Below are 56204 nucleotides of genomic sequence, written 5' to 3'. Positions count from 1 at the left end.
ATGGCCGGCCCGATCAGGCGGAGCCCGCCGGCATGGAAGACGCCGGTGACGAAGGCGACGGCCGCGAGAAACGCGCCGGTGCCGAGGATCGCCCCGTTGAATACGCCGTAGACGCAGTATGCCGTGAACATCGGAATGACCGCCGCCGCGACGGCGGCCCCGGCGAGGTACCCGAGCTCACGGCGGATCGAGAGGCCCGGGAGTGCCACGTTCAGCACGGTCGCGGTAAGGAAACCGGCGACGACCGCGGCCAGCCCCAGGAAGATCAGGCTGACGCCGAGCCGGTCACTGGCCGGCAGCGGCACGACGTCGCTGACCGTGAGGGTCCGGTCGGACTGTGCGGCCACCGTCGTGAAGAGCTGTTCGGCGGTGTTCGCCGCGGCCGCGCTGCCGGCTCCGGCGACGTACACGGTGGCGGTGGACGGATCGTAGGCGGCGCGGATCTCCAGGTGCCGCAGCGCGGCCCGGGCTTCCGCCACCGTGGCTACCGTCTCGACGTCGAACGAATCCCGGGCCTGCGCGGTCAGGGCGCTCGTGAGGGTCTCGACCTGGGTTCCGCTGCCGATCACCGCCACCCGCATGTCGTGCGGGGCGGGCTGGTGCAGCGCGCCGAGGTAGACCGCCGGAAGCGCGACGAGAAAGAACAACGGCAGGATGAGGACGCCGACGAGCGCCTTCCACCGGGCAGGTCGGTCGCCCCCGGAAGAGGCTTCGGGAGCGGCCGCCGACCCGGAGGCGGTCGGCGGCGAGGCAAGAACGGACACGTCAGGGCTCCTTATTTACGGATGTCGTCTAAGCTACACCTGTCGTCTAACGGAGCTGTAACGAGAAAGGAAATCCCATCGCCGGCAACCGGAACGACCTGGTCGCCTCGTCGGAGCGCATCGACCCGCGGGTGTCTCGTACACGGGAGTTGCTGCGCGACGCCGTGCGCCGCTTGCTGCGCGAACGCGAGCCCGGTGCCGTCTCGATCACCGACATCACCACTGCGGCCAAGATCAGCCGGCCGACGTTCTACCTGCACTACAGCAGTCCCGACGATCTGATCGCCGACACCGTCCGAGAGGACTTGTACGCGCTGCTCGGCGCCGCACCCCCGTCCGCCCGGCTGGACGACGGGTTGCCTCCGGTGATGCTGGCACTGCTGAACGAGGTCAACCGGCTCCGTTGGCTCTACGGCCGGCTGGTCGGGCAGGCGAGCACCTTCGGGCGCAGTCGCGGGGAATTCGTCGGCTACCTCGCCGAACGCTTCGAAGAACTGATCAGCGCGCGGGCGCCTGACCTGTCGGAAGAGCGGCGCGGCGACGCTGCCCGGTTCCTCGCAGGCGGCACGATGAGCCTGCTCTCGGCCTGGCTGTCCAGCCCGGATGTCGCCGACTCGGCCGAGATCGCGGCGTTCGCGGAGCGGGTGTGGCAGCTCATCCGCGCGGTCGTCGCGACGCTCTAGCCGGTGATGTCACGGCCAGCCGGCGTTCGATGACCCACTGGAGTACCTCGTTGGCGCCTTCGAAGATCTCCAGGATCTTGGCGTCCCGATAGAGCTCCTCCAGGCGGAACGTCTCCCACGCCGGACGACGCCTGGCAGCTGCACCGGTGGAGGCTGCCGCGCTGATCAGGAGCCGTAGGCGCGCAGCAGCAGGTCGACAGCGGGGCCGACCTCGGATCCCGAGTTCGCCTTGGCTCGGGGCCGGTCGCCCGGCGCCATGCCGAGCGCGTGCATGAACACGCCGCCGAACAGTGATTCGACTACCGGCGCGATCGGGGTATCGGCGACCAGGTCGCCGCGGTCGATCGCTCGCTGGACCATCCGTCCGGCCGGCTCGCGATGCATCCGGACGATCCGCTCGTAGAGCTGTTGATGGAAGCCGGTCGGGTCGCTCGTGCTGATGATCGCGTCGACGGTGATGCGCAGCGTTGCCCAGCCGTCCGGGTTCAAGAAGTGCTCCAGCAGCAGGGTCGCCAGGGCCTCGGCGTCCGCGCGAAAGGAGCCGGTGTCGGGCGGGATGATCGGTGCGGTCTGCATCTCGATCGCATCGAGCAACAGCTGCTCCTTGGTGGGCCAGCGCCGGTACAGCGTGGATTTGCCCACGCCGGCGCGGCGCGCGACGCCGTCCATCGTGAAGGCGGCCCAGCCGGTGTGGGCGTACTCCTCCAGCGCGGCCGAGAGGACTCGGCCGTCGAGTGCCGGGTCGCGCGGTCGTCCGCGGCCGGTCGGGACGTGCGCGGTCGGCATGAGTGCTCCTCGGGGTCTCCCTGCATTCTGCCGGGCGAGTGTCCGGCTCGACGGAGCGCCCGGGTCGAAGTAACTAAGTAAACTTTTTAACCGAGGAGACTTGAGGACAATCTTCGTCCCGAATACGGTGTGCTGTGCCGCTCGTCGTCAGTCCGGAGGTCGTCCCATGACCACTGTCTCGTTCGACCATCATTCGCCCGAGTACGCGCACGGCTGGCGCGAGATCAACGCCGACCTGCGCGGACGCTGCCCGGTCGCCCGTACTGACGCGCACGGCGGCTTCTGGGTGATCAGCAAGTACGACGACGTCGCCGCGGTGGCTCGCGACGACGCGACTTTCTCGTCCTATCAGGAGCTCCCGGACGGCTCGCGGACCGGCGCGACGATCCCGGTCGCTCCGCTCCGCCAGGTTCCGATCGAGATGGACCCACCGGAGTTCTTCGCGTACCGCAAGCTGCTCAACCCGTCGTTCTCCCCGGCGTCGGTCAAGGCTTGGGAACCGTTCGTTCGTGACGTCACGACGTTCTGCCTCGACCGGGTCATCGCGGCCGGTACGACCGACCTCATCCGGGACATCGCCTCGCCGGTACCGGCGATCCTCACGCTGCGAGTGCTGGGATTACCGACCGAGGACTGGCAGGTGTTCTCCGACACCACCCACGATCTGGTGCACACCGTTCCGGGGACGCCGGAGAACGACACGGCCCTGGCAGGCATGTTCGCGTTGATCGGTCAGATCACCCAGACCATCGTCGAGCGACGGGCCGCCCCCGCCGACGACCTGATCTCCCACCTCGTCCGGAGCGAGATCGACGGGCGACCGCTCACCGACGAACGCCTGATGGAGGTCATCACACTGGTGATCCTGGGCGGGGTCGACACCACCGGATCGTTGATCGGCAACGCTCTGCACTGGTTACAACACCATCCTGAACAGCGAGAACGGCTCCGCGTCGACCCGTCGCTCCTCCCCGCCGCGACCGAGGAATTCCTCCGCTTCTTCTCGCCCGTACCGGGCCTCGCCCGGACGGCCACGACCGACTGCGTGATCGGCGGCCAAACGATCGCCGCCGGCGACCGGCTCTTCCTCTCGTGGTCGTCGGCCAACCACGACGAGGACGCTTTCGACGCCCCGGGCGAGGTTCGGCTCGACCGCACCCCGAACCGGCACCAATCGTTCGGGCTCGGCATCCACCGCTGTCTGGGCTCTAACGTCGCCCGGCTGGAGTTCCGGGTCGTCCTGGAGGAGGTCCTCCGCCGACTGCCCGACTACGTCATCGACGTCGAGGCGGCGACTCCGTACAGCTCGATCGGGGTCGTCAACGGATGGGTTTCGCTCCCGGCCACGTTCACCCCCGCCGCGCCACAGGGCTCCGATTTTTCCTCCGAGAGGACCAGTGATCACCGATGACCACGTCCATCGACCGCACCCCACCCGCCGTCACCCTCCGCATCGGAGGGGAGAAGCTCACCAGCGGTTCCGGCGGCACGCACGGGCACGTCAACCCGGCAACCGGCCAGGTGGACGCCGACATCCCGCTGGCCGGTGCGAGTGAGGTTGACCAGGCGGTGCAAACCGCACACGCGGCGTTCGACGGCTGGCGGAAGACGCCGCCGGCCGAGCGCCGGCGTCTCCTGATGCGGTTGGCCGACCTGTTGGACGAGAACGCGGCCGAGTTCGCGCGCCGGGGCACGCTCGACAACGGCACGCCGATCTCGGTGTCCGGAGGCTTCGTGCCGCTGTCCGCGGAGTGGACGCGGTACTACGCCGGCTGGGCCGACAAGACCTCCGGTGACCTCACCGCGTCCTTCGGCAACGGCGGCGAACTCGGTTACACGTTGCCGCAGCCCTACGGCGTCATCGGCATCATCATCACCTGGAACGGTCCGCTGATCTCGCTGGCGATGAAGGTTCCGGCGGCGCTCGCCGCCGGGAACACCGTCGTCGTCAAGCCTTCGGAGCTCACGCCGTTCAGCGGAGAGTTGTTCGCTGATCTGGTCGAGCAGGCGGGCTTCCCGGCCGGGGTGGTCAACCTCCTACCCGGGGCGCCCGAGGCCGGTGCCGCGCTCGTCGAGCACCCGCTCGTGCAGAAAGTGACGTTCACCGGTGGTCCGGCGACCGCCCGCAAGATCCTGCACGCGTGCGCGGAGCAGATGAAGCCGGTGGTGCTCGAACTGGGCGGCAAATCGGCGAACCTGGTCTTCGAGGACGCCGATCTCACCGCGGCCTGCCAGCACGCGACGTTCATGTCGCTGGGAACGCTCTCCGGCCAGGGCTGCGCACTGCCGACCCGGATGCTCGTCGCCCGGGCGGTTTACGACCAGGTCGTGGCCACGGTCGCGGAGGTCGCCAAGAACATTCCGATCGGGGACCCGTTCGACCCCACGATCATCTCCGGTCCGGTGGTGAACGAGGCCGCGCTGGAGCGGATTCTCGGGATGATCGAGCGCGCGAAGCTCGACGGCGCCCGGCTGGTCACCGGTGGTGCCCGGTTGGAGGGCCCGCTGGCGGACGGCTACTACCTCGAGCCGACCGTGTTCGCCGACGTCGACCCGCAGTCGGAACTGGCGCAGACCGAGGTCTTCGGCCCGGTGCTGGCGATCACCCCGTTCGACACCGAGGAGGAGGCGGTCGCGATCGCCAACGCGACGCCGTACGGGCTGTCCGCCTACGTGCAGACCAACGACCTCAAGCGCGCGCACCGGCTCGCGGAGGAGCTGGAGGCCGGCGAGGTTCTCGTCAACGGCGCCGCCAACCTCGCGGTTCACCGCCCGTTCGGCGGCGTCGGCATCAGCGGCGTCGGTAAGGAAGGCGGCCGTGCCGGCATCGAGGAGTTCCTCCGTACCAAGGCCGTCGGAATCGCTTGATCACGAAGGAGAGTTCCATGGGTTCACTCGAGGGCAAGGTCGCCTTCATCTCCGGCGCTGCGCGCGGCCAAGGCCGGTCGCACGCACTGCGGCTGGCCCGTGAAGGCGCCGACATCATCGCGGTCGACATCTGCCGCGACATCGACACGATGGTCTACCCGAACGCGTCGCCCGCCGACCTGCAGGAGACCGTGAAACTGGTCGAGGCACTCGACCGCCGCATCATCGCCACCGAAACCGACATCCGCGACGCCGCCGCGGTGACCACCGCGATCGACGCCGGCGTCGCCCAGTTCGGCCGCCTGGACATCGTGCTGTCCAACGCCGGCATCGTCCGGCTCTTCGGCGACGAGGGCGCCGACCCGGCCCAGATCTGGAAAGACACCCTGGAGGTCAACCTCACCGGCGGCTTCCACGTCGTCCACGCCGCGATCCCACACCTGATCGCCGGCGGACGCGGCGGCGTCATCGTCTTCACCGGATCCACCGCCGCCACCCGCCCGTCCCCGGCCGACACCAGCGGCGCGCTGGCCTACACCGCGTCCAAGTTCGGGCTGCTGGGAATCACCAAACAACTCGCCGCTTCCCTCGCCCAGCACTCCATCCGAGTCAACATCGTCCACCCCACCGGCGTCGCTTCCGGAATGACGATGAACGAAGCGATGGCCACCATGATGGCCGAAGCAGCCGCCGGTGGAGAAAACACCATCAGCGCCATGCAGAACGCGCTGCCCGTCGACATCCTTCAGCCAGAGGACATCTCCGACGCGATCGCCTTCCTGGTCTCCGACCAGGCGAAGTACATCACCGGCGTCTCGTTGCCGGTCGACGCGGGCTTCACCGTCCGCTGACGGCAGGCACCCACCCACCGGCCGCTCTCCGGCCGGTGGGTGATACTTCGTGGCGGTGGGTCGGCCGATCGCGGAGGAGAACGCACACGTGACGGGCAGGCTGCCCCGGGGGTCCTTGGACCGCGACCTGATTCTCGCCGCGGCGGAGCGGTTGGCGGCGGAGGCAGGGCTGGGCGAGGTGACCATCCGGCGGGTAGCCGCGGCGCTCGGCGTACAGCACCCGGCGGTGCACTACCACTTCGCCCGGCGCGACGATCTGGTCGACGCGTTGCTGGCGCGGGCCGTGGAGCGGTTCAACGAGGCGTTGCCGGTCGTCGAATCCGACGACTGGGAAGACCACCTGCGCCACTACTGGGAAGGCTTCCGGGCGGTCCTCCGCGCGGACCCGGCCCTGTTCGAGCTGGTCGTCGGCCAGTGGGCGCGGATGGGGCGATCCCAGCAGGCGCTGGACTCCAGCTACTTGCGGATCGACGCGCAACTCGGGGTCCTGCTCCGGGCCGGCTTCTCCCCGGAACAGGCCGGATACGCCTACCACTTGCTGTCGACCTACACCCGCGGCTGCCTGGTCAGCGAGTACCAATTCGCCGGGTCGCTCGGGGCGACCGCGCCGGGCGAGCCGCTCGAGGCGTCCGCGAAGACCCTTCCCGGCGACCTCGGGCAGTACCCGAATCTGAGCAAGGTCGTGGCCCACAGCTGGTCGTACACCTTCGCCACCGACGCCGACTACACCAACGGGCTGGCGATCATCGTCCAAGGCCTGCGCGCCTGGCTGGAGCCGACGCCTCTCTAGACATACTGACCTTCGGTCAGTAGTGTCCTCGCGTATGCGTTACTGACCAAAAGTCAGTAACGCTCGAACGGTGTCGCCAGGAGGCAAGAAATGGGTACGTTCGAGTTCACCGACGATCACGACGCCCTCCGCGACGTGGTGCGCGGATTCGCCGCCGAGGTGTTTTCCGAGTCGGAAGTACGGCGGTTGCTCGCCGCCGACTCTCCGCTGGAACGGCCCGTCTGGGAACGTATGGCCAGGCAGCTCGGGCTCCAGGGCCTGATCGTCCCGGAGGAGCACGGCGGTGCCGGAGCGGGCGCGGTCGAACTGGCGATCGTGCTCGAGGAGTTCGGCCGCCGGCTGGTGCCCGCGCCGTTCCTCTCCACCGCGCTGGCGACCCTCGCTCTGCTCGACGGCGACCCGTCGGTCACGGGAGAGTATCTCTCGCGCATCGCTGACGGACAGGCGGTCGCGGCCGTCGGACTGGCCGAGGATGACGGCCGCTGGGACGCCACCGGGGTCCGGTGCGTGGCCGAGCAGACGGCCGGCGAGTGGCGCCTCACCGGCGCCAAGTCCTATGTCGCCGACGGCGCCATCGCCGATCTGTTCGTGGTGGCCGCACGCGGCCCGGCAGGCGTCGGGCTGTTCCTGGTCGACGGCGACGCCGCGGGCCTGACCCGCGCGGACCTCGAGGTCTTCGATCGCACTCGCCGGCTGGCGCGCATCGAGTTGGGGGCCGTATCCGCGATTCCCCTGACCACCCGGAGCGATGCGGGGGAGGCCTTCGAGCGGTTCCTGGACTCCGCTCGTGCGGCGGTCGCCGCGGAACAGGTCGGCGGCGCGAGTTTCGCTCTCGACATGGCCGTGGGCTACGCCAAGGAGCGAGTGCAGTTCGGCCGCGCGATCGGGAGCTTCCAGGCGATCAAGCACATGTGTGCCGACGCCTACGTCGACGTTGAATCGGCCCGGTCGGCTGCCTACTACGCCGCCTGGGCGATCGCGGACGGCAATCCCGAGGCCGCCACCGTCGCGCCGCTGGCCAAGGCCTTTTGCTCCGACACCTTCTTCGAGACCGCGGCCACCAACATGCAGGTGGCCGGCGGCATCTCGTTCACCGACGAGTACCCGGCCCACCTCTACTTCCGGCGGGCGAAGTCCGGTGCGCAGCTCTGGGGCAGCCCGCGCACCCAGCGCGACCTGCTCGCGTCCCGCATAGGTCTGTGACCGTCACCCCCCAATCGCGTCGAGGAGGACCGATGAGCAGCATTCAGCCCGAGGACGAGGTCCGTACGCAGATCCGTGCGTGGCTGGCCGAACACCCGCGGCCGGAAGGCGGGAGCGACGAGTGGCGGGCCGCGCTGATCGACTCCGGGTGGGCCGCACCCACCTGGCCGGTCGAGTGGTACGGACGCGGCCTGCCGCGGGAGATGCGGGCGGTCGTCCGGGAGGAGTTCGCTCGCGCCGGGGTCAAAGCACCGGCGCTGGACATCACCCAGTTGTTCGCGAACACCGTCTTGGTACACGGCACCGACGAGCAGAAGCGGGCATTCGTGCGCCCACTGGCGCTCGGCGAGTTCCAGGGATGCCTGCTTTACAGCGAGCCGGGCGCGGGCTCCGACCTGGCCGCCTTACAGACCCGAGCCGTAGCGGACGGCGGCCGGTGGATCGTCAACGGCCAGAAAGTCTGGACCTCCGGGGCCAGGAACGCCACCCACGGCCTGCTGATCGCCCGCACCGACTGGGACGTGCCCAAGCACCGCGGCCTGACGTTCTTCCTGATCCCGATGGATCAGCCCGGCATCGACATCCGCCCCATCCACCAGGTCACCGGGGGATCGGAGTTCAACGAGGTCTTCCTCACCGACGCGGTCGTGTCCGACGCCAACCGGCTCGGGGACGTCAACAACGGATGGCGCGTGCTGCAGACCGCACTCGGCTTCGAGCGCCTGATCATGGGCGGCGCGTCCGGCGAGGCTCCCAAGGGATTCAAGCCGAAGGACGGCGTCGACCCGGTGCTTGCGGCCCGGCAGTCACCGTGGACCCGGCAGACCGGCGGCGCGGACTACGTCGAGCTGGCCAAGAAGGTCGGCAAGGCCGACGACCCGGTGACCCGGCAGGAAATCGCCCGTCTATACACCTTGGAGAAGGTCAACGCCTGGAATTCGCTGCGGGCGCGCGCGAACGCAGGCGGAAGCTCGCCGCTGGCGTCGATCGGCAAGCTGGCGATGTCGCGGATCCAGCACACCGGCGTCCGGGTCACGACGAACCTGATCGAGAGCGAGTCCGTTCTCGACGGGGACACCTCTCCGGTGGCCGGTGAGATCAACCGGTCGTCGTTCGCCGCGTTCGTCACCTCCATCGGCGGCGGTACCGACCAGATCCAGCGCAACATCATCGGGGAGCGGGTGCTCGGGCTCCCCAAGGAACCCGAGGTCGACAAGAACGTGCCGTTCCGCGAGGTCCGGAAGGCGCAGGGCACCCGGAGCTTCAGTTGAGCGGCGACCTGGATCTGCCCCTGGACGGTGTGCGGGTCGTCGACCTCACCATCGGGCCGCTCGCGGCGATCGGGCGGCACCTGGTCGAGTGGGGTGCCGAGGTGATTCGCGTCGAGAAGCCCGGAGGCGCGGACGACCGCCGCTCCGGACGATCGATCGAGGGTGTCTCGCTGGACTTCGTCGCGGCGAACCTCGGCAAAAAGGCGATCGAACTCGATCTCGGCGGCGACGCCGGCGACTGGGATGCGTTCGAGGAGCTGCTAGCCGGCACGGACATCCTGCTGGAAAGCTCCGCCCCGCTCGACGTCGACGCGCTCCACCGGCGCCATCCCGGTCTGGTCATCCTCTCCGTCAGCCCGTTCGGGCGTAGTGGCTCCTATTCGAACTGGCAGGCGACCGGCCCGGTGTTCCACGCGCTCTCCGGTGAGCTGTCCCGCTCGGGGATCCCCGGTCGGCCTCCGCTGCTGCCCCCCGGCAATCTGCCGTACGACTGCGCGGTGCCCCAAGCGGTGTACGTGACGCTGCTCGCGTACCTGGAGCGGCTGCGCACCGGCGTCGGCGATCATCTCGACTTCGCCGTACTCGACGGCGCGGTCCACGCGTTGGATCCCGGCTACGGCATCGCAGGCAGCGCCACTGCGGGCGTGCCGGCGAGCAAGCTGCCACGCGGCCGCCCCGATGCCCGGCACCAGTACCCGATCATCCCGTGCGCAGACGGCTTCGTGCGGCTGTGCATCCTGTCTCCTCGGCAGTGGCGCGGGATGTTCGCTTGGATGGGCAGCCCGGAGGAGTTCGCCGACCCTTCCTTCGATCGGCTCGACATCCGGTTCAAGTCCCCGACGCTGATTCCGGCGATCACCCGCTTCTTCGCCGATCAGAAGCGCGCCGACCTGGAAGAGGCCGGGCAGCGGCACGGCGTCCCCACCACCGCCGTGCTCGACTTGCGCGAAGCCCTCGAATCCGAGCAGATCCAGGCTCGCCGTGCCTTCACGACCGTGGACCTCGCGCCGGGAATCGCGGCCCCGTTCCCGGACGGTGTCCTCGAGTTCGACGGATACCGGGCCGGAATCCGGGGTCCGGCGCCCTTACCCGATCACCGGCTGCCCGGATCCAGGCCGCCGGTTCCGGCCGACGATCCGTCGGGTGATCCGTCCGGCCGGCCCTTGGCCGGCCTGCGGGTTCTCGACCTCGGCGTCATCGTCGTCGGCGCGGAGCAGAGCAGGCTCCTGGCCGACCAGGGCGCCGACGTCATCAAGGTCGAGAACGACGCGTTCCGCGACGGGAGCAGGCAGACGCGGGACGGCAGCGTGATGTCCGTGACGTTCGCCGCCGGGCACCGCAACAAGAGGAGCCTCGGCCTCGATCTGCGGTCGGAGGCGGGCCGGGAGTTGTTCCTGCGCCTGGCGGCCGAGACCGACGTGGTCCTGACGAACTTCCGGCCGGGCACACTGGAATCCCTGGGTCTCGGTTACGACGTGCTGAAGGCCGCGAATCCCGGCGTCATCGTCGTCGACAGCTCGGCCTTCGGTTCGACCGGCCCGGCGAGCCGTCGCCTCGGATACGGACCGCTGGTCCGCGCCTCGGCCGGCCTGACCCGCCAATGGCGGTACCCCGACGACGAGGCGGGCTACTCCGACGCGATCACCGTCTACCCCGACCACGTCGCCGCCCGGATCGGCGTCGCGGGCGTGCTCGCACTGCTCGTCCGGCGCCGCCGCACCGGCGCCGGAGGCACGATCAGCATCAGCCAGACCGAAGTGATGCTCGGCCACATGGCGTCGAAGATCGCCGAGGACAGCCTCACGCGCGCCGGCCATGTCCTCGACGGTCCGGAGACGCCGGACGCGCCGTGGGGAGTCTTCCCGGCCGCGGGCGACGACGAATGGTGCGTGGTCACTGTCCGCAGCGACGGCGACCGGCGCGCCCTGTGCCGTGTGATCGGGCACGACGATTCCGCGGCGGACCAGGGCCTCGTCGCCGCTCTCACCGAGTGGCTCGCCGCCCGCACTGCCGCCGACGCGATGGAGACGCTGCAGAACGCCGGCGTTCCGGCCGCCGCGATGTTGCGGGTCTCCGAGCTGCCTTCGTTCCCGTACTACATCGAACGGAACTTCTTCCGGACGACCGGCCACCCGGCCGTCCGCCAGCCGTTCCACCTCGAGAACGCGCCCGTACGGTCGGAGCGTCTTCCCGACCCGGACGAACGGCCCGCGCCGCTGCTGGGCGAGCACACCAGGCAGATCGCGGCCGAACGTCTCGGCCTCACCGACGCCGAGATCGACACCTTACTGACCGCCGGCGTCCTGCAGGCGTGAGGAGTTCGCTGTGAGAACACGTGCGGCTGTCATCACCGGGGTCGGCAAGGACTGGGAGGTGACCGACGTCGAGCTCGATCCACCGAGAGCCGGTGAGGTGCGGGTGAAGATGTCGATCGCCGGGATCTGCCACTCCGACGATCACTACGCCTCGGGCGACCAGATCCCGTCGGCCGAGATAGCGGCGCAGATGGTGCGGGCAGGCCTGCCCGAGCCCCGGTACTTCCCGATGATCGGCGGTCACGAGGGGGCCGGCATCGTCGAGGAAATCGGGCCTGGCGTCCGTGACCTAACGGTCGGCGACCACGTCGCGGTTTCCTTCATCCCCTCGTGCGGGCGCTGCCGCTGGTGCGCCACCGGACAGTCCTACATCTGCGATCGCGGCGCCCAGCTGTTCAGCACGAATATGGTCACCGACGGCACACCGCGCCGGTACCTGGACCGTGAACCCGTGATCGCGATGATGCAGGTCGGCACCTTCAGCGAGCACGTCGTCGTGGCAGCGGATTCGGTCATCAAGATCGACGCCGATCTGCCGTTGACCGCCGCGTCCCTGGTGTCGTGCGGTGTCACCACGGGGTACGGGGCAGCGGTGAACCGAGCCTCGGTGGGTCCCGGTGACACAGTCGTCGTCATCGGCGTCGGCGGGGTGGGCATCAACGCTGTGCAAGGCGCCGCTCTTGCCGGTGCGCAGCACGTCGTGGCCGTCGATCCAGCCGCCTTCAAGCGGGAGAGCGCCGAGCGATTCGGCGCCACGCACACGGCTGAGTCGGCTCAGAAAGCACTGCGGCTGGTTCGTGACCTGACCCACGGCGTCATGGCCGACTCGGTGATCCTCGCTCCCGGTGTCCTCCACGTCGAACTCATGACCACGGCGATGGCGATGATCCGCAAGGGCGGGATCTGTGTCCCGGTGGCCATCACGCCACTGGCGGAGACGTCGGTGCCGATCTCGATGGCCGACCTGGTCGGCTCGGTGAAGGAGATCCGGGGAACCCTGTACGGGAACCTCAACCCGCGGGCCTCGATGCCGGCATTGCTCGCGATGTATCGGAGCGGAAAGCTTCGCCTCGACGACCTGATCACCACCACTTACCGGCTCGACGACATCAACGACGCATTCGCCGACATGCGAGCCGGCAAGAACCTCCGCGGCGCGATCACGTTCTGATCAGAACAAGCCGCCGTCGACGCGGATCAGCGCGCCTGTGGTGTAACTGGAGGCGTCGCTGGCCAGGTAGAGCGCGGTGGTGACGATCTCCTCCGGACGGCCGGGCCGACCGACCGCGCTCCGCGTCCGGTGCCGGTTCTCCTCGGGCCAGGCCAGGGAGATGTCGGTGAGGAACGGCCCGGCCGAGATCGTGTTGACCCGCACGGCCGGCCCTTATTCGAGCGCGAACACCGTGGTCAGCGCGTTGAGCGCCGCCTTCGCCCCGGAGTACGGCCCGAACGACGGCTGCGGCATCAGCGCACCGGAGGACGAGACGTTGATGATGGAGCCACCTCCGGCGTCGGCCATCCGGCGGCCGACCAGGGACCCGAGCCGGAACGGGCCCTTGAAGTTGACCCCGACGACCTTGTCGAAGAGCTCTTCCGAGGTCTCGTCCGACGAGGGAGCGAGTGGCGACATGCCCGCGTTGTTGACGAGGATGTCGACCCTCCCGAACTCCGCGTAGGCCACGTCGACCAGCCGGTCGACGTCGTCCCAGCGGCCGACGTGGGCGGCGACCGGCAGCGCTCGGCGTCCCATGGCCTCGACCTCGGCCGCGGTCTTCTCGCAGGCGTCGAGCTTCCGGCTGGCGATCACGACGTCCGCACCGGCCGCAGCGAAGGCCAGCACCATCTCCCGGCCCAGTCCACGGGAGCCACCGGTGACCAGTGCGACCTTCCCGGTGAGATCGAAGAGGTCACTCATGCGCGCTCAGCGCGTCGGCATAGCGCTCCGCGGCGGCCGCGCGCTTCGGCGGGAGGTGCTCGCTGGGGAACAACGTGTCGACCGGTTGGTAGCCGCGCAGGACCTGCTTGGCGATGCTGACCTTGTGCACCTCGGTCGGCCCGTCGGCGAGCGCGAGCGAAGGCACCGACATCCACCACTGGGCGAGTGGTAGCTCCAGCGTCGTGCCCAGCGACCCGTGGAGGTGCACGGCCCGCTGGACGATGTCGTGCATCACCTGCGCCATCGCAACCTTGCAGGCGGCGATCAGGGTCCGGGCGGCGCCGTGCGGCTGGGTGTCGATCACCCAGGCCGTGTGCAGCACCAGCAGCCGGAATTGCTGGAGCTGGATCCAGGAGTCGGCGATGAACGCCTGGACGGCCTGTTTCTCGGCCAGCAGGGCGCCCTTGGTGCGACGGCTCAGCGCACGCTCGCACATCATGTCGAAGGCCCGCGAGCACAGTCCGACCGTCCGCATCGCGTGGTGCACGCGGCCGCCGCCGAGGCGGGCCTGCGCGACCGCGAACCCCTCGCCGGGGCCACCGAGGATGGCGTCGCCCGGCACGCGCACCTCGCGGTAGCGCAGGTAGCCGTGGATACCCTCGTCCAGATCGTCGCGCTCGCCCATCGTGGACACGTTCCGCTGGATCTCGACGCCGGGCGTGCCCGCGGGGACGACGAACATCGACATCCGCCGGTGGGGCGCCGCCTCCGGGTCGGTCACGGCCATGACGATGAAGAAGGCGGCGTGCCGGGCGTTGGACGTGAACCACTTCTCGCCGTCGATCACCCACTCGTCACCGTCCCGCCAGGCCCGGCAGACGAACTCCGTCGGGTCGGCACCCGCCTGCGGCTCGGTCATCGAGAACGCGGAGACGATCTCGCCGTCGAGTAAGGGCTGCAGATACCGCTTCTTCTGCTCGGCGGTCCCGAACATCGCCAGGATCTCGGCGTTCCCGGTATCCGGCGCCGCAGTGCCGAAGACGGTGGGCGCCCAGTACGAGCGGCCGAGGATCTCGTTCATGTAGGCGAGCTTGATCTGGCCGTAGCCCTGACCGCCGAGGTCGGGCCCCAGATGGCAAGCCCAGAGACCCTGCGCGCGCACCTGCTCCTGCAGCGGACGCAGGATCCGCCGAGCCTTCGTGTTCGTGGTGTCGTACGGGTCGCCGCCGTGGGGAAAGAGGAGATCGAGTGGCTCGACCTCGGTCCGGACGAAGTCGGCCATCCAGTCGAGCTTGGCCTGGAACTCCGATTCGACGGTGAAGTCCAGCATGGCGTTCCTTTCAGGACAGACGGCGGAAGGCGTCGTCGAGTAGCAGGCCGATGCCGACGCGCATCCGCTCGGTGGCCTCGTCGACGTCACCTCGCCGCTCGGCGTTCTTGACCAGCAGCGCGGAAGCAGCGGCCTGCTTGTAGCGGACGAACGCGTCGAACCAGGGGAGCGCGGCGACCGGGATGCCCGCCGCTTCCTCGTACTCGGCGAGCACCTCGTCCGGTTCGAGACTCGGCGCCTCCGGCGCGGCCGCGCTGGGATGAGCCGGATCGTGCATCAGTCGCATCCAGGCGAGATCGGCACGGGGGTCGCCGACCGACCAGATCTCCCAGTCGATCACCGCGCGGATGGTGTCCTCGTCGGCCTGCATGTTGCCGAGGCGCCAGTCGCCGTGCAGGACGGCCGGACCAGTCGGCGCGGGAAGAGCGGCGACGAGCCCGCGGTGGACCTCGCCGGCCCTCTCGCTCAGCTCGGGAGCCAGGTCGACGCTGGTGAACGCCGCCCGCCAGCGCTCGACCTCGGTCTCCCCGGTGAGCGGGGCCTCGTCCAGGCCGAGGTCGGCCGGGGCCACGGCGTGCAGGGCCGCCAGCATCCGGACACCGGCTCGGCCACGTCCTCGGACGTGCTCGGCCGATGGCCGGGAACCGGTCGCGACGTGACGCGGTTCGTAGCTCTCGCCGGGGACGAACTCCATGACGAAGAGCGGCGGGATCTCCGGAGGGGTACCGGCATCCGTCCCCAGGACGGCCGGAACCGCGACCCCCGGCACCTTCTCCAGTGCCGCTAACACCCTCGCCTGCCGCAACACGTCCCGGTTGCGAACGGGAGCCAGCCCGGGGGGCGCCACCTTGATCACCACCGCGGCGCCGCGCTCGTCCGTGGCTCGGTACGTGAGGCTGGACAGCCCGCCGGGTAGCCGGCTCAGCTCGCGCAGCGGCCGGCCGAACGCGGCGGATGCGCGCCGCCGGATGTCCTCCGGGTCGGCGACCCCGACGCGCGGACGAGCGGGGATTGGTATCTGGTCGGCCATCAGGAACCCTTCGTCCGTCGCGATCTAGAGAACGTGAAGTGCACTACGGAGAACAGCGTTCTCTGTGCCGTGAACGGACAGTACACTCCGGCACATGACAGGTCCAGAGGTCGAGACGTCACTGCGCGCTTCGGCGGTCGAACGGCGGCTATCGGTCCGACGGGCCGACGCCGAGGACGAGGTTCGCCGCCTGCTCGACGTCGGGCTGTCGATGATGCGCGAGCATCCGACCGGCGACCTCCGGGTCGCGACGATCGTCCGGGCGGCAGGCGTCTCGAATAAGGCGTTCTACCGGTCGTTCGGCGGCAAGGACGAACTGATGGCGGCGGTCGCCGACGACGGAGCGCGTCGGATGGTGAGTTACGTCCGCCACCAGAGGGACAAGTCGGCCGATCCGGGTGAGCAGGTGCGGCTGGCGGTTCGGGCCGTGCTCCACCAAGCCCGTGACCAGGAGGCGGCGACGACCGCGCGGGCGGTCCTGCGCCTGGCCTTCCGCAGTCCCCAGTTTCGCGCGGCCGGAGGATACGACGTCCAGGAGGGCCTCGCGGACGTTCTGGCCGGACCGCTCGCCGCGTTGGGAAGCACGGACGTCGAGCGGGACTCCCTCCTGGCCGCATGCGCGGCGATCAGTCTGATGGAGCACCATCTCTGGCGGGAACAGCCGCCGTCCACCGCGGACGAGGAGCGGCTGGTCGGCTGGATCCTCCGCGCAGGCGGAGGCGACTAACCCAATTCGTGGATCTGGCTGCAGTACTAGTCGCCGGGGCGTGAGCGACCGAGGCGGGCCAGCGCTTCGGGGCGGGCGGCCCGGACAGCGAAAGCCCACACCATGCCACCGAGGAACGCCCCGAGGATGGCAGCGGTGAGTGACCAACCGTAGGTCGCGCCATCCGGCAGCACGTCCGGCATCCGGATGAGCGCGTACACGAACACGAATCCGGTCGTCACCATCGCGAAGCCGGCTGCGACGACCTGGCCTTCCCAGCCGAAGAACCCGGCCTCGTCCTCGTCGCGGCGCAGGAACCAGACGATCGTGGCCAGTGAGACCAGCGTGATGACCCCCGCGATGCCCAGACCGCCACCCGTCGCCAGGTACAGGGTCACGGTCGAGGCGTCCGCCGCGACCGCGACGAGCGCGATCAGTCCGGCGGCGATCGGAGCGAGCACCCCGGCCGCCAGCGGCGCCCTGGCATCTCTGCGCGGGGCCAGGACGCGCGGAAGCACGCCGTCGCGCGCCAGCCCCGAGACCTGCCGGGCGAGGCTGTGGCAACTCATCGCGCAGCTGGCCAGCGCACCCAGGATCAGGGCCGCGGTGATCAGCTCGACGACGACCTCCACGTGCGCTGCGCCGATCAGCCGGGCCACCACCGTGACCACGAAGGGCTGGCCGGCGCCGGCGGTCTGCGACTCCAGCTGGCCCTGGGCCGCGGCGACGACGTCCTCCGGCCCGACGGCGACCGACACCGCGAAGCCGGTGATCACCAGGACGACGGTGGTGATCAGGTAGGAGACGAGAGTGGACCGGGGAATCGTGCGGCGGGGATCGGCGACCTCGTCCGCGTACATCGCGCCCATCTCCGACCCGACGAACGAGGTGATGGCCAGGCAGAGGGCCAACCCGAACGAGCCGGTCAGCAGCCAGGCCGGATCCAGCGCGGAAAAGGTGAGGTCACCGCCGGCCGGCTTCGTCAGCGCGGCCCCGTCGAACCAGAGCAGCACGACCGCCTGGGTGACGGAGATCGCGACGAGGACCCGGATCATCGTCGCCAGGCGCAGCCGCTCCAAGACGACCAGCCCAGCGACCGCGAGCACCACGCAAAGACCGACCGGAACATCGACGCCGAGCACCCCGACCGTCAGCCCTTTGATGCTCCCGGCGAGCAGCACCAGCAAGGAGGCGAGCAGGGCGAGGTAGGACAGTGCGGCGAGGACCGCGGTGCCCAGACCGGCGGTGGCGCCCAGGCCGTGCGTGACGAACGCGTAGTGGCCACCGCGATGCACTATCCGGCGGGCCATCCCGCCGAAGCCGATCGCGTAGGCGACCAGCACCAGGCCGCCGAACCCGAGCACGAGCGGCGTCGCCACGACGCCCCCGAACTGGTAGGCGCTCGGGATCGCGCCCCAGACCAGGATCAGCGGTGCGTGGGTCATGACCAGCAGGACCACCAGCCCTCGCGTGGTCAGCCCGGGACTGCGACGCTCGACGAGCGGCGGCGCCGGTGGTCTTCCGAGTTGCGTGAGTGCGTCGTTGCGCATGACAGCGATCTCCCGGTCGGGGGTCAGAGACCGAGCGAACGGCCGACGACCTCTTTCATGATTTCGGTGGTGCCGCCGTAGATCCGGGTGATCCGGGCGTCGGCGTAGGCCCGCGTGATCGGGTACTCGGACATGTAGCCGTAGCCGCCGTGCAGCTGGACGCCCTTGTCGACCGCGCGTCCCTGCAACTCGGTGCACCACCACTTGGCCATCGACGCTTCGGCGGCCGACAGCTCGCCCGCGTTGTGCGCGGTGACGCAGTTGTCGAGGTACTGCTGGCCGATCGCGATCTCGGTCGCCAGCTCGGCGAGCACGAACTTGCTGTTCTGGAACGAGCCGATCGGCTTGCCGAAGGCCTTGCGTTCCTTGACGTACTCGAGCGTGAGATCAAACGCCGCGGTCGCGCCCGCGAGGGCCGCGGTAGCGATACCCAGGCGCTCCTGCGGCAGGTTGGTCACCAGCTGGCTGAAGCCCGTGCCCTCCTCGCCGAGGAGGTTCGCCACCGGGACCCGGACGTCGATGAACGAGAGTTCGGCGGTGTCCTGGCCGTGCAGGCCGAGCTTGTCGAGGTTGCGGCCGCGTTCGAAGCCGGGCATACCCCGTTCGATCACCAGCAGACTGATGCCGTCGTGCCGCTTGGACGGGTCCGTCTTGACGGCGGTGATCACCAGATCGGAGTTGATGCCGTTGGTGATGAACGTCTTCGCGCCGTTGACCACGTAGTGGTCGCCGTCCCGTACCGCGGTGGTGCTCATCCCGGCCAGGTCGGATCCGATCCCGGGCTCGGTCATGGCGACCGCGGTGATGAGCGTGCCCGAGGCGATGCCCGGCAGCCATCGCGCCTGCTGCTCGGCGTTCGCCAGGTCGAGGTAGTAGGGCAGTGTCACGTCGGTCTGCAGGGTCAGGCCCAGACAGGCGGAGGCGACACCCGCGCGCTGGATCTCCTCGTTGAGGACGACGTTGAAGCGGAAGTCGCGGATTCCGCCGCCGCCGAACTCCTCCGGCACCGCGAAACCGAGGAATCCGTGGGAGCCGGCCTGCGCGAACAGGTCACGGGGCACGATGCCGGCGGCGTCCCACGCGGCCTGCTGCGGTACGACCTCCTTCTCCAGGAATCGCCGGACGCTCTCCCGGAAGTCGTCGTGCTCGGCCTCGAACAGGTTGCGGCGCATGCCGGTCGCTCCTTCTCGTGCGTGCGGGCACGACACTCACGGGATCAGGTAAGGGTGAAGCCGCCGTCGACGATCGTCTCGGTGCCGGTCTGGTACTTCGAGGCGTCGCAGGCCAGGTAGACCGCGAGGGCACCGAGGTCGGCGGGCACGCCCCAGCGGCGGGCGGGCAAGTGCGGCATGGTCCGGGCGGTGAACGCCTCGTTGGTGGTTAGCCCGTCGGCCAGCGCCGTCCGGACGTAACCGGGCAGGATCGCGTTGACGCGGATCTGGTACCGGGCCAGCTCCACCGCGCACGAACGCACCAGCCCGCCCACGCCGGCCTTGGCGGCGGCATAGGCCTGGGCCCGGGGGAAGCCGACGTTCGTGCCCATGATGCTGGAGACCGCGACCAGGCTCCCGCCGCCGTTCTCGGCCATGTGACGGGCCGCGGCCTGGAAGGTGAGGAAGACCCCGTCGAGGTTGATCCGGGTGACCTGTCGCCACTCGTCCAGGCTCAGGTCGACGAACTTCCGGTCGGCACCGCCGATCCCGGCGTTGGCGAAGAAGGCGTCGACTCGGCCGAGCGTGCCGACGGTCTCGGCGAACGCCTCGGTGACCTGGTCGGGGTCGCCGACGTCGCAGCGCCGCGTGAGGATCTTGCCGGGGTACTGGCCGAGAACCTCGGCTGCGGCCTCGTTCTTGGCCGGGTTGGTGCCCCAGATCGCGACGTCGGAACCGGCGGCGGCGAGCGCTTCGGCCATGCCGAGGCCGATTCCACCGTTTCCGCCGGTCACGACGGCGACGCGGCCGGTCAGATCGAACGGGGACATCGGTCCTCCCGAGAAACACGCAGGAAGTAAGATAAAGAAGGATGCTGAGTTAACTACCTTCTATCCGCCGGTGGGACGAAAGTCAACGCGTGGCCGCGCGAGCACTCCACTGGTGGGTGGTGCGGTAAACTCACCGCTCCTAGTCAACTCAGCGAACTATGCCCCGTCAGTGCGGGCGAGGGTCGTCGCGCCCGTGGGGCACAGGAGGGTACGTGGTCACCACCAGCGAGCCGGTGGGGCGCGGAATGCGCGCCGCGAAAACCGGCGAGCTCATCGCGTCGTACCTGCGGGGCCGGATCGTCCGCGGCGAGCTGGTCGAAGGCGACAGCCTGCCCTCCGAAGCCGACTTGATGGACCAGTTCGAGGTCTCCCGGCCGACGCTCCGGGAGGCATTCCGCATTCTGGAGGCCGAATCGCTGATCGCGATCCGGCGCGGCTCGCGCGGTGCGCGCATCGTCGCGCCGAGCGTCGACGTGGCGGCGCGGTACGTGGGTCTCCTGCTCCAGCACTCCAAGACCACGCTGGCCGATGTGTACGAGGCGCGGTCAGTGATCGAGACGGCCGCCGCCGCGATGCTGGCCGAGCGCCGGACCGCGCAAGACGTGGCAGATCTCCGCGAGTGCGTGGCCGGCCTGGAGAACCTGGTGGAGTCCGGGGACCCGTCGGTCGACGCTCCGGTCTGGAGCACGGCGACCACGACTTTCCACGAACTCGTGCTCGAGCGCTCCCGCAACCAAACGCTCGCTCTCCAGTCGGCCGTGCTGCGCGAGATCATCGCGATGCACCTGGCGATCGTCGCCCGCCGGTCCACCGATCCCGCGCGCAATCTACGGGAATTCCGTAAGTCGGTGCGGTCGAGCCGGAAGCTGGTCGATCTGGTCGAGGCCAAGGACGCGGAGGGCGCGGAGAAGCATTGGCGTGCCCACATGGAGGCCGCCGCCCGGTCGCTGCTCCGTGACGATCTGCGGTCCGCCACGGTCCTGGACCTCTTCAACTAGACAGCGCACTGCCACGCCGGTGGCCCTACCCGTCCGACGGGTAGGGCCACCGGCGTTTGCGGTCTTCCGATGTCAGGGCCGGAGTGCGGGGGATCGGCTCACCGAAGAAAGGAAAGTAAGCTAACCTTTTGAACTACCCGTTGGCTTGAGGTGGGAGGAAGACCATGGCGATCCAGGAGCGTCTCGCGGGGCTGCTCGCGCAGGCGGCCCCCGCGACCGTCGCGGTCGTGCACAGTGACACGGCGTGGACGTGGGGACAGCTCTCGACGCTGTCGCAGAAGCTGAACGGCATCCTGAACGCGGTGGCGCTCGGGGCCGGCGCCCGCGTCGGCGTGGTGCTGGAGAACCGGCCGCAGTTCGCGGCCGTCGCGACGTCGCTGCTCAGCACGGACCGCTGCCTCACGACGTTGAGCCCGTTGCAGCCGCCGGAGCGCCTCTGCGCCGACATCGACGCCAGCGCGCTACCCGTCGTCGTGGCGTCAGCCACCACACTGGCGCTCCCGGGCGTCCGGGACGCGATCGTTCGGCACGGCCGGATCATCGTCCTGGGGTGGGACGGCACGTGCGCGATGGAGCCGGTCGAGCCGATCCTCGCCACCGATCGCCCCACGGCCCCGGGCGTCGCGATCGAGATGCTCACGTCCGGAACGACCGGTAAGCCCAAGCGCGTTCAGTTGACGTACGGCCAGCTCGCCACGTCGATCGGGTCGGCGAGGATGCCCGGCAAGGTCGATGGCAACGGCAAGATCGTGCTCGGGACGGGTGCGACCATCGTGTCCACCCCGATGGTGCACATCGGAGGTCTCTGGGGCGTCATCACGTCCATCTACGCCGGACGGCGGACCGTTCTGCTGGACCGGTTCACGGTCCCCGAGTGGGTCGACGCGGTCGACACGCACAAACCGCGGGCCGCCGGGCTGGTGCCCGCGGCGATGCAGATGCTGATCGACGCCGACGTTCCGCCGCACCGTCTGGCCAGCCTCCAGGTGGTGACGTCCGGCACCGCCCCCTGCCCACCGGCGCTGGCCGACACGATGCTCGAGCGGTACGGCATCCGCGTCCTGATGACCTACGGCGCCACCGAGTTCTCCGGTGCGGTCGCCGGTTGGACCAAGGCCGACCACGTCCAGTGGTGGCCGGCCAAGCAGGGCGCCGCAGGGCGGGCGTTCCCCGGTGTCTCGCTGCGCGTGGTCACCGATCAGGGCGCCGAACTGCCGGTCGGTTCCTCCGGCATCCTGGAGATCCGCACCGCGCAGGCGGCCAACGGCGGGCGCGAGTGGGTGCGCACCAGCGATCTCGCCCGTATCGACCACGACGGCTTCCTCTGGATCGAGGGCCGCGCCGACGACGCGATCATCCGTGGTGGCTTCAAGGTGCATCCGGCGGTCGTCAAGGCGGCGCTCGAGAGGCACCCGGCCGTGCGGGAGGCGGCGGTCGTCGGCGTTCCGCACGAGCGGTTGGGTAGCGTCCCGATCGCCGCGGTCATCCCGCGGGCCGACGTCGACCGTCCGACGTCCGACGTCCTGATCACGGCCTGCCGCGAAACCCTGACGCCGTACGAGGTGCCGACCCGGATCACGATCCTCGACGAGTTCCCGCGCACCGCGGCGATGAAGGTCGACCGGGTGCGCCTGCTGGAGGTCCTCGGAGCCCCGCCACAGCCGGTGGCCGGCTGACATGGGCGCCACGATCGCCGACCAGATCCGTCGGGCGGCGGCCGAGCACCCCGACGTCCGAGTCGTTTACCACGGGCCGCGGGGAACCGTGGAGATCACCCTGGCCGAGCATCTCCGTCGCGCGGAGGCGGTGGCGGCAGGGCTGCACACGCTGGGCGTGCGCCGCGGCGACGTCGTGGCGATCCAGGTTCCCCACCGGATCGAGGGCGCCCTGGCGCAGCAAGCCGGATGGCTCCTTGGCGCGGTCGTCCTGCCGATCGTCCCGATCTACGGCCCGAAGGAGTTGGGATTCATCCTCGGCCAGTCGGGGGCGTCCGTGTTCGTGGTGGCGCCGGGCACGACCCCGGCGGCCGACCTGCTCGCACGGATCGGTCCGCTCCCGGCGCTGCGGACGACCGTCGTGATCGACGCGGACGTTCCGCCCGGTGCCGTCGCCTGGGAGCGCCTCGGCGGGCACGACGCGACTGAAGGCCTCGCGGCCGACCCCGCGGATCGGGCGTTGCTCGTGTACACGTCCGGTACCACCGCCGACCCGAAGGGCGTCCAGCACTCGTCCGAGACGCTTCTCGCCGAACTCGCCGCAATGACGGACTTCTTCCCCGGAGGTCCGGACGTCGTACACCTGGCGGTCTTTCCGGCCGGGCACGTCGCGGGCGTCCTGGGACTGCTCCGGGCGCTGGCCGGTGCCACCCCGACCGTGTCGCTGGAGAAGTGGGACGCCGCGGCCGCCGCGGCGTTGATCGGCCGGTACCGCGTGTCGGTTTCGGTGGGAGCGCCGGTGCACCTTCTGGCGATTCTGGACGCCGCCCGCGAGCACGGTCACGACCTCTCGTCACTGCGCGACTACATGCTCGGGGCCGCTCAGGTTCCGCCGCACGTCGTCGCGCGGGCCAACGAACTCGGCATCGTCGCCTACCGCGGCTACGGGTCGAGCGAGCACCCCACGATCAGCTCCGGTCGCGCGACCGATCCGGAGGAGAAGCGGCTGACCACCGATGGCCGGGTGACGCCGGGCAACGAGGTGCGCCTGGTCGACGACGACGGAGCCGACGTCCCCACCGGACAGGACGGCGAGATCGTCGTCCGCGGCCCGGAGCAGTTCCTCGGCTACCTCGACGCGTCCTTGAACGAATCGGCGTACCTCCCGGGCGGCTGGCTCCGGACCGGCGACGTCGGCCGGTTCGATGACGAGGGCTACCTCACCGTCACCGATCGCAAGAAGGACATCATCGTCCGGGGCGGCGAGAACATCTCATCCAAAGAGGTCGAGGACGTCCTCGGCACCCACCCGGACGTACTCGCCGCTGCCGTCGTCGGGGTGCCCGACCCGCGGTACGGCGAACGGGTCGGCGCGTTCGTCGTGCTGCGGCCGGGAGCCGCGTTCACGGTGGCCGACGCCGACGCGCACGTTCGCGCGGCCGGCCTGGCCCGGCAGAAGACGCCGGAGGTGATCCGTGTGGTCGACGACCTCCCGCGAACCCCCGCCGGGAAAGTCCAGAAGTTCGCTCTCCGCACGCTGCTCAGGGAGTCCAACGATGAACTTTAGCTTCTCCGACGAACAGGAGCAGTTGCGCTCGACGCTGCGTCGTCTCCTCTCCGAGCGCGCGTCGAGCGAGCGACTCCGCGAGATTCTGGAGACCGACGACCGCGTCGACCGAACACTCTGGAGCCTGCTGGCCGGGCAACTCGGGTTGCTCGGCCTCGGGATCCCGGAGGAGTACGGTGGCGCCGGCTTCGGGCCGGTCGAGACCACGGTCGTGTTCGAGGAACTCGGCCGCGCGTTGGCCGCCGTTCCCTACTTCAGCACGATCGGGCTGGCCGTGAACGCGCTACTGGCCGCGGACGACGAGGCGGCACGCAAAGACCTGCTGCCCGGAATCGCGGACGGATCGACCCTGGCCACCCTCGCGATCTCCGAGCGGGGCGGCGACGGTGGCATCGACCTGGCCGCGGTGACCACGACCGCGGCGGGCGGGGACGGGACCTGGCGGCTGACCGGCGAGAAGGCGTTCGTCACCGACGGCGTCAGCGCCGACCTCGTCCTGGTCGTCGCCCGGAGTGAGGCCGGGCTCGGGCTGTTCGCCGTCGCGGGGGACGCCGAGAACCTGGCCCGGGAGAACATGGCACCGCTCGATCTGACCCGCCCGCTGGCCCGGATCCGGTTCGAGGGCACGCCGGCCCGCTTGGTCGGGGCCGAGGGCGCTGCCGAGCCCGGGCTGCGCGTGGCGTTGGACCGGGCAGTGGCTGCGCTCGCGGCCGAGCAGGCCGGCGGCGCCGCCCGCTGCCTCGACATGGCGGTGGAGTACGCGAAGGTGCGCGAGCAGTTCGGCCGGCCGATCGGTAGCTTCCAGGCGATCAAGCACAAGGCAGCCGACATGATGGTCCGGGTCGAGACGGCCAAATCGGCGGCCTACTACGCCGCCTGGGCCGCTGCGGACTCCTCGTCGGAGGCGTCGTTGGCCTCGGCGTTGGCCGCGGCCTACTGCGCTGATGCCTACGTCGACGTGGCGGCGGAGAACATCCAGATCCACGGCGGGATCGGCTACACCTGGGAGCACGACGCGCACCTCTACTTCCGGCGGGCGAAGTCGAGTCAGCTGCTCTTCGGTACCCCCGAAACTCACCGTGACCGGCTCGCCGCACTCGTCGGCATCTGAAGGAGGACGCGGACATGCAGCTCACCTGGAGCGACGAGGACGAGAAGTTCCGCACGACGCTGCGGGCGTTTCTGGCGGAACACGCGCCGGGCAAGCCACCGAAGGGCAAGGACGCCCGGCTGCGATGGGCCCGGGACTGGGCGGCGACCAAGTTCGACCACGGCTTCGCCGGTCCGAGCTGGCCACTAGCGGTCGGCGGGATGGATCTTCCGTTCACCCAGCAGGTCATCTACCAGCAGGAGATGGCCCGAGCCCGGGTCCCCGGCCATCCGGGAACGGGCATGGAGATGGTCGGTCCGACGATCATCAAGCACGGGACGCCGGAGCAACGTGAGCGGTTCATCAAGCCGATGCTCCGGGCCGACGAGCTCTGGGCGCAGGCGTTCTCCGAGCCGGGCGCCGGCTCCGACCTGCCCTCGCTGCGGACGTCCGCCGTCCCCGACGGAGACCACTACGTGGTGACCGGGCAGAAGATCTGGAACAGCAACGCCGAGATCGCGGACATGTTCTTCGCGCTGGTCCGGACCGGTGCGCCGGACTCCCGGCAGCACGGCATCACCTATTTACTGATCGACGCGCACGCACCCGGCGTCGAGGTCCGGCCGCTGCGTGACCTGACCGGTGCGGCGCACTTCTGCGAGATCTTCCTCGACGACGTGCGGGTCCCGGTGGCGAACCGGGTCGGTGAGGAGAACGACGGGTGGCGCATCACCCGCACGACGCTCGGCCACGAGCGCTCCGCGGGCGCGCTGAATCAGGGTGCGTTCTACCGCCGGATCATGGACGAGCTGATCGCGCTGGCCAAGGAGCGTGGGGTCACGGCCGACGCCGGGCTCCGTCGCAGGCTGGTCGACTTCGACATCCGCGCGCGTCTGATGGAGGTCAACGCACTGCGCTCGATCGCGCAAACCATGGTCAGCGGTGAGCCCGGACCGTCGTCGTCGATCTCGCGCCTGTACAACAGCGAGTTCGAGAAGGAGCTGCACGTCTTCGCGACGGACCTCCTCGGCGGGTACGGCGCGTTGGCCACCGACGACGAGGACGCGGTCCAGCGAGGCCGCTGGGTGGGTGGCATGCTCCGCACCCGGGCCTCGACGATCGGCGCGGGAACCGCGGAGATCCAGCGGAACACGATCGCGGAGCAGGTCCTCGGACTCCCGCGCGACCCGGCGATGCCACCGCGCTGAGCGGTCGCCGGGACGGTCCGCTCAGCCGTCCCGGCGCAGCATCCCGGCGAACCGGTCGCGGGTGCCGTCGGCCGACCGGGACCAGGACGCCGCGGTGTCTGCCTCGACACCCAGCGCATGCGCGAGCGTCGTCCCGTCGGTGCTCGCGTAGAGCCGCATCGACGCCCGTGCCGCGCGTTCGTCGCAGGAAGCGACCTGTTCGGCCACCGCGAGCGCGCGTCCGAGCAGCTCCGCATGCGGAACCACCTCGGTCACCAGCCCCAGGGCCAGGGCCGTCGACGCGTCGATCGGTTCGCCGGTCAGCGTCATCCTGCGGGCCGTCCGGACACCGACCGCGCGGGGCAGGAGAGCGCTCATGCCCCAGCCCGGGACCAAGCCGAGCCGGGCATGGGTGTCGGCGAACGTCGCGCGTTCGGAGGCGATCAGAAACGCGCACGAGAGCGCGACCTCCAGGCCGCCGGTCACGCACGGACCGTTGATCGCGCCGATCACCGGCAGGTCCAGCGTGCGCAGTGTCTGCGCCGGGTTGGTTCGTTCGGGCCGAGGCCGCGCGTCCGGGGCCAGCTGCTCGCGCAGGTCGACGCCACCGCAGAACGCCGGGTCGGCGCCGGTGAGCACCAGCGCCCGCACGGACCTGTCGTCGGCGAGCCCACGGCACAGCCGCACCAGCCCCCTGCGCAGGTCGTAGTTCAGCGCGTTGCGCTGTTCCGGCCGGTCGAGCGTGACGAGCAGGACGCCGGGGCGGGGCTCGTCCAGGCGCAGCCCCGGCACGTCCGGAAACGAGAACGCGGTCATCGCAGCAGTTCCGCCGGAACCGAGGAATCCGGTGCCGCCGCGTCGACGGTGACCCGGCGGTGCCGGAACAGCCAGCGATCGCCGACCGGGACCAACTCGTCGCGGTACCGGCCCCAGTGGTCGAGCCCGGACGGCGTGAGCACCGCGAAGTACGACGCGACTCGGGCGACGTCCACCGTGAGCTCTTCGAACCAGACGTTCGTCACGAAGTGGCGAACGAAGAAGCGAGTGGTCCTCGACTCGCCACCCGGCGCGGTCAACGCGGCGACGATCGCAGCCCGGCCCCGGGCGGGTTCCCGCCCCCGGATTTCCAGGACGCCGTCCTCGGTGAACAGGGCCGCCAGGTCGTCGAGGCGATACCGATCACCGGCGTGGGTGTACGCGGCGAGCGTGTCCCGAACGGCTTCCCTAGCGGCGAGACTAGCCGGTTCGGCGGTCATCGAGGCTCCCAAAGTAGGTAGCTAAGTAAGCTACAGTCAGCCTAGCTGCGGCACAAAGGAGCGCCCGATGGATTTCGAGACGATCACCTACGAGGTGGCCGAACACGTCGCGACGGTGACGCTGAACCGCCCGGACAAGCTGAACTCGTTCAACCAGGCGATGCTGGACGAGTTCGTCCGGGTCTGGGAGCAGGTTCGCGTCGATGACGACGTGCGGGTGGTCGTCCTGCGGGCCGCGGGAGAGCGGGCGTTCTCCACTGGGGTGGACGTATCGGAGGGCATCTTCCTGCCGGACAACATCTGGAGCCAGATCGACCCGGGGGTTTCGCTCGGCCCACGGCAGAACTCGGTCTGGAAGCCGGTGATCGTCGCCCTCCACGGAATGGTCGCCGGCGGCGCGCTGTACTGGGTCAACGAGTGCGACATCGCGATCTGCTCCGAGGATGCGACGTTCTTCGACCCGCACACCAGCTACGGCATGGTCGCGGCCTGCGAACCGATTGGTCTCGCGCACCGGATCCCGCTGGGTGAGGTGTTGCGGATGGCTCTGCTCGGTCTCGACGAGCGGATCTCGGCACGCCGTGCCCTCGAGGTCGGGCTGGTCAGCGAGGTGCTACCCCGCGAGGACTTGTGGAAGCGGGCGGCGGAGCTGGCCGCGATCATCGCGGACAAGCCACCGGCGGCGATCCAGGGGACCGTGCGGGCCATTTGGGAGACGCTCGGCTCGGCGCCGCTGGACGGGCAGAAACAAGGCATGGTCTACACCCGGCTCGGCTCGATGATCGTCGACTCGCAGGCGCAGCGCACCGGGTTCACCAAGCCCAAGCCTCAGATCCGGTAGCGCCGTGCGTCCGTTGCACCCGCGCCACGGGATCCACGAGCCCACCACCGGCACGCCTCCGCGACGGCCGGGGTCCGTCCGGCGGACCAGCACCGTGGACATGCTCCGGCCGGACGGTCTGCTCGGCCGTGTCGTGGTCGACGCACGCGCGCGGGACGTCCGGACGGGCGCCGACGGCGACGTCGAGGTGCGGGCCATGACGAGTCTCGACGCGGAGATCGACTTCACCGGTGGCTGGACGCTCCGGCGCATCGCGAGCGACCCGGCCGAACCACGGTTGGAAAGCCTGGTCGGCGACACCGTCGGCAGCGGATTCCGGCGACGCGTCCAGGCCGCCCTGCCCGACCAGTACGAGCAGGCCACGAGGTTGCACCTCCTCCTGGACGACTTCCCGGTCGCGACGCTGGTCAGTGGTTACGCGCTCGGCGCGGGCGGGATCCACCCCACCGAGGAGGCGCTCGAGCGCCGCACGACCGCGGACCTCTGTTCCGGCTGGCGCAGCGGCGGCACGATCATGGTCGGCATCGAGCGGGATCGTCTGATCCCGGTGGTGACCGGGCCGGAGGCGCCGTCGCTGGACGCCGACCCGGACGCCTGGCATTCGCGGCCCCCGCTGACGGCCCACGCCGTGCGGCGGGCCCGGCGTCTGGACGTCTGGTCGGCGGGCGGCGTGATCGAGGTGGACAGCCTGTACCGCGACTCGCACGTCGATCCGGAAGGTGGGGAGACCGTCATCCACGAATACACGCTTCGGGGTCAGGTCGATCCGGTCGACTTCACGATCCGCGCGATGGTGGCCACGCCGCGGGTGCTGCCGTGGGTCGAGTGCCCGGCTGCGGCGGCGAGCGCGAGCCGACTCGTCGGTCAGGACGTGCGCACCGTCCGGCCTCTGGTGCGGGCGGAGTTCATCGGCATCTCGACCTGCACGCACCTCAACGACCAGATGCGGGCACTCGCGGATTTGCCGACCATTTTTACGCTGTAAAGCTAGTGCACTAAGTTATTGACATTGCCGTCCGGCGCGGGCAGCCTCGTACGTAACGCGCACGTTGCGACACCGATCTGGAGGAAGCCATGACGGCGACAGCCACCGAAGCACCGGCGAAGATCTGGGCCAACTCCGGGGACTCGCATTTCCTGGAGCCCGATGACCTCTGGTCGTCCAACCTGCCCAAGCGCCTCGCCGACCTGGTGCCGCGGGCCGAGAAGGACCCCGACGGGCTCTGGGAGACCGTGCACATCGATGGACAGTCGTTCCGCCGTCGGCTGCCGAACGTCGCGCAGCAGGAGTTCTACGACCTGTCCAACCGGGCGCCGGGTGCGAAGGACGCGAAGCTCCGCCTCGCCGACCTGGACCAGGAAGGCGTCTGGGCCGAGGTCGTCTTCCCGTCGCTGGGCATGTGGAGCTCGTCGTTCCGCACGCCGGAGGTGTTGCGCGAGGCGCTGAAGGTCAGCAACGACTGGGCGATCGACGCGATCATGAAGGTCTCGCCGCGCCTGGTGCCGACCGCGCAGGTCTCGACGCTGCTGGTCGAGGACGCGATCGCCGAGCTGCAGCGTGCGGCGGGCCTGGGCTACCGGGCCGTCTTCCTGCCGACGACGCCGCACCCGGCGCAGCCGGATTGGAACAACAAGTACTGGATGCCGTTCTGGGCCGCGGCGCAGGAAGCCAACATGGTGCTGGCCTTCCATGTCGGCACCGACCCGGTCGACCTCGCGTCCGGTCAGGCCGTCGGCGTCACCTATCGCGGCCCCGGCGGCGCGGTGCTCAACTACACCGAGACCACGTTCTCCGGCCAGCGGGCCGCGATGAAGCTGGTCACCAGCGGCGCGCTCGACCAGCACCCCAACCTGAAGGTGCTGATCGCCGAGGGTGGCGCCTCCTGGGTCCCGTTCCTGGCCGACCGGATGACCGAGGGTTACCGGCAGCACTCGATGGCGGTGCGGCCGAAGCTGTCCCGGGCGCCGGCAGAGATCCTCTACGAGCAGGTCTACGCCTCGTTCCAGCACGACAAGTCGGCGATCCCGACGGTGATGCACCACGGGTACCGCAACGTCATGTGGGGCAGCGACTACCCGCACATGGAAGGCACTTTCGGCCACACCCAGGAGACGCTGCACGAGCTCTTCGACGGTGTACCGGACGACGTGCGGCACCGCATCACGATCGGCACGTTCAACGAGCTGTTCCCCGGCGTCATCGGCGAACCGCCGGCCGTCGGCGCACCGGCTCCGCAGAGCCAGGCATGACCCGGACGGTTCCGGACGTCGCGATCGTCGGGGTCGGTGCCACGCCGTACTACAAGCGTGGGACCTCCTGGCCGCAGACGAGCACCGAGATGGCAGGCAAGGCGATCCTCGCCGCGTGCGAGGACGCCGGCCTCTCGGTCGCCGACATCGACGGCTTCGCCTACTACTCCGGCGCGGGCGCCGGCTACGGCGAGACGATGGACACCGCGACGTTCATGGAGACCCTCGGCATTCCCGAGGTGACATTCAGCGCCGCGCTGACCTCGGGCGGCGGTGGTTCCGCCGGTTCGATCGGTCTGGCCCGCGCGGCGATCGTCGCCGGCGACGCCACCGTGGTCGTCACCGTGATGACGCTGCAGCAGGCCCGCCAGCGGCTGGGCAGCGTCTTCGCCGCGGTTCCGCCGACGCCGCTGGGCTCGTTCCTCCAGCCGTCCGGACTGTCCGGCCCCGGTCATCTGATGTCGGTGCTGGCCCGCAGGCACATGCACAACTACGGCACCCGGCGGGAGGCGTTCGCCGAAATCGCGATCTCGCAGCGTCTCAACGCTGCCAACCGGCCGACGGCGCTCAAGCGCGATCCGATCACGCTGGACGACTACTTCAACGCGCGGATGATCGCCGAGCCGCTCTGCCTGTTCGACTTCTGCCTGGAGACCGACGGCGCGGTCGCGGTGGTCACCACCAGCCTGGAGCGTGCCCGCGATCTGCGGCAGAAGCCGGTGCCGGTGATCGCGGCTGCTCACGGCGGCCACAAGGACTGGGGCCGGGCGTTCGCGTGGATGGGAATGCCGGACGACACGTTCGCCTCCTCCGGGCACGCCGCGATCGCCGACCGGCTCTACCAGCGGGCGGGGGTGACCCCGGCCGACATCGACGTCGCCTTGCTCTACGACCACTTCACGCCGATGGTTCTCATGCAGCTGGAGGACTACGGGTTCTGCAAGAAGGGTGAGGGCGGCGACTTCGTGGAGAGCGGCGCGATCCGTTACGACGGTGGCTCGCTCCCGGTCAACACCCACGGTGGTCAGCTGTCCGAGGCGTACATCATCGGCATGACGCACATCAAGGAAGCCGTCGAGCAGATGCGCGGCGAGGCGGTCAACCAGGTCGCTGGAGCGGAGCTGGCGCTGGTCACCGGTGGGCCGGCGGCGCTGCCGGTCAGCGGCCTGATCCTGGGGAGGGACTCGTGACCACCGCGACGGCGCTGCCGCCGGAGTACGTCCGGATCGCGACCGACCCGGCGACCGAACCGTTCTGGAACGCGGCCAAGGACGAGCGGCTGGTGGCCCCGAAGTGCGCCCGCTGCGGCCATTTCCGGTTGCCGCCGACCCCGTTCTGCCCGGAGTGCCGGTCGACCGACGTCGAGTGGGTGGAGCTGTCCGGCCAGGCGACCGTGTTCAGTTTCGCGGTCGTGCACGGGTTCCCCGGCCTGCCGGACATCACGCTGGTGCCGGTCGTCGTCGACCTGCCGGACGCGCCCGGTGCCCGGCTTGTCAGCAACGTCATCGACGTCGCGCCGGACGACGTCTACATCGGAATGCCGTTGCACGTGACGTTCGGGCCGATCTCCGACGGCTGGAAGTTGCCGTTGTTCCGCAGTGTCCCAGCCTGAAACGCGCAGAGTCCGAAGGAGGATGGACCGCATGGAGGAAGAGGAGAGCACTCTCCACGATTCGCCGAAGGAGTTCATCTCCGCGCTGGCCAACGTCGGCGGCGGGTGCGACGCCCAGTCGGTGCTGCCGCAGGACGATGGCAGCTACGCCTGCCACTGCACCTGCGGCGAGTGGGACGTCACAGCGATCTCGCAGGCGGACGGCCTGCTGATGGCCCAGAAGCACACCAAGGAATCGATCGGTTTCTGACCGGCCGCGACGGGGCCGCCACCGTTGGACGGTGGCGGCCCTCGCGGTGTCTCAGTCGAGGGGTGCGCATTGCCGTTCGCGTCACGTGTACGTCGCCGAATCGGACCTGGGCACCTCCGGGAACGAGTGCGACAGTGAGGACATCGGACGAGATCGCCACCGTCCACCACCATCTCCCCCCGGGACACCGACGTCCCGGCCCGCTTTCTCGCGGCCGGTCTGACGTCGGTTCCTTCCAGCGACGCAGAGAGGCGGCACCGCGATGAGCGAGTTCGCCGGCGTACCCATCCGTCAGCCCCTAGCGGGTGTACGGGTTCTCGACCTGACCGACGGCTCCGGTGAGCTCTGCGGACGCTATCTCGCGGACCTCGGCGCGGATGTCGTCCTTCTCGAACCGCCGGGCGGTGCCGGCGCTCGCCGGAAGGTGCCGCTCCACCAGGGCGTGAGCCTCTACTTCGCGGCCTACAACGCCAACAAGCGCGGGATCACGCTCGACCTCCGTGACGACCGGGACGCCTTCCTCCGGTTGGTCGACGCGGCGGACCTGCTGATCGAGTCCGGTCGGCCGGGCGAGTTAGCTGCGGTCGGGCTGGGCCCCGACGAGCTGCGAGCCCGTAACCCCCGGGTGATCGTCGTCTCGATCACCGACTTCGGCCAGGACGGCCCGTACCGCGACTGGGTGGCCACCGACTGGACCCAGCTGGCGATGGGCGGTGTCCTGGCACGCAACGGGCTGCCCGGTCTGCCGCCGCTGATGCCGCCAGGGCACCTGGCGGGGGAGTCGGCCGCGCTGCAGGCGGCGTGGGCGGCGCTGGTCGCGTATCGGAACCGTCTCGACACCGGCGTCGGCGACCACGTCGACGCGGCGGTCTACGAGATGACCGCGCAGGTCGTCGACCCGGGTTACGGCATCGCCGGATCGGCCACCGGCGGGGTGCCGGCGCCGGAAATGCCCCGGGGGCGGCCGGACGCGCGCCATCTCTACCCGATCTTCCCGTGCGCGGACGGATACGTCCGGATCTGCCTGCTGGCCAAGCGGCAGTGGCGGGGGATGTTCACCTGGCTGGGAGAGCCGGCCGAGTTCGCCGACCCGAAGTACGACGCGACGCACGTCCGCTTCCGCGCGGCGAAGCAGCTGTACGCGCTGATCGGCGACCTCTTCCGTGACCGCTCGCGGGACGAACTGGTGGCCGAGGGGCAGCGCCACGGGGTGCCGATCGCGGCGCTGCTGAGCCCCGGAGAGGTCCTGCACGGCGACCATTTCGCCGTCCGCGGCGGGTTCGTCGACGCGGAGATCGCCGCTGGTCTGTCGGCTCGGATGCCGACCGGCCCGGCCGAGCTGGACGGCGTCCACGCCGGTTTCCGTCACCGCGCTCCGGCGCCCGGTGAGCACACCGCGGCCGTCCTGGCCGAGTGGCAGCCACGCCCGACTCCCGAGCCTGCCCCGGTTCCGGGCCGTCGCCGGCCACTGGCCGGGCTGCGGGTTCTGGACCTGGGTGTCATCGTCGTCGGCGCCGAACTCGGCCGGTTGCTCGCCGATCAGGGTGCGGACGTGATCAAGGTGGAGAACCGCGCGTTCCCTGACGGCAGCCGCCAGTCGGCCCGCGGCGAACGCCTCTCGGTGACGTTCGCCTGGGGACACCGCAACAAGCGCAGCCTCGGCCTCGACCTGCGCAGCCCGGAGGGTGCGAACCTGTTCCGCCGGCTGGCCACCGACGCGGACGTCATCCTGTCGAACTTCAAGCCGGGGACGCTCGAGTCGCTCGGTCTAGGGTACACGGACCTGAAGGCGCTCAACCCGCGGCTGATCATGGCCGACAGCAGCGCGCTCGGATCCACCGGACCGTGGGCGAAGCGGATGGGCTACGGCCCGCTCGTCCGCGCATCCGTCGGGCTGACCGAACTCTGGCGCTATCCCGACGTCGAAGGCAGCTTCAGCGACGCCAGCACCATCTACCCCGACCACATCGCCGCCCGGGTCGGCGCCACCGCGGTGCTGGCCCTGCTGATCGAGCGCGTGCGGACCGGTACCGGCGGCACGGTGAGCATCGCCCAGGCCGAGACGACGTTCACTCAGTTCGCACCCGAGTTCCTCCGCGAGTCGCTGGAACCGGCAACCTTCCGGGCGCTCGGCAACGCCGGCGAGTGGAACGCTCCCTACGGTGTCTACCCGTGCCTCGGTGAGGACGAGTGGTGCGCGATCACGGTCCGGACCGACGACGACTGGCAGCGGCTGTGCGGTGTCCTCGGCCGGCTCGACTGGGCCGCGGACCCGGCGCTGGCCACCGCGGCCGGCCGGATCGCCGCCAGGGAGAAGCTCGACGCGCAGCTGGCCGAGTGGACCGCCACCCTCGCTCCGCGCGAGGTCATGGCGTTACTTCAGGACGCCGGAGTGCCGGCGGGCGCGATGCAGCGGCTGACCGAATATCCGGCGGATCCCCAGCTCGCCGCACGCGGTTTCCTCCGGCCGGTGACCCATCCGTTCATCGGCCACGAATTCCTCACCGAGGCCGGTCCGGCGCGGTTCGAGCACGTCGCCGAGCCCGAACTCCGGCCCGCCCCGCTGGCCGGTCAGCACACCCGCGAGATCGCCCGCGAGCTCCTCGGCCTCGACGACGCCCGCATCGAGGCGTTGCTCGCGGCCGGGGTCCTCGAGGAGAGCGAGATTTCCGAAGGAGAGCCTTCATGACCGCTGTACTGGTGGAGCGGAGGGGACACGTCCTCCTCGCTACGCTCAACCGGCCGGACGCCCGGAACGCCATCAACCTCGAGGTCGCCGAACTGCTCGGCGACGCGTTGGACGAAGCCGACCGCGACCCGGAGATCCGCGCGTTCGTGCTCACCGGTGCCGGGGACAAGGCGTTCTGCGCCGGGGCCGACCTCAAGGCCCTGGCTCGGGGCGAGCGGCTGATCCCCGAGGGCCGCGCCGCTTGGGGCTTCGCCGGCTACGTCGCCCATCCGGTGAGCGTCCCGACGATCGCCGCGGTGAACGGCTTCGCGCTCGGCGGCGGCACCGAGCTGGCGCTGGCCAGCGACCTGGTCGTCGCGGCCGAGACCGCCCGGTTCGGGCTGCCCGAGGTCAAGCGCGGCCTGATCGCCGCGGCCGGCGGTGTGTTCCGGATGCCCGCGCAGGTTCCGCCCAAAATCGCCATGGAACTCATGCTCACCGGCGAGCCGATCGACGCGCCGACCGCGCAGCGTCTCGGTCTGGTCAACCGGGTGGTCGCCGCCGACAAAGTCGTGGACGAGGCGCTGGCGCTGGCCGACCGGATCGCGGCCAACGCGCCACTGGCGGTTCAGGCCAGCAAGCGGATCGCCCGGGGCATCCGGGACGGACAGGTCGCGGCGGAGGAGGCGGCCTGGGCCCAGAACGACGCGGAAACGGCGGCGATCCTGCGGTCCGAGGACGCCGCCGAGGGGCCACGGGCGTTCGCCGAGAAGCGGGCCCCGATCTGGAGGGCACGATGAGCGCGGGCGCCGCGATCGCCGGTCTCGGCATCACCCCGATGGGCAAGATCTACGGGCGCACGGCCGCGGACTTCGGCGCCGAGGCGATTCGTCTCGCCGTCGCCGACGCCGGTCTGGCACTGTCCGACGTCGACGGTCTGCTGACCAATGCCGGGCTGGCCAGCGACGTCAGCCTGGGGCTTCAGCGCGATCTGGGCCTCCTCAACCTGCGGCTGCTGTCGGAGATCCAGGCGTACGGGTCCTCGGCAGGCGCCATGGTGCAGTACGCGTCGATGGCCGTCGCCGCAGGCATGGCCGACGTCGTCGCCTGCGTCTTCGCGGACGCCCCCCTCAAGGAGAAGGTCGGCGGAGGGGCCGCGTACGCCGGCCGCGGAACGCGGCTGAAGGGCTGGCGCGGGCTGACGGCGGCCAGCGGGATCCTCGGCGCCAACCCGATGTACGCGCTCGCCGCCCGGCGTCACATGCTGACCTACGGGACGACCAGCGAGCAGCTCGGCGCGATCGCGGTCGCGCAGCGGGAGTGGGCCGTGCGCAACCCGCTGGCTCAGATGCGGACGCCGATCACGCTGGAAGACCACCAGGCCTCCCGGATGATCGCCGACCCGTTCCACCTCTTCGACTGCTGCCTGGTCAGCAACGGCGGCGTCGCGGTGATCGTGACCTCGGCCGAGCGGGCCGCGGATCTGCGGCAGCCGGCCGTGAGCGTGCTCGGCTGGGGGCAGTCGCACCCCGGATACCCGATGGCTCGCGGCAGCGAGTTCGGCCTGGTCAGCGGCGCCGCCCAGTCGGGGCCGGCAGCGCTGAAGATGGCCGGGGTGACGCTCGCGGACATCGACGTGGTCGAGCTGTACGACTGCTACACGTTCACGGTGCTGATCTCGCTGGAGGACTACGGGTTCTGCGCGAAGGGCGAGGGCGGTGAGTTCGTGGCCGGCGGCGCGCTGGGCCCGAACGGGCCGCTGAAGGTGAACACCGGCGGGGGCCAGCTGTCCTCGTACTACATGTGGGGCATGACGCCGCTCTCGGAGGCGATCATCCAGGCCCGCGGCCAGGGCGGCGACCGACAGGCCGACCGGCACGACCTCGTGCTGGTGAGCGGCAACGGCGGCGTCCTCGACCATCACTCGACGCTGATTCTGGGAGCGTGACATGGCTGTCGGAAGCGTGCACCGCGACGCGGCGACTGCGGAGTTCTTCGACGGAACGGCCGCCGGCCACCTGCTGATCCGGCGTTGCGAGGACTCCGGGGACCTGTTGGCTCCGCAGTCCCGGACGTGTGACGCCTGCGGATCCGACCGGCTGGCCTGGACGCCGGCGAACGGAACCGGATCGGTGGTGAGCTGGTCGGTCGTGCACGGCCGCGACGGGGAGTGCACGGTCGTGGCGATCGTCGAGCTGGACGAGGGACCGTGGCTACACACCCAGCTCGTCGACGTCGACCCGGATGCGATCACCGGCGGACAGCGGGTCACCGTCGCCTTCGAACGCCCCGAGCCCGACGCCGAAGCCGTTCCGGTCTTTCGCAGCGCGGCCCCCTCCCGGCCGTCGAAGACTTAGCGTCGTCGGTTCCCGGGCTTGAGAGAGGGGTCGCCGGTCATGTGGGCGGTGCCGGCGATGTCCGTGCCGGGCCGCACGACCTCGTCGATCGCGTCCAGGACGCCGGCGTCCAGCGTCACCTCGGCGGCACCGAGGACGTCGTCGAGTTGCTCCTTCGTCTTCGGGCCGATGATCGTCGACGTCACCGCCGGGTGGGCGTCGACGAAGGCCAGCGACAGGTGGGTGAGGGAGAGCCCGGCGTCGTCGGCGATCTTCTGCAGCGCCTCGACGGCTTCGTAGCGGATCGGTGTGGCCGGATCGTCTTCGAGGCTGTGGCGACGCATCCGGGCCATCGCGCCACCCTCGGCATACCGGGAACCGGCCGGTGCGTCCGCTCCGCGCCGGTACTTTCCGGTGAGCCATCCGCCCGCGAGCGGGCTCCACGGAATGACGCCCATCCCGTGCCGCAGGGTGGCCGGCAGCACGGCCTTCTCCACCGAGCGGGCGAAGATCGAGTACTGCGGCTGCTCACAGACGAACCGCTCGCTGCGTCGACGGTGCGCCGCCCACTGCGCCTCGACGATCCAGTCCGCGGGAAACGTCGAGGAGCCGAGGTAGCGGACCTTCCCGGCGCGGACGAGGTCGGTCAGCGCGCCGAGTGTCTCCTCCAGGTCGGTGTCCCAGTCGTGGCGGTGCACCTGGTAGAGGTCGATGTAGTCGGTGCCGAGCCGCCGCAGGCTGTCCTCGATGGCCCGGGTGATCCAGCGCCGGGAGCCGCCGCGTTGGTTGCGGTCGTCACCCATGGGGTTGAAGCACTTGGTGGCGAGCACGACGTCGTCGCGCCGGCCGCGGAGGGCCTTGCCGACGATCTGTTCGCTCTCGCCGCGGGAGTACACGTCGGCGGTGTCGACGAAGTTGATCCCGGCGTCCAGCGCGCGGTGAATGATCCGCTCCGACTCGTCGTGGTCGCGGTTGCCGATGGCGCCGAACATCATGGCGCCGAGGCACTGCACGCTGACCTCGACCCCGGTGCGGCCGAGCTTGCGGTAGCGCATGGTGTACCTAGCTTCCTTTGTTTGTGTCGTCGAGGCTAGCCGCTGAGGCGGCCCGGGTGCTCCCTAAACTGGGTACGGCATGGATATCCAGCAGCTTCGCTACTTCGTCGCGGTCGCCGAGGAACGCCACTTCGGGCGAGCCGCCGAGCGGCTGCACCTGACGGCATCGCCGCTCTCCCGCCGGATCCGCGAACTCGAACGCGAGCTCGGCGCCGATCTGTTCGTCCGCGGCTACCACACGGTCGAGCTGACCGCCGTCGCCACGGAGTTCCTCCCGGCCGCCCGGGATGTCCTGGAGCGTTTCGACGCGCTTCGCGCGTTCGGCTCCCTGGCCGCCGACGCCGTCCCGACGCGTCGGATCGGCGCGACGCCGCTCGCACCGCCGGGCGCTCTCGACCTCGTGCTGGACACGCTGGCGGCGGTGCGTCCCGCGGTCGATGCCGATCTGACGCTCGAGCCGTCCCAGCAGCTCTTCGGGCGGCTCGCGGCGGGCAGACTCGACCTGGCCGTCGTGCATCTGCCGGTGGACGTGCCGGGGCTCGACTCGTTGCCGATCGGCCGGTACCGGTTCGCGGTCGCGATGCGCGCGGATGACGAGTTCGCGGGCCGGGACTCGGTGGACATCGGCGAGCTGACGCGGCGTCAGGTGTTGATGATCTCCGGCAAGGTCCACCCGGCGGCCGTGGGTAACCTCCGCCGGTTCCTGATCGACGCGGGCATCACCCGGATCGTTGATCTCCCGCACGACGACGCCGTGCAGGTCGCCGCGCACATCACCCGCTACCGGAGCCTGTCGTTGGTGCTCGGCGACCCGCGGCAGCCGGGTGCGCGGGTGTTCGACGGGCCGGAGTACGCGGTGGTCCCGCTCCGGGACCCCGGTCCGCTGTTCGAGGTAGGCGTAGCCTGGCCGGCCGAACGCGCCCTGCGTGACCCGGTGTTGGCGGAGGTGTTGGCGGAGCTCCGGAGGGCGACGCTGCAGCGGTTCTGAGTGAGATCACTTCGTTTAGATAGATAGCTAGGTTAACCTTCAGGGATCACGATGTGGTGTCCTGAAGGAGACGGCATGGAACTCGAGGGTGTATCGGCGATCGTCACCGGTGGAGCCGGTGGCCTGGGCGAGGCCACGGTCCGGGCGCTGGCGAACGCCGGTGTGGGTGTGGTCGTCGCCGACCTCGCCGAGGACAAGGGAATGGTGCTCGCCGACGAGGTGGGCGACCGGGTGCGGTTCGTCCGTACCGATGTAACCGACGAAGCGTCGGTACAGGAGGCGATCGCGGCCGCGTCCGAGCTCGGCCCGCTGCGGATCGCGGTGAGCGCGCACGGTGGCCCGGTGGCGGCGTCGCGCCTGATCGGCCGGGACGGCACGCCGTACCCCCTGGATACCTTCCGGCGCACGGTCGAGATCTACCTGACCGGTACGTTCAACGTCCTCCGGCTCGCTGCGGCCGCGATCGCCGCCACCGAGCCGCTGGAGTCCGGCCAGCGCGGCGTCGTCGTCAACACCGCGAGCATCGCCGCGTTCGAGGGACAGGTCGGGCAGACCGACTACTCGGCGGCCAAGGGCGGTGTCGTCGGGCTCGGCCTGGTCGCCGCCCGTGACCTCGCGCCGCTGGGCGTCCGGGTGATGACGATCGCTCCCGGTACGTTTTTCACGCCGGCCTTCCGGCTGCCCGAGGAAGAGGCTCAGGAGCGTTGGGGCAAGGCGGTTCCGAACCCCCGCCGAATGGGCCGTCCGGCCGAGTTCGGTGCCCTGGTCGAGCATATCGCTCGCAACGACTATCTCAACGGCGAGGTCATCCGGCTCGACGGCGCGCAGCGCTTCGGCCTGAAGTGAACTCGGTCGATGCCGGTGTCCTGCTGATTCGGCTGATCGTCGGTGCCACGCTGCTGATGCACGCGTGGAACCACTGGTTCGGCGGCGGGAAGATCGCCGGGACCGCCGGCTGGTTCGAGAGCCTGGGGTTACGCCCCGGCCGCATGCAGGCCTGGGCGAGCGTCGCCACCGAGATCGCCGCCGGGCTCGGCCTGATCCTCGGCTTGCTCACGCCGCTCGCATGCGCGGCCGCGATCGGGCCGATGCTCGTCGCCGGAATCACCGCGCATCGGAAGAACGGGTTCTTCGTCTTCAAGGACGGCTGGGAGTACGTGCTGATGATCGCGGTCGTCGCAGCGGCGATCGCGCTGATCGGCCCGGGCGCGGCGTCGCTCGACGACGCGCTGGACATCGTGGCTCGCGGGCCGTTGGGGCTGGCGATCGCAGTCGTCGGCGGCGTCGGCGGCGCCGCGCTGCTGCTGGCCGCCACGTGGCGACCGTCGCGATAGAACAGTGGCCCGCTCCACGAACTCCGGGAGCGGGCCACCGCGGTTCAGTGGTTCAGCGGTTGAGCGGGTCGCGGGGGAGACCGAGGATCCGCTCGGAGATGACGTTACGGCTGATCTCCGACGTTCCGCCGGCGATCGTCATCGCCCGGGACATCAGGTAGTTGGCGGCGAGCGCCGGCTCCGACCCGTCGATCGCCGCCGGTCCGGCCAGGAGCAGGCTGAGCTCGCTGATCGACTGTGACAACTCGGCGACGATGAGCTTGGTGATCGCGCCCTCGATGCTCGGCTCGGTGCTCCCGGCGACCGCACGCACCACCATGCGCAGGTTGAGCAGGCGTCCGGCCTGCTCGTCGGCGATCAGCCGGCCGTAGGCACGCAGCAGGCCGGCATCGGTGACGCGGTACTTGGCGATCGGGTCGGCCAGCGAGGCCGCGCCGGTCCGCAGGTTCGCGTCACCGCCGATCGACACCCGCTCGTTGCCCAGCGTGGCCCTGGCCACGGTCCAGCCCGCGTTGACCGCACCGACGACGTCCTCGTCGGGGACGAAGACGTCGTCGAAGAACACCTCGTTGAAGATCGCCTCCCCGGTGATCTCGCGCAGCGGCCGTACCTCGACGCCCGGCGCGGTCAGGTCGACCACCACGGTCGTGATGCCCTTGTGCTTGGCCGCCTGCGGATCGGTGCGCACGGTCGCCAGACCGCGGTTGCACAGGTGCGCGTTGCTGGTCCAGACCTTCTGGCCGGTGACCCGCCACCCGCCGTCGACCTTCGTCGCCCGGCTCTGTACGGCCGCGGCGTCGGAACCGGCGTTCGGCTCGCTGAACAGCTGGCACCAGACCAGGTCGCCGCGAAGGCTGGCCGGGATCCAGCGCTCGATCTGCTCGGGGGTGGCGTGCTGTGCGATCGTCAGCGTGACCCACCCGCCGATGCCGAGCGCCGGAATCTCGATGTCGGCGAGCTCCTCCTCGATCACCAGCTGCTCGACCGCTCCGGCAGCCCGGCCCCACGGCTTCTGCCAGTGCGGCACTAGGTAGCCGGAGTCGACGAGCAGCTGTCGCCGGTCGGCGGCAGGGGCGGCGCGGAACGACTCGACGAAGGCCCGCGCCTCGACCCGAAACGTCTCGGCCTCGGGGGGCAGGTCGACCGCGTACTCCCGGTGCACGCCGGCCCGGGCCAGTGCCGAGACGTCGTCCTCGGCCTCGGCGACCGGGCCCCAGAGAGCGGCCAGCGCGATCGCGCGTCGCAGGTAGAGGTGGGCGTCGTGCTCCCAGGTGAACCCGATACCGCCGAGAACCTGGATCGCCTTCTGCGCGTTCGTCTGGTACGCGCGCAGTGCGACCGCGGCGGCCACTGCGGACGCCAGGTCGGCTTGCGCCGCGTCCCCTCCGGAGGCGCGAGCCGCGTCCCAGGCCGAGGCGGTGGCGGCTTCAGCGTCCACCAGCATGTTCGCCAGGTGGTGTTTGACCGCCTGGAAGCTCCCGATGGTCCGTCCGAACTGCTGCCGAACCTTGGCGTACTCGAGAGCCATCGCCAGGGTGGCCTGGGCACCTCCGGCGGCCTCGGCGGCGGCCAGCGCCCGTCCGATCCGGATCGCGACCCGGGCCGCACCGGGCAGAACCGGCGCGGCCACCCCGGAGACGGAGATCCGGGCTGCGCCCAGTGCCGGGTCCAGCCCAGGGGTGGGCTCGACCGCGATGTTCGCGGTGGACAGCACCACGAGGTCGTCCGTCCCCACTCGCAGGACGACGTGATCCGCCCACACCGCCCCCGGCACCGGCCCGACCGTTCCGGACAGCGTGCCGTCGGTGAGGTCCAGGGATCCGACCAGGCCGAGGGCCGCGATCTCCGACCCGTCGGCGAGCGCGGGCAGGAGCGCTGACCTCACCGCGTCGGACGCGACGGCGTTCACCACGGCGGCGCCCGCCACGGCGGTGAGAAAGGGGCCAGGAGCGACCGCGGTGCCGAGCTGTTCGGCGACCACCGCCAACTCTGGCAGGCCGGCGTCCGAACCGCCGTACTCCTCCGGCAGGTGCAGTCCGACCCACCCGAGATCGGCGACCTGCTTCCACGACGCGCCCGGACCGGCCGGGGCGTCGGCCAACGCATCGCGTGTGGCGTGACGCAGGTCCTGGGCGGCCGCGAACGAGCGGACGACATCGGCCAGCTGACGATGGTCGTCGGTGAGAGCGATGGGCATGGATGCCTCCGAGAGCAGCGGTGCAGGCGAAGTGGTCTACGCAAACCTAGTAAGCCAAGTTAGATATCTGTTATACCTGGTTCATGACCGAGACTGCTGAGCGTTTCGGCGTCCTGACCGACGAGGCGATCGATCGCTCCCGCCGTCGGATCGGGATCCCGCAGCCGCTGCCGAACCCCCCGCACAACTACGAGGTCACCTGGGACGCGACCCGGCACTTCGCTTTCGGGTACGGGGACGACAATCCCCTGTACTGCGATCCGGAGTACGCGCGGAGCACTCGATGGGGATCGCTGATCGCGCCCCCCACGTTCCTCTACACGATGGGGGAGGACGCCGCCCCCAAACCGGACCCGGAGACGAAGGCACTGCTCAAGGGTGATCCGTTCGCCGGCCTGGGCTCGTACCAGGCCGTCATGGAGTTCGAGTTCTGGCGGCCGTTCGTACTCGGCGATCGCGCGAAGTGTCTCCGCACGCAGGTCGGCGTCGTGCCGAAGGACAGCCAGTTCGGCAAGCGGACCGCGCACGTGACGCACGACTTCATCTTCGCCAACCAGCACGGCGAGCCGGTCTGCCTCCAGCGCGGCACCTGGATCAACGCGGAGCGGCACACCACCCGGGAACGCAAGAAGGAGCAGGAGGTTGCCGAGCCCTACACGCCCGAGCAGCTGGCCGAGATCGACGCGCTGTACGCCGCCGAGACCCGCCGCGGTGCCGAGGTCCGGTACTGGGAGGACGTCGTCGTCGGCGAGGAGCTGCAGAAGAAGGCCAAGGGGCCGCTGACCACGACCGACGTCGTGGTCTGGCACGCGGGCTGGGGAATGCAGCTCACACCGCCCGGCGCGTTCAAGATCGCCGCGCGGGTCCGGGCCAAGGCACCCGGCCTGTACCCGGCGAACGGTCTCAACGTCCCTGACACGGTTCAACGCCTGCACTGGGAGCCGGCCAGGGCGCAGGAGCTGGGCCTGCCCACCTCCTACGACTACGGCGCGATGCGCGAGACCTGGCTGACGCACCTGCTCACCGACTGGATCGGGGACGACGGGTGGCTGTGGAAGCTCTCCGTCCAGCACCGCCGCTTCAACTTCGTCGGCGACACGACGTTCCTCACCGGTGAAGTCGTCGACAAGCGGCAGGTCGACGGGCGTCACGAGGTAGAGATCGCGCTGCGGTGCACGAACCAGCGAGGCGTGGTGACCTCGCCGGCCACCGCGATCGTGCTGCTGCCGACAAGGAGCGCCCCGGTGACGCTGCCGACGCCGCCTGCCGACTCGCTCGACGGCATCGTCCAGGTGGAGATGGCCCGGATCGCGGCGTCGGGCTGAGCCCGCGACAGCATACGGACGCCCGGCCGGGAAGGCCGGGCGTCCGTTTCTGCCTTTCAGACGAACTGCTCGCGGACGCGACGCCGGAGCAGCTTGCCCGTCGGCAGTCGTGGCAACTCGTCGGTGAACGCGATGACTCGGGGGCACTTGAAGTGGGCCAGCCGGTCGCGCGTCCAGGTGATGAGTTCGTCGGCGTCGGCCGTCGCTCCGGGCTCCAACTGGACCACCGCGACGACCCGCTCGCCGAAGTCGGGATCCGGAGCGCCGATCACGGCGACGTCGGCGATCGCCGGGTGGAGCGACATCGCGTTCTCCACCTCTTGCGGGTAGATGTTCACGCCCCCGGAGAGGATGAGGTCGCCACGCCGGTCGGTGAGGTAGAGGTAGCCCTCCTCGTCCACCGTGCCCAGGTCTCCCAGGGTGCTCCACCCGCGGTCGTTGAAGGCGCCGGCGGTCTTCTCCGGGTCGTTGTGGTACGCAAAATCCGGCGTGCCTTCGAACCAGATCGTGCCGGTCTCGCCGGGCGCCAACTCGGTGCCGTCGTCATCGCAGATGTGGACGGTGCCGATCGCGGGGCGGCCGACCGAACCCGGATGCGCCAGCCAGTTCGGGGTGTCGATGACGAAGAAGCCAGTGCCCTCGCTACCGGCGTAGAACTCGTGGACGATCGGACCGAGCCAGTCGATCACCGCGCGTTTGAGCTCCACCGGACACGGTGCCGCCGCGTGGACGACGACCTTCAAGCTGGACAGGTCGTACTTGCCGCGGACCGCGTCCGGCAGGGCGAGCATCCGCCGGAGCATGGTCGGCACGAACTGGGCGTGGGTGACTCGGTGCTCCTCGATCAACGCCAGCGCGCGTTCGGCGTCGAACCGTTCCATGACCACCGCGGTGCCGCCCAGCCCTTGAACGCCCATCGACCATCCGAGCGGGGCCGCGTGGTACAGCGGCCCGGGGGAGAGGTAGACGGTGTCGGCGGTCATGCCGAACAGACCGCTCAGGATCGGAGCCATCGGGGTCAGGCCGGTGAACGCCTCGCCGGACAGTTGCCGGACGATCCCCTTCGGGTATCCGCTGGTGCCGGACGAGTAGAACATGAACGTCCCGTCGCGCTGGTCCTCGACCGGCGCGTCCCCGATCTCGGCGAGTGCGTCCGCCGCCGTGCGGAACCCCGGCGCGGCACCGTCGACCAGCACGGTGAGGGCCAGCCCGGGAGTGCGTGCGACGACGTCGGTGGCGAGTTCGGCCAGCTCCGCGCTCGCGATCAGGGCCGTCGCCCCGCAATCCGCGACGATGTGCGCTGCTTCGTCGGCGGAGAGGTGGTAGTTGACCGGGGTGTAGTAGAGACCGGTTCGTTGCGCCGCCCAGGCCACGTCGAACATGGCCACGCTATTGACCAGCAACAGCGCGATGTGATCACCCTCGGTGATCTGATGGGCGCGGAAGAGGCGGGCCCACGCGAGCGACCGCTCCTCCAGGTCAGCGAAGTCCAGCCTGCTGCCGCCGCCCATGATCAGAGCCGTCTTACCCGGGTCGACGTTCTGTCCGATTCGCATCGTCGCTCCTGTCGGACCTCGCACAGTCCAGGCGCAGTGCACCCAAACGTAGTTTACTGAGATCACTTATTCTTACAGATCATGGTTGGTTGGCGGAGGCGCTCATGGTCATACCACTGGACGGCGAGTCGCTGGTCGGCCGCAGTCTGCGCGCGGCGAAGACGAGCGAGCTGATCGCCGCCCATCTTCGCGGCAAGATCGTCCGTGGCGAACTGGTCGAGGGTGAGAGCCTTCCGTCGGAGCAGGCCCTCCTGGAGCAGTTCGACGTCTCCCGGCCGACGCTGCGTGAGGCGTTTCGCATCCTCGAGGCCGAGTCGCTGATCGTGATCCGGCGCGGAGCCCGCGGGGCCCGCATCCTCGCGCCGGATCCCGCGGTAGCCGCCCGATACGTCGGTCTGTTACTCCAGGTCACCAACACCACGATGGGTGACGTCTACGCGGCCCGATCGGTGATCGAGCCCGCCGCCGCCGGCCGGCTGGCCACCCGCCGGACCGAGCAGGACCTGGCCGTCCTGAACCGTGTGGTCGACGACCTGGAAGCCGCTATCGAGGCGGGCAGCCCGGCCTCCGACCTCGCCGGCTGGTCGCGGGTGACGACCGAATTCCACACGTTGGTGCTCCGGCGGGCCGGTAACAACACGCTGGCGATCCAGTCCAGCGTCCTGGACGAGGTGGTCTCGACGCACCTGGCCGTCGCGCTGCACCGACCGGCGAACCGGACGACGACCGTCCGCGAGTTCCGCGCGCTGGTCCGCTCCTACCGCCGGCTGATCGAGTTGCTCGAGGCTCGCGACGCGGAGGGAGCCGAACAACACTGGCGCGCGCACATGGAGGCCGCGGGGCGCAGCCTCCTGCGCGATGGCATGGACTCGACGACGGTGCTCGACCTGTTCGCCTGAGCCGCCGGGCCGCCGCCGCGCGGCCGGGCCGCGGGAACCTAGGACCGGACGAGAGCCAGGCTCGCGCGAGCGTAGGCCTCGCGGCGGCGCTCGCTGACCAGGAACGAGGGCGGGGCCAAGAACGCGACGTCCTTCGGGAGCCCGTCCGTGCCGCGGGCCTTCAGCGCGGTCTGCGCGTCCGAGGTGCTCCCGCACACCGCGATCTCCCGCAGCATCTCGTCGGTGACCGCCGCCGTCATCGCCTTCATGTCACCCTTGCGGAACGCGTTCCGGATGTCCTCGACGGCCGAGGTCCAGCCGAACAGCTCCACCATCGGGTCGTAGGTGCGGACGGTCAGGTAGAAGGCGATCATCCGGCGCGCGTCCTGGACCGCGCGCTCGGGGTCCTCGTCGTTGATCGCAGTGATGATCCAGCCGTGCTCCAGCAGGTCGGCGGGGTCGCGGTCGGCCTTGGCGGCGCCGCGCGCCACGGCCGGGCGGACGACCTCGTTCCACCATCGGGTGGTGAAGAGCCCGTGGCCGATGATGCCGTCGGCGACCCGGCCCGCGGCCGAGCACATCACCTGGTTGAACGAGCCCAGCAGTACCGGCACGTCCAGCTTGCCGAGGACGGGGGCCCGGACGTCGGCGTCGATGGAGTAGAACTCGCCGGAGAAGGTGATCGGCTCACCGTTCTCGGCGTTGAGGAACGCGCGGATCACGGAGACGAGTTCGGCGATGCGGGCCACCGGCCGGTCGGCCGGCACCCCGAACCAGTCGCGGTTGATCCGGTGGGCGCCGGAGCCGAGGCCGAGGAAGAGCCGGTCGGGTGCCGACTTCGACAGGTTGCGCATCGCCGCCGCGTGCGCGAACGGCGTCCGGCTGAACGCGTACGCGATCCCCGGCCCGACCTGGGCGTTCGTCGTCGCCGCGGCCATCTGCGCGGTGGTCACGTACGCATCGTGGTCGGCGAACTCGCCGCTGCAGAACGCGGTGACACCGGCGGCCTCGGCCTCGGCGGCCACGGCGGCGCCGTTCCACGGCAGACCGAACTTCGGACCGGTCATCGGGGCTCCCTGGGTGGTGGCGAGATGGGCAACGTAGTTTACTAGCTTTACTATCGCACGTGTACTCGATGGCGAGGAGGCCGGATGTCGAAAGTCCGTCTGGAACAGCGAGATGCTGTCAGCGAGATCGTTCTCGACGCCCCGAAGCTCAACCTTTTCGATCTGGCCCTCGTCGCCGACTTGGAGCAGGTGCTGGAGGACGTGCGGGCGCGGGCGGAGGCCGGGGAGACGCGCGCGGTGCTGGTACGGGCCGAGGGCAGCGTGTTCTGCGGCGGCGTCGACGTCCACGAGTTCCGGGGACTCGGCCAGGCGGCCGGTGCGCAGCTGATGGCCCGCTTCCTCGGCCTCGGGGCGCTGCTCGAGTCCCTGCCCGTCCCGACGGTCACCGCCGTGCACGCGTTGAACCTGACGATCGGCATGGAGATCGCGCTCGCCACCGACCTCCTCTGGGCCGCCGAGGAGGCGTCATTCGGGCTGGTCGAACCGACCGTCGGTCTGACGCCCGGTGCCGGCGGGACGCAGCGGCTGGTTGCCAGGGCAGGCGTCGCCCGCGCCGCCGAGTTCGTGCTGACCGGCGACATCTATCCGGCCCGCGAGATGTACGAGTGGGGCGTGGTCAACCGGCTCCGGCCCGCTGCGACACTCCTGGAGGATGTCCGAGCGTTCGCCGACCGGCTCGCCGCCGGGCCCACGAAGGCCGCGGCGGCCGGAAAGGCACTGCTCAAGGCCGCGCGGGATCATGGCACCGCGGTCGCCGACGCGCGAACGCCGGAGGTGACCGGCCGCGTCTTCGCTACCGAAGACCTGCCGGCCGGGATCGAGTCGCTCCTGACGAACGGCCCGCGCAAGGCCGTCTTCCGCGGGCGCTGAGGGGCGCGCGGTTCACCCGTATCTGCTAGGCGCCCGTCGCAAAAGATGGTTAAACTAGTTTGCTATCTAGACCCTTGATTCCCGTGCTCGACCGGCCGTGCGCCGGGCCGTGCGCCCCCGAGGTACCGAGGAGAAGTCCATGCGTGACGCAGTCATCGTCGAGGCGGTTCGCACACCGGTCGGCAAGCGCAACGGAGGGCTGTCCGGCATCCACCCGACGGACCTGTCCGCGCACGTCCTGCGGGCACTGGCGGAGCGCACGGGGGTGGACCCGGCGATCGTGGATGACGTCATCTGGGGCTGTGTGGGGCAGGTGGGGGAGCAGTCGATCGACATCGCCCGCAACGCCGTGCTCGGCGCGGGCTGGCCGGAGCAGATCCCTGGGGTCACGGTCGACCGGCAATGTGGTTCCTCGCAGCAGGCGGTCAGCTTCGCGGCGGCGAGCGTGATCGCCGGGCACTACGACTTCGTGGTCGCCGGTGGCGTGGAGTCGATGAGCCGAGTGCCGATGGGCTCCTCGACGGCGGGCGCGTGGCCGTTCGGTGAGGGATTCCGGGGCCGCTACGGCGACACCGCCCCCAACCAGGGCGTCGGCGCGGAGATGATCGCCGAGCGGTGGGGCTTCAGCCGGACCCAGGTCGACGAGTTCAGCCTCGCGTCCCACGCGAAGGCCGCGGCCGCCCAGGACGACGGCCGGTTCGTGAACGAGATCTCCGCCGTGACCAATCCGGCCGGTGACAAGATCGAAGCCGACGAGGGCATCCGCCGCGGCGGGACGCTGGAGTCGATGGGCACCATCCGAACCGCGTTCAAGCCCGATGGCGTGATCACCGCCGGCAATAGCTCGCAGATCAGCGACGGCGCCTCGGCGGTCGCGATCACCACCAGCGAGAAGGCCGCCGAGCTGGGCCTGACCCCGATCGCGCGGGTGCACACCGCGGTGGTCACCGGCGACGACCCCGTCATCATGCTCACCGGTCCGATCCCGGCCACCGCCAAGGCCCTGAAGAAGAGTGGTCTCTCGATCGACGAGATCGGCGCCTTCGAGGTCAACGAGGCCTTCGCCCCGGTGCCGCTGGCGTGGCTGGTCGAGACCGGTGCGGACCCGGCGCGGCTCAACCCCAACGGAGGCGCGATCGCGCTCGGCCACCCGCTGGGCGGCTCCGGTACCCGGATCACCGCGACGCTCCTCAACCACATGCGCGCCAACGGCATTCGCTACGGCCTGCAGACGATGTGCGAGGGCGGCGGCCAGGCCAACGCCACCATCTTCGAGTTGCTCTGATCGGGGTGAGCGACCTCGACGAGTTCCGTGCGGAGGTGCGAGCGTTCATCGACGCTCGCGCCCCGCGGTTCCCGGTCAGGGCCGGAGTGCGCAGCCCGGAGACCGAGGAAGACCAGGAGGAGCTGCGCCGCTGGACCCGCGAGCTGTTCGACGCCGGGTACCTCGGCGCGGACTGGCCGGTGGAGTACGGCGGCAGCGGCGAAGACTCCGCCGATCGCGATCAGATCGTCGCCGAGGAGCTGGCGCGCGCGTTCGCGCCGCTCCCGCCGGGCGGGAGCACGCTGGCCGCGGCTGCGATCCTCGGGTTCGGCTCGGCCGCACAGAAGGCGACGCACCTGCCGGCCATCCGCAGCGGCGCCGAGGTGTGGTGCCAGCTGTTCAGCGAGCCCGACGCGGGCAGCGACCTGGCTGGTCTCCGCACCCGGGCGGTGCCGGCGCCGGACGGGTCCGGCGACTATCTGGTCACCGGGCAGAAGGTCTGGACGACCAACGGGCAGTGGGCCGACTTCGGCTACCTCCTGGCCCGTACCGAACCGGACGCGCCGAAGCACAAAGGCATCACCGCGTTCGCGATGGACATGCGCTCGCCCGGACTCACCGTCCGGCCGCTGCGGGAGATGACCGGCACGGCGGATTTCAACGAGGTCTTCTTCGACGAGGTCCGCGTCCCGGCGTCCCGGATGATCGGCCGCGCGGGCGAAGGCTGGACGATCGCCAACACCAGCCTCGCGCACGAGCGCAGCGGAGTCGCGGCCAACGTGGTCACGCTGCGGGAGCTCTGGCGCGCGCTGTGGGACCAGGTGTCCGGCACCAACCCCGACGCGGACGTCCGGCAGCGGCTGCTCGCCCTGCACGCCGACGTCGAGGCGCTGGCCGCGCTCGTGCAGATGGGCACCGAGCGGTGGCGCGCCGGAACGCCGAAGGCCGCCGATGCGCCGATGGCGAAGCTGATGTTCAGCGAGGTCAACCTGGCGATCGCCGAGACGGCGGTCGAGCTGCTCGGCCCCGACGGGATCTTCGTCGAGGGTGACAGGGGGGCGGCCGTCGACGGCCGGTGGCAGGACGAGTACCTCTATGCCCGCGCCTACACGATCGCCGGCGGCAGCTCCGAGATCATGCGCAATCTCATCGCCGAGCGCGGTCTCGGACTACCCCGTTAGGAGCGGCTGTGCTGTCACTCACCGACGAGCAGGTCAGCCTCGCCGAGGCGGTCCAGGGCTGGGCCTCGGCGCACGATTTCCTCGCCGCCGCGCGGGAGCATCCCGGTGCGCCGGTCTCCGTGCGCGAATCGGCCGCGTCCGCAGCGGAGCTGGGCCTGCTGGGCATCTTGCTACCCGACGGTGGCGGAAGCCCGGCTGACCTCGCGGTCGTCGTCGCCGAACTGGGCCGCGCCGGAGCGAACTCCCCGGTCGGGGAGGCCGCCGCCGCGGTGGCGGCCTTCTCCGGCGATCTCGACGCCGGGGGGCTCGAGTCGGGTGCCACGCTGCTGGTGCCGGCGGTCGGCAACCCGGAGCAGCGCGGTATCGAGGCCAAACCGGACGGCAGTGGTGGCCTGGTGCTCACCGGGCACCTCGCGTCGGTCACCGGCGCCGGAGCGGCCCACTGGCTCCTAGTGGCGGCCGACGGTGAGGCGGGCCCGGCGCTGGCACTCGTCCCGGCGTCCGCCTCCGGGGTGACCGTGACCCCGCGTGTGACGCTGGACATCACGCGGGAGTTCTCCTCCGTGGATCTGGACGGCGTCGTGGCGTCCGCCTGGACGCCGGACACCGGTCTGCTCTTCGACACCCTGGCCGCGTACGCGGTGATGGACGCCGTAGGCGCGGCCGGAGCGCTGCTGGAGAAGTCCGTTGGGTACGTCAAGGAACGCGAGCAGTTCGGCCAGGTCGTCGGCAGGTTCCAGGCGGTCAAGCACCATGCCGCGACGATGGCGACCGAGTGGGAGGCCGCGTACTCCATCACCAGGGCCGCCGTACTGGCGCTGGACGACGGAGACGCCGCCGCGCGGGCCCACGCCGTCTCCGTCGCCGCCGCCTACGCCAAGCCCGCCTGTAGCCGGATCGCGGGCACGGCCATCCAACTCCACGGGGGCATGGGATTCACCTGGGAGCACGACGTCCACGTGTTGGTTCGTCGGGTGAAGACCGACGAGCTGGTGCTCGGGACGCCGCGCTGGCACCGCGAGAGGCTCGCCCGGTTGCTCAGCGCATGAGGCCGGAGGGGGCGGTCAGGGAATGCTGCCCGCCCCCTTCGCCGCTGCGATGTCGTCCCAGACGTCCTCGCGGGCGAAGACGTCCTCCCAGTACGACATCGGCTCTCCGCTGAACGCGTCGTCGAGCAGGGCGAGGACGTCGTCGCGATGCTGCAGGATCGCGGGCATACTGGCGAAACGCGGGTCGTCGGCCAGCTCCGGACGGCCGATCGCGCGGGTGACGCGTGGCCAGTGCCGGGTGGCTTGCAACCCCGGGAGCCAGAACCAGCGTCCGTCGGCCGAGCGGTAGACGGCGAGCAGCGGGTTGAACATCATCCGCCGCAGGCCCTGCTTCAGAAGTCCACCGTTCGCGCGACTGGCCAGATCGAACCTGCGACGTACGCGCCGGTCCGCAACAGCGAGGTGGAGACGAACTGGCCCCGTCCGGTGCGCTGACGCTCGACCAGCGCCGCGCAGACACCGGCGGCCAGCGCCAGACCGGTCGGATGATCACCCAGGCCCGGCCGCGGGACCGGCGGCTCGGCGCCCTCAGGGGTGAGCGACAAGGCCAGGCCCGACCGTGACCAGAATGCGCCGACGTCGTATCCCGCCTTGGCGCCACCCTCTCCGTCCGGGCCGTAGCCGCTGATCGACGCGTAGATCAAGCGGGGGAACTGCGGGGCAAGACTCTCGTAGTCGAGCCCGAGCCGGGCCAGGGCACCCAGACGCAGATTGGTCACCAACATCACCGGTCGGTGGTCACCTTCACGACATCGGCACCCCAGTCCGCGAGCAGGCCACCCGCGGCCGGTCCGGCGATCACGACACCGAGTTCCACGACGCGGACACCTGCGAGCGGACCGGTCATGGCTCACTCCGTCTCGACGGCCGGGACGACCACCGGCATTCACGACGACGATATCCGCACGCCCCAAAGATAGTCATCTACGTCATCTAGGTACTCCTAGTGAATCGAATAAGTGATCTTTCTTAACTGAACCCCTTCTGTCGGGATGGTGACGCGTGGCACGCTGACGCGAACCGCCTGGTGGCCGGGGTCACATCCGGCACCTGCGGTCGATCACAGCCCGCCCTCCGGCGCAGCGACGCGCCGACGGAGAAAGAGCGGTGTCGATGGTTCCTTACCTCCTAGCGGGCCTGGCTCTTGGCGCGATCTACGCGCTCGCGGCCGCCGGGCTCGTCGTCACCTACATCTCGACGGGTGTGCTGAACTTCGCTTTCGGCTCGATGGCGTTCTTCCTCGCCCGCCTCTTCTACTGGCTGGACACCCAGCAGGGCTGGGACACGCTCCCGGCCGCGCTGGTCACTCTCGGCCTCGCAGCACCGATCCTGAGCGTGGGGCTCTACGTCCTGGTCTTCCGGCATCTCCGCGACCGGTCGACGCTCATCAAGCTGGTGGCGACGATCGGCCTGTCGGTCGCTCTGCCGCCGCTGGCGAACCTGCTCTTCGGCGACGAAGCGATCGCCGCGGCACCAGGGCTCTCCCCGCAGCCGGTGCCGGTGTACACCGTCCTCGGTACGGCGCTCTCGCTGGATCAGCTGATCACCTACGCGATCCTGCTGGCGGTGGTCGTCGTCGGCACCGTGGTCCTGCGCCGCACCGACGTCGGCCTGAAGATCCGCGCGATGGTCGACAGTGAGGCGCTGACCCGCTCGATGGGTGTCGACACCGGACGGCTCGCGGTCGGCGTGTGGGCGGTCAGCGGCGTACTCGCAGGGCTGGCCGGCGTCCTGATCGCACCGACGGCCGGTCTGACGCTCGGCTCGATGACGCTGCTGATGGCCATCGCGTTCGCCGCCGTCGTCGCGGCACGCCTGCGCAGCCTGCCGATCGCCGTCCTCGCCGCGCTCACACTCGGCGTGGTCACCGACGTCATCCAGATGTGGCTGCCCGCCGACTCGACGGTCACCGCGGCCATTGTCGCCGGCGTCCCGTTCGCCTTCATGACGGCGTTCCTGCTCTACTTCCTGGCCCGCGGTGGTGCCGTCGGGCAGGAGGTGGCGGCGGGAGGAGCGCTCGACCGGGCGATTCGGGTCGACGCGACGGACGGTCCACCCTCGACGGCCGGCACCGGGCACCGGCCGATGGCGCAGTCCCTGCTGGTGTCGGCGATCGTGGTGCTGCTCGTTCTGCTTCCGGCGCTGACCACCGGCTACTGGCTCGGCCTGGTGGCGCAGTCCTGCGCGCTCGCGGTCGCGTTCCTGTCGATCACGCTGGTCACCGGTGAGGGCGGCATGATCTGGCTCTGTCAGATCGGATTCGCCGGCGCCGCGGCCATCCTCGCCGCGCAACTGGCGACGGCCGCGGGCATGGATCCACTACTGGCCGTGCTGGTGGCCGCAGCGGTGATGGCGCCCGTGGGTGTCCTGGTCGGAGCACTGACGATTCGGCTCGGCGAGTTGTACGTCGCGCTGGTGACGCTGAGTCTCGGGCTACTCGCCCAGACACAGGTCTTCACCCGCGACCGCTTCTACCAGTACGGCGCGGGCGTCACGCTGGAGCGGCCGGCCTTCCTCGCCCAGGACCGGACGTTCGCGTACCTGGCGATCGCGGTGTTCGCCGTGGTCGCGTTCCTCACGATCAACCTGCGGCGCTCCACCACCGGTCTGGCGATCAGCGCGGTGCGCTGGAGCGAGCCGGCCGCGCGGACCCTGGGCCTGGATGTCCTCCGGACCAAGTCCGTGCTGGCCGGCTTCGCGGCCTTCGTCGCCGGGCTGGGCGGCGGCCTGCTCGCGCTGTACAACCAGGCCGCGGTCCCGGACAACTTCGAGACGTTCACCGGGCTGGTCTGGGTCGCTGTACTGGTGACGGTCGGAGCCCGCTCCGTACTCGCGGCGGCGGGCGCCGCGCTGCTGTTCGCCGTGCTCCCCGGTGTCGTCGCGACCTATCTGCCGACGCATTGGGGCTCGCTGCCGCCGCTGCTGTTCGGGCTGGGCGCGCTCGGCGTCGCCATCCACCCGGAAGGGGTAGTCGTGGCACAGGGGCGCCAGCTGGTGGGCCTGTTCTCCCGACGGCGCCCCGACGAACCTGATCCGCAACCGTCCGCACCAGCGACCCCGGCTCCCGTGGGGGGCGTCCGATGACCGAGCCTCGTCTCTCTGCTCGTGGGATCACGGTCCGATTCGGAGGCATCACCGCGCTGGACGGCGTCGACCTGGATGTGCCGGCGGCAAGCACCGTCGGCCTGGTCGGACCGAACGGGGCCGGAAAGAGCACGCTGTTCAGCGTCCTGTCCGGGCTGCGGCGCCCGAACGCCGGCCGGGTGTTCCTGGATGGACTCGACGTGACGGCGTCGACCCCGCAGTCGCGTGCCCGCGCCGGGCTGGCGCGCACGTTCCAGCACCCCGAGCTGTTCAGCGGGCTGACCGTTCGCGAGCACGTCACCCTCGCCTATCGGCTCAAGCACACGCCGCTGCGGGTGTGGACCGATCCGCTGACCGCGGGCGGCTTCCGCCGCCCGCGGGCCGAGGAGCGGGACCGTGTCGACCAGTTGTTGTCCGGTCTGCGGCTGCAGCCGCTCGCCGATCGGACGGTCCGCGGGCTGCCGCTGGGGTCGGCCCGGGTGGTGGAGATCGCCCGCGCGCTGGCCCGGGAGCCCAGCGTGCTCCTGCTCGACGAGGCGTCCTCCGGGCTCGACGTCGCGGAGACCGAAGAACTCGCCGAGGTGCTCCGCCGGGTGGTCGCCGAGCGCGGCATCTCGGTGCTGATGGTCGAGCACGACGTCG

Annotated in this window: 52 protein-coding genes and 2 pseudogenes (2 of these 54 only partly in view); 36 read left to right on the top strand and 18 right to left on the bottom strand. The window is 70.3% G+C overall.

All coding sequences use genetic code 11. The features are described from left to right. Nucleotides 1-764 carry the start of an ABC-2 transporter permease gene (locus BUB75_RS12985; protein ID WP_073256414.1) on the bottom strand. 1342 nt of this gene lie to the left of the window's left edge, so only the first 764 of its 2106 coding nucleotides appear in the window; its start codon is at nucleotides 762-764; its stop codon lies off the left edge, out of view. 131 nt (nucleotides 765-895) lie between these two features. Between BUB75_RS12985 and BUB75_RS12980 the strand changes: the two genes are divergently transcribed. Then, entirely contained in the window at nucleotides 896-1447 is a 552-nt protein-coding gene (locus tag BUB75_RS12980; protein ID WP_178379852.1) for a TetR/AcrR family transcriptional regulator, read from the top strand. On the opposite strand, the pseudogene BUB75_RS48805 reads toward BUB75_RS12980, so the two are convergent. Continuing rightward, nucleotides 1419-1562 (bottom strand): annotated as a pseudogene (locus BUB75_RS48805) (acyl-CoA dehydrogenase family protein); the annotation flags it as partial. The gene BUB75_RS12980 and the pseudogene BUB75_RS48805 overlap by 29 nt on opposite strands. A 50-nt stretch (nucleotides 1563-1612) precedes the next feature. Further along, on the bottom strand, nucleotides 1613-2233 hold the full coding sequence (locus tag BUB75_RS12975; protein WP_073256408.1) for a TetR/AcrR family transcriptional regulator: 621 nt from the start codon (nucleotides 2231-2233) through the stop codon (nucleotides 1613-1615). A 166-nt stretch (nucleotides 2234-2399) separates the two neighbouring features. On the opposite strand from BUB75_RS12975, the gene BUB75_RS12970 reads away from it, so the two are divergent. From BUB75_RS12970 to BUB75_RS12935, 8 genes are all read left to right on the top strand, one after another. After that, on the top strand, nucleotides 2400-3644 hold the full coding sequence (locus tag BUB75_RS12970; protein WP_073256405.1) for a cytochrome P450: 1245 nt from the start codon (nucleotides 2400-2402) through the stop codon (nucleotides 3642-3644). Further along, entirely contained in the window at nucleotides 3641-5101 is a 1461-nt protein-coding gene (locus BUB75_RS12965; RefSeq protein WP_073256402.1) for an aldehyde dehydrogenase family protein, read from the top strand. Before BUB75_RS12970 ends, BUB75_RS12965 begins: the two co-directional genes overlap by 4 nt. Before the next feature lie 17 nt (nucleotides 5102-5118). Continuing rightward, nucleotides 5119-5952 carry a mycofactocin-coupled SDR family oxidoreductase gene (locus tag BUB75_RS12960; protein ID WP_073256399.1) on the top strand — a complete coding sequence of 278 codons (834 nt, stop codon included), beginning with the start codon at nucleotides 5119-5121 and terminating at the stop codon, nucleotides 5950-5952. An 88-nt stretch (nucleotides 5953-6040) separates the two neighbouring features. Beyond that, nucleotides 6041-6742 (top strand): TetR/AcrR family transcriptional regulator, encoded by a 702-nt coding sequence (locus BUB75_RS12955; RefSeq protein WP_143175169.1) that lies wholly within the window; start codon nucleotides 6041-6043, stop codon nucleotides 6740-6742. A gap of 90 nt (nucleotides 6743-6832) precedes the next feature. Then, nucleotides 6833-7945, top strand: coding sequence for an acyl-CoA dehydrogenase family protein (locus BUB75_RS12950; RefSeq protein ID WP_073256395.1), 1113 nt, complete (start codon nucleotides 6833-6835; stop codon nucleotides 7943-7945). Between the two features lie 32 nt (nucleotides 7946-7977). Then, nucleotides 7978-9216, top strand: coding sequence for an acyl-CoA dehydrogenase family protein (locus BUB75_RS12945; RefSeq protein ID WP_073256393.1), 1239 nt, complete (start codon nucleotides 7978-7980; stop codon nucleotides 9214-9216). Then, nucleotides 9213-11531: a CaiB/BaiF CoA-transferase family protein gene (locus BUB75_RS12940; RefSeq protein WP_073256390.1), complete on the top strand. Its 2319-nt coding sequence runs from the start codon at nucleotides 9213-9215 to the stop codon at nucleotides 11529-11531. The genes BUB75_RS12945 and BUB75_RS12940 overlap by 4 nt, the downstream gene beginning before the upstream one ends. 10 nt (nucleotides 11532-11541) lie before the next feature. Beyond that, complete coding sequence (locus tag BUB75_RS12935) at nucleotides 11542-12702, top strand: NDMA-dependent alcohol dehydrogenase (RefSeq protein ID WP_073256387.1); 1161 nt, start codon at nucleotides 11542-11544, stop codon at nucleotides 12700-12702. On the opposite strand, the pseudogene BUB75_RS47625 reads toward BUB75_RS12935, so the two are convergent. From BUB75_RS47625 to BUB75_RS12920, 3 genes and pseudogenes are all read right to left on the bottom strand, one after another. Beyond that, a pseudogene (locus tag BUB75_RS47625) lies at nucleotides 12703-13446 on the bottom strand (SDR family NAD(P)-dependent oxidoreductase). Next, nucleotides 13439-14737 (bottom strand): acyl-CoA dehydrogenase family protein, encoded by a 1299-nt coding sequence (locus tag BUB75_RS12925; RefSeq protein ID WP_073256384.1) that lies wholly within the window; start codon nucleotides 14735-14737, stop codon nucleotides 13439-13441. Before BUB75_RS12925 ends, BUB75_RS47625 begins: the two are co-directional and overlap by 8 nt. 10 nt (nucleotides 14738-14747) lie before the next feature. Next, nucleotides 14748-15767: a phosphotransferase family protein gene (locus tag BUB75_RS12920; protein WP_073256380.1), complete on the bottom strand. Its 1020-nt coding sequence runs from the start codon at nucleotides 15765-15767 to the stop codon at nucleotides 14748-14750. Nucleotides 15768-15861: 94 nt separating this feature from the next. On the opposite strand from BUB75_RS12920, the gene BUB75_RS12915 reads away from it, so the two are divergent. Next, nucleotides 15862-16494 carry a TetR/AcrR family transcriptional regulator gene (locus BUB75_RS12915; protein WP_073256377.1) on the top strand — a complete coding sequence of 211 codons (633 nt, stop codon included), beginning with the start codon at nucleotides 15862-15864 and terminating at the stop codon, nucleotides 16492-16494. 26 nt (nucleotides 16495-16520) lie between these two features. Here the strand turns inward: BUB75_RS12915 and BUB75_RS12910 are convergent, their stop codons facing one another. Genes BUB75_RS12910 through BUB75_RS12900 form a run of 3 tightly spaced genes read right to left on the bottom strand, consistent with a single transcriptional unit; the run spans nucleotide 16521 to nucleotide 20004 of the window. Then, the gene (locus tag BUB75_RS12910) at nucleotides 16521-18023 is read right to left on the bottom strand and encodes an APC family permease (protein ID WP_073256374.1); all 1503 of its coding nucleotides are present in this window, start codon (nucleotides 18021-18023) and stop codon (nucleotides 16521-16523) included. Between the two features lie 23 nt (nucleotides 18024-18046). Then, a complete protein-coding gene (locus BUB75_RS12905) occupies nucleotides 18047-19195 on the bottom strand; it encodes an acyl-CoA dehydrogenase family protein (protein ID WP_073256371.1) in 1149 nt (382 codons plus the stop codon). A 44-nt stretch (nucleotides 19196-19239) separates the two neighbouring features. Continuing rightward, on the bottom strand, nucleotides 19240-20004 hold the full coding sequence (locus BUB75_RS12900; RefSeq protein WP_073256368.1) for an SDR family NAD(P)-dependent oxidoreductase: 765 nt from the start codon (nucleotides 20002-20004) through the stop codon (nucleotides 19240-19242). 212 nt (nucleotides 20005-20216) lie between these two features. On the opposite strand from BUB75_RS12900, the gene BUB75_RS12895 reads away from it, so the two are divergent. From BUB75_RS12895 to BUB75_RS12875, 5 genes are all read left to right on the top strand, one after another. Then, a complete protein-coding gene (locus BUB75_RS12895) occupies nucleotides 20217-21002 on the top strand; it encodes a FadR/GntR family transcriptional regulator (protein ID WP_218617468.1) in 786 nt (261 codons plus the stop codon). A 164-nt stretch (nucleotides 21003-21166) separates the two neighbouring features. After that, nucleotides 21167-22678: a class I adenylate-forming enzyme family protein gene (locus BUB75_RS12890; protein ID WP_073256365.1), complete on the top strand. Its 1512-nt coding sequence runs from the start codon at nucleotides 21167-21169 to the stop codon at nucleotides 22676-22678. Nucleotide 22679: 1 nt separating this feature from the next. Then, nucleotides 22680-24224, top strand: coding sequence for a class I adenylate-forming enzyme family protein (locus tag BUB75_RS12885; protein WP_073256362.1), 1545 nt, complete (start codon nucleotides 22680-22682; stop codon nucleotides 24222-24224). After that, nucleotides 24214-25335 (top strand): acyl-CoA dehydrogenase family protein, encoded by a 1122-nt coding sequence (locus BUB75_RS12880; RefSeq protein WP_073256359.1) that lies wholly within the window; start codon nucleotides 24214-24216, stop codon nucleotides 25333-25335. Before BUB75_RS12885 ends, BUB75_RS12880 begins: the two co-directional genes overlap by 11 nt. Before the next feature lie 14 nt (nucleotides 25336-25349). Continuing rightward, nucleotides 25350-26522, top strand: a complete 1173-nt coding sequence (locus tag BUB75_RS12875) for an acyl-CoA dehydrogenase family protein (RefSeq protein WP_073256356.1) — start codon at nucleotides 25350-25352, stop codon at nucleotides 26520-26522. Between the two features lie 21 nt (nucleotides 26523-26543). Here BUB75_RS12875 and BUB75_RS12870 read toward each other — a convergent pair whose 3' ends face one another. Next, nucleotides 26544-27317 (bottom strand): enoyl-CoA hydratase, encoded by a 774-nt coding sequence (locus BUB75_RS12870; RefSeq protein WP_073256353.1) that lies wholly within the window; start codon nucleotides 27315-27317, stop codon nucleotides 26544-26546. After that, on the bottom strand, nucleotides 27314-27757 hold the full coding sequence (locus BUB75_RS12865; protein ID WP_073256350.1) for a nuclear transport factor 2 family protein: 444 nt from the start codon (nucleotides 27755-27757) through the stop codon (nucleotides 27314-27316). The genes BUB75_RS12870 and BUB75_RS12865 overlap by 4 nt, the downstream gene beginning before the upstream one ends. Before the next feature lie 67 nt (nucleotides 27758-27824). Between BUB75_RS12865 and BUB75_RS12860 the strand changes: the two genes are divergently transcribed. From BUB75_RS12860 to BUB75_RS12815, 10 genes are all read left to right on the top strand, one after another. Further along, a complete protein-coding gene (locus BUB75_RS12860; RefSeq protein ID WP_073256347.1) occupies nucleotides 27825-28598 on the top strand; it encodes an enoyl-CoA hydratase/isomerase family protein in 774 nt (257 codons plus the stop codon). 4 nt (nucleotides 28599-28602) lie between these two features. Further along, nucleotides 28603-29583 carry a DUF2889 domain-containing protein gene (locus BUB75_RS12855; protein WP_073256343.1) on the top strand — a complete coding sequence of 327 codons (981 nt, stop codon included), beginning with the start codon at nucleotides 28603-28605 and terminating at the stop codon, nucleotides 29581-29583. An 89-nt stretch (nucleotides 29584-29672) separates the two neighbouring features. Beyond that, nucleotides 29673-30848 carry an amidohydrolase family protein gene (locus BUB75_RS12850; RefSeq protein ID WP_073256340.1) on the top strand — a complete coding sequence of 392 codons (1176 nt, stop codon included), beginning with the start codon at nucleotides 29673-29675 and terminating at the stop codon, nucleotides 30846-30848. Next, on the top strand, nucleotides 30845-32038 hold the full coding sequence (locus BUB75_RS12845) for a thiolase C-terminal domain-containing protein (protein ID WP_073256337.1): 1194 nt from the start codon (nucleotides 30845-30847) through the stop codon (nucleotides 32036-32038). Before BUB75_RS12850 ends, BUB75_RS12845 begins: the two co-directional genes overlap by 4 nt. After that, the gene (locus BUB75_RS12840; RefSeq protein ID WP_073256334.1) at nucleotides 32035-32460 is read left to right on the top strand and encodes a Zn-ribbon domain-containing OB-fold protein; all 426 of its coding nucleotides are present in this window, start codon (nucleotides 32035-32037) and stop codon (nucleotides 32458-32460) included. The genes BUB75_RS12845 and BUB75_RS12840 overlap by 4 nt, the downstream gene beginning before the upstream one ends. A gap of 31 nt (nucleotides 32461-32491) precedes the next feature. Beyond that, nucleotides 32492-32710 carry a hypothetical protein gene (locus tag BUB75_RS46210; RefSeq protein ID WP_178379850.1) on the top strand — a complete coding sequence of 73 codons (219 nt, stop codon included), beginning with the start codon at nucleotides 32492-32494 and terminating at the stop codon, nucleotides 32708-32710. Nucleotides 32711-32972: 262 nt separating this feature from the next. Beyond that, complete coding sequence (locus BUB75_RS12830) at nucleotides 32973-35399, top strand: CaiB/BaiF CoA transferase family protein (protein ID WP_073256328.1); 2427 nt, start codon at nucleotides 32973-32975, stop codon at nucleotides 35397-35399. Further along, nucleotides 35396-36178: a crotonase/enoyl-CoA hydratase family protein gene (locus tag BUB75_RS12825; protein WP_073256325.1), complete on the top strand. Its 783-nt coding sequence runs from the start codon at nucleotides 35396-35398 to the stop codon at nucleotides 36176-36178. Before BUB75_RS12830 ends, BUB75_RS12825 begins: the two co-directional genes overlap by 4 nt. Beyond that, entirely contained in the window at nucleotides 36175-37326 is a 1152-nt protein-coding gene (locus BUB75_RS12820) for a thiolase family protein (RefSeq protein ID WP_073256322.1), read from the top strand. Before BUB75_RS12825 ends, BUB75_RS12820 begins: the two co-directional genes overlap by 4 nt. 1 nt (nucleotide 37327) lies before the next feature. Continuing rightward, nucleotides 37328-37735: a Zn-ribbon domain-containing OB-fold protein gene (locus tag BUB75_RS12815; protein WP_073256319.1), complete on the top strand. Its 408-nt coding sequence runs from the start codon at nucleotides 37328-37330 to the stop codon at nucleotides 37733-37735. On the opposite strand, the gene BUB75_RS12810 is transcribed toward BUB75_RS12815, so the two are convergent. Then, a complete protein-coding gene (locus BUB75_RS12810; RefSeq protein WP_073256316.1) occupies nucleotides 37732-38769 on the bottom strand; it encodes an aldo/keto reductase in 1038 nt (345 codons plus the stop codon). The genes BUB75_RS12815 and BUB75_RS12810 overlap by 4 nt on opposite strands. Before the next feature lie 79 nt (nucleotides 38770-38848). Between BUB75_RS12810 and BUB75_RS12805 the strand changes: the two genes are divergently transcribed. The 3 genes from BUB75_RS12805 (at nucleotide 38849) to BUB75_RS12795 (ending at nucleotide 41091) form a co-directional block, all read left to right on the top strand. Further along, nucleotides 38849-39757: a LysR family transcriptional regulator gene (locus BUB75_RS12805; protein WP_073256313.1), complete on the top strand. Its 909-nt coding sequence runs from the start codon at nucleotides 38849-38851 to the stop codon at nucleotides 39755-39757. Between the two features lie 75 nt (nucleotides 39758-39832). Beyond that, on the top strand, nucleotides 39833-40603 hold the full coding sequence (locus BUB75_RS12800) for an SDR family NAD(P)-dependent oxidoreductase (protein ID WP_073256310.1): 771 nt from the start codon (nucleotides 39833-39835) through the stop codon (nucleotides 40601-40603). Next, nucleotides 40600-41091 carry a DoxX family protein gene (locus BUB75_RS12795; RefSeq protein ID WP_073256307.1) on the top strand — a complete coding sequence of 164 codons (492 nt, stop codon included), beginning with the start codon at nucleotides 40600-40602 and terminating at the stop codon, nucleotides 41089-41091. Before BUB75_RS12800 ends, BUB75_RS12795 begins: the two co-directional genes overlap by 4 nt. A gap of 52 nt (nucleotides 41092-41143) precedes the next feature. Here the strand turns inward: BUB75_RS12795 and BUB75_RS12790 are convergent, their stop codons facing one another. Further along, nucleotides 41144-43288 carry an acyl-CoA dehydrogenase family protein gene (locus tag BUB75_RS12790; RefSeq protein ID WP_073256304.1) on the bottom strand — a complete coding sequence of 715 codons (2145 nt, stop codon included), beginning with the start codon at nucleotides 43286-43288 and terminating at the stop codon, nucleotides 41144-41146. Between the two features lie 83 nt (nucleotides 43289-43371). On the opposite strand from BUB75_RS12790, the gene BUB75_RS12785 reads away from it, so the two are divergent. Beyond that, on the top strand, nucleotides 43372-44613 hold the full coding sequence (locus BUB75_RS12785) for an FAS1-like dehydratase domain-containing protein (RefSeq protein ID WP_073256301.1): 1242 nt from the start codon (nucleotides 43372-43374) through the stop codon (nucleotides 44611-44613). A 56-nt stretch (nucleotides 44614-44669) separates the two neighbouring features. Here BUB75_RS12785 and BUB75_RS12780 read toward each other — a convergent pair whose 3' ends face one another. Further along, the gene (locus tag BUB75_RS12780) at nucleotides 44670-46169 is read right to left on the bottom strand and encodes an acyl-CoA synthetase (protein ID WP_073256298.1); all 1500 of its coding nucleotides are present in this window, start codon (nucleotides 46167-46169) and stop codon (nucleotides 44670-44672) included. A 104-nt stretch (nucleotides 46170-46273) separates the two neighbouring features. Here BUB75_RS12780 and BUB75_RS12775 point away from each other — a divergent pair, with 104 nt between their 5' ends. Continuing rightward, a complete protein-coding gene (locus BUB75_RS12775) occupies nucleotides 46274-47068 on the top strand; it encodes a FadR/GntR family transcriptional regulator (RefSeq protein ID WP_073256295.1) in 795 nt (264 codons plus the stop codon). A gap of 38 nt (nucleotides 47069-47106) precedes the next feature. Here the strand turns inward: BUB75_RS12775 and BUB75_RS12770 are convergent, their stop codons facing one another. Next, nucleotides 47107-48114 (bottom strand): LLM class flavin-dependent oxidoreductase, encoded by a 1008-nt coding sequence (locus BUB75_RS12770; RefSeq protein ID WP_073256292.1) that lies wholly within the window; start codon nucleotides 48112-48114, stop codon nucleotides 47107-47109. A gap of 84 nt (nucleotides 48115-48198) precedes the next feature. Here BUB75_RS12770 and BUB75_RS12765 point away from each other — a divergent pair, with 84 nt between their 5' ends. The 4 genes from BUB75_RS12765 (at nucleotide 48199) to BUB75_RS12750 (ending at nucleotide 52478) form a co-directional block, all read left to right on the top strand. Further along, complete coding sequence (locus BUB75_RS12765) at nucleotides 48199-48984, top strand: enoyl-CoA hydratase/isomerase family protein (RefSeq protein ID WP_073256289.1); 786 nt, start codon at nucleotides 48199-48201, stop codon at nucleotides 48982-48984. 139 nt (nucleotides 48985-49123) lie between these two features. Further along, nucleotides 49124-50269, top strand: coding sequence for a thiolase family protein (locus BUB75_RS12760; protein ID WP_073256286.1), 1146 nt, complete (start codon nucleotides 49124-49126; stop codon nucleotides 50267-50269). 5 nt (nucleotides 50270-50274) lie between these two features. Then, nucleotides 50275-51429, top strand: coding sequence for an acyl-CoA dehydrogenase family protein (locus BUB75_RS12755; protein WP_218617467.1), 1155 nt, complete (start codon nucleotides 50275-50277; stop codon nucleotides 51427-51429). Nucleotides 51430-51437: 8 nt separating this feature from the next. Then, nucleotides 51438-52478 carry an acyl-CoA dehydrogenase family protein gene (locus tag BUB75_RS12750; protein WP_218617466.1) on the top strand — a complete coding sequence of 347 codons (1041 nt, stop codon included), beginning with the start codon at nucleotides 51438-51440 and terminating at the stop codon, nucleotides 52476-52478. A gap of 15 nt (nucleotides 52479-52493) precedes the next feature. Here BUB75_RS12750 and BUB75_RS48125 read toward each other — a convergent pair whose 3' ends face one another. The 3 genes from BUB75_RS48125 to BUB75_RS12735 are packed head-to-tail and all read right to left on the bottom strand — an operon-like array spanning nucleotide 52494 to nucleotide 53325. Then, nucleotides 52494-52793 carry a CoA transferase gene (locus BUB75_RS48125; protein WP_073256283.1) on the bottom strand — a complete coding sequence of 100 codons (300 nt, stop codon included), beginning with the start codon at nucleotides 52791-52793 and terminating at the stop codon, nucleotides 52494-52496. Between the two features lie 17 nt (nucleotides 52794-52810). After that, complete coding sequence (locus BUB75_RS48120) at nucleotides 52811-53197, bottom strand: CoA transferase (RefSeq protein ID WP_178379849.1); 387 nt, start codon at nucleotides 53195-53197, stop codon at nucleotides 52811-52813. A gap of 5 nt (nucleotides 53198-53202) precedes the next feature. Then, nucleotides 53203-53325: a CoA transferase gene (locus tag BUB75_RS12735; RefSeq protein ID WP_073256276.1), complete on the bottom strand. Its 123-nt coding sequence runs from the start codon at nucleotides 53323-53325 to the stop codon at nucleotides 53203-53205. A gap of 266 nt (nucleotides 53326-53591) precedes the next feature. On the opposite strand from BUB75_RS12735, the gene BUB75_RS12730 reads away from it, so the two are divergent. Both BUB75_RS12730 and BUB75_RS47055 read left to right on the top strand, forming a co-directional pair. Then, a complete protein-coding gene (locus BUB75_RS12730) occupies nucleotides 53592-55562 on the top strand; it encodes an ABC transporter permease subunit (RefSeq protein ID WP_073257183.1) in 1971 nt (656 codons plus the stop codon). Beyond that, nucleotides 55559-56204, top strand: partial view of an ABC transporter ATP-binding protein gene (locus tag BUB75_RS47055; RefSeq protein WP_073256273.1) — the 5' portion only. The gene runs 140 nt beyond the window's last position; only the first 646 of its 786 coding nucleotides appear in the window; its start codon is at nucleotides 55559-55561; its stop codon lies beyond the right edge, outside the window. Before BUB75_RS12730 ends, BUB75_RS47055 begins: the two co-directional genes overlap by 4 nt.

The sequence above is a fragment of the Cryptosporangium aurantiacum genome (assembly GCF_900143005.1).
Classification (GTDB): Bacteria; Actinomycetota; Actinomycetes; order Mycobacteriales; family Cryptosporangiaceae; genus Cryptosporangium; species Cryptosporangium aurantiacum.
The sequence above is the reverse complement of the archived record's forward strand: the minus strand, read 5'-3'. Positions and strand labels throughout refer to the sequence as shown.

Bases quoted from the DNA above. Each gene is read 5' to 3' on its own strand.
- BUB75_RS12975 (WP_073256408.1), bottom strand. From the start codon at position 2,233: ATGCCGACCGCGCACGTCCCGACCGGCCGCGGACGACCGCGCGACCCG.
- BUB75_RS12970 (WP_073256405.1), top strand. From the start codon at position 2,400: ATGACCACTGTCTCGTTCGACCATCATTCGCCCGAGTACGCGCACGGC.
- BUB75_RS12965 (WP_073256402.1), top strand. From the start codon at position 3,641: ATGACCACGTCCATCGACCGCACCCCACCCGCCGTCACCCTCCGCATC.
- BUB75_RS12960 (WP_073256399.1), top strand. From the start codon at position 5,119: ATGGGTTCACTCGAGGGCAAGGTCGCCTTCATCTCCGGCGCTGCGCGC.
- BUB75_RS12950 (WP_073256395.1), top strand. From the start codon at position 6,833: ATGGGTACGTTCGAGTTCACCGACGATCACGACGCCCTCCGCGACGTG.
- BUB75_RS12945 (WP_073256393.1), top strand. From the start codon at position 7,978: ATGAGCAGCATTCAGCCCGAGGACGAGGTCCGTACGCAGATCCGTGCG.
- BUB75_RS12925 (WP_073256384.1), bottom strand. From the start codon at position 14,737: ATGCTGGACTTCACCGTCGAATCGGAGTTCCAGGCCAAGCTCGACTGG.
- BUB75_RS12920 (WP_073256380.1), bottom strand. From the start codon at position 15,767: ATGGCCGACCAGATACCAATCCCCGCTCGTCCGCGCGTCGGGGTCGCC.
- BUB75_RS12915 (WP_073256377.1), top strand. From the start codon at position 15,862: ATGACAGGTCCAGAGGTCGAGACGTCACTGCGCGCTTCGGCGGTCGAA.
- BUB75_RS12910 (WP_073256374.1), bottom strand. From the start codon at position 18,023: ATGCGCAACGACGCACTCACGCAACTCGGAAGACCACCGGCGCCGCCG.
- BUB75_RS12905 (WP_073256371.1), bottom strand. From the start codon at position 19,195: ATGCGCCGCAACCTGTTCGAGGCCGAGCACGACGACTTCCGGGAGAGC.
- BUB75_RS12900 (WP_073256368.1), bottom strand. From the start codon at position 20,004: ATGTCCCCGTTCGATCTGACCGGCCGCGTCGCCGTCGTGACCGGCGGA.
- BUB75_RS12890 (WP_073256365.1), top strand. From the start codon at position 21,167: ATGGCGATCCAGGAGCGTCTCGCGGGGCTGCTCGCGCAGGCGGCCCCC.
- BUB75_RS12885 (WP_073256362.1), top strand. From the start codon at position 22,680: ATGGGCGCCACGATCGCCGACCAGATCCGTCGGGCGGCGGCCGAGCAC.
- BUB75_RS12880 (WP_073256359.1), top strand. From the start codon at position 24,214: ATGAACTTTAGCTTCTCCGACGAACAGGAGCAGTTGCGCTCGACGCTG.
- BUB75_RS12875 (WP_073256356.1), top strand. From the start codon at position 25,350: ATGCAGCTCACCTGGAGCGACGAGGACGAGAAGTTCCGCACGACGCTG.
- BUB75_RS12870 (WP_073256353.1), bottom strand. From the start codon at position 27,317: ATGACCGCGTTCTCGTTTCCGGACGTGCCGGGGCTGCGCCTGGACGAG.
- BUB75_RS12865 (WP_073256350.1), bottom strand. From the start codon at position 27,757: ATGACCGCCGAACCGGCTAGTCTCGCCGCTAGGGAAGCCGTTCGGGAC.
- BUB75_RS12860 (WP_073256347.1), top strand. From the start codon at position 27,825: ATGGATTTCGAGACGATCACCTACGAGGTGGCCGAACACGTCGCGACG.
- BUB75_RS12850 (WP_073256340.1), top strand. From the start codon at position 29,673: ATGACGGCGACAGCCACCGAAGCACCGGCGAAGATCTGGGCCAACTCC.
- BUB75_RS12845 (WP_073256337.1), top strand. From the start codon at position 30,845: ATGACCCGGACGGTTCCGGACGTCGCGATCGTCGGGGTCGGTGCCACG.
- BUB75_RS46210 (WP_178379850.1), top strand. From the start codon at position 32,492: ATGGAGGAAGAGGAGAGCACTCTCCACGATTCGCCGAAGGAGTTCATC.
- BUB75_RS12830 (WP_073256328.1), top strand. From the start codon at position 32,973: ATGAGCGAGTTCGCCGGCGTACCCATCCGTCAGCCCCTAGCGGGTGTA.
- BUB75_RS12825 (WP_073256325.1), top strand. From the start codon at position 35,396: ATGACCGCTGTACTGGTGGAGCGGAGGGGACACGTCCTCCTCGCTACG.
- BUB75_RS12820 (WP_073256322.1), top strand. From the start codon at position 36,175: ATGAGCGCGGGCGCCGCGATCGCCGGTCTCGGCATCACCCCGATGGGC.
- BUB75_RS12815 (WP_073256319.1), top strand. From the start codon at position 37,328: ATGGCTGTCGGAAGCGTGCACCGCGACGCGGCGACTGCGGAGTTCTTC.
- BUB75_RS12810 (WP_073256316.1), bottom strand. From the start codon at position 38,769: ATGCGCTACCGCAAGCTCGGCCGCACCGGGGTCGAGGTCAGCGTGCAG.
- BUB75_RS12805 (WP_073256313.1), top strand. From the start codon at position 38,849: ATGGATATCCAGCAGCTTCGCTACTTCGTCGCGGTCGCCGAGGAACGC.
- BUB75_RS12800 (WP_073256310.1), top strand. From the start codon at position 39,833: ATGGAACTCGAGGGTGTATCGGCGATCGTCACCGGTGGAGCCGGTGGC.
- BUB75_RS12790 (WP_073256304.1), bottom strand. From the start codon at position 43,288: ATGCCCATCGCTCTCACCGACGACCATCGTCAGCTGGCCGATGTCGTC.
- BUB75_RS12785 (WP_073256301.1), top strand. From the start codon at position 43,372: ATGACCGAGACTGCTGAGCGTTTCGGCGTCCTGACCGACGAGGCGATC.
- BUB75_RS12780 (WP_073256298.1), bottom strand. From the start codon at position 46,169: ATGCGAATCGGACAGAACGTCGACCCGGGTAAGACGGCTCTGATCATG.
- BUB75_RS12775 (WP_073256295.1), top strand. From the start codon at position 46,274: ATGGTCATACCACTGGACGGCGAGTCGCTGGTCGGCCGCAGTCTGCGC.
- BUB75_RS12770 (WP_073256292.1), bottom strand. From the start codon at position 48,114: ATGACCGGTCCGAAGTTCGGTCTGCCGTGGAACGGCGCCGCCGTGGCC.
- BUB75_RS12765 (WP_073256289.1), top strand. From the start codon at position 48,199: ATGTCGAAAGTCCGTCTGGAACAGCGAGATGCTGTCAGCGAGATCGTT.
- BUB75_RS12760 (WP_073256286.1), top strand. From the start codon at position 49,124: ATGCGTGACGCAGTCATCGTCGAGGCGGTTCGCACACCGGTCGGCAAG.
- BUB75_RS48125 (WP_073256283.1), bottom strand. From the start codon at position 52,793: ATGATGTTCAACCCGCTGCTCGCCGTCTACCGCTCGGCCGACGGACGC.
- BUB75_RS12735 (WP_073256276.1), bottom strand. From the start codon at position 53,325: ATGACCGGTCCGCTCGCAGGTGTCCGCGTCGTGGAACTCGGTGTCGTG.
- BUB75_RS12730 (WP_073257183.1), top strand. From the start codon at position 53,592: ATGGTTCCTTACCTCCTAGCGGGCCTGGCTCTTGGCGCGATCTACGCG.